The 52,850-nt window shown below is 56.7% G+C and carries 68 protein-coding genes and 1 tRNA gene (1 of these 69 running past the window's edge); 37 read left to right on the top strand and 32 right to left on the bottom strand.

Features of this window, described 5'->3' with window-relative positions; genetic code table 11:
* The 6 genes from AC2FLD_RS19835 to AC2FLD_RS19810 form a co-directional block, all read right to left on the bottom strand.
* Positions 1-387: the 5' end (the start) of a hypothetical protein gene (locus tag AC2FLD_RS19835; protein ID WP_480725308.1), read on the bottom strand. Its footprint begins 522 nt before the window's first position; the window shows 387 of its 909 coding nt (coding positions 1-387); the start codon lies at positions 385-387; its stop codon lies beyond the left edge, outside the window.
* Positions 380-1,558 (bottom strand): tyrosine-type recombinase/integrase, encoded by a 1,179-nt coding sequence (locus AC2FLD_RS19830; protein WP_496673138.1) that lies wholly within the window; start codon positions 1,556-1,558, stop codon positions 380-382. The genes AC2FLD_RS19835 and AC2FLD_RS19830 overlap by 8 nt, the downstream gene beginning before the upstream one ends.
* A gap of 148 nt (positions 1,559-1,706) precedes the next feature.
* Positions 1,707-1,783, bottom strand: a tRNA-Arg gene (locus tag AC2FLD_RS19825).
* A gap of 64 nt (positions 1,784-1,847) precedes the next feature.
* Positions 1,848-3,233 (bottom strand): sensor histidine kinase, encoded by a 1,386-nt coding sequence (locus tag AC2FLD_RS19820; protein WP_496673156.1) that lies wholly within the window; start codon positions 3,231-3,233, stop codon positions 1,848-1,850.
* 15 nt (positions 3,234-3,248) lie between these two features.
* Entirely contained in the window at positions 3,249-4,667 is a 1,419-nt protein-coding gene (locus AC2FLD_RS19815; RefSeq protein WP_496673136.1) for a dihydrolipoyl dehydrogenase family protein, read from the bottom strand.
* Positions 4,668-4,670: 3 nt separating this feature from the next.
* A complete protein-coding gene (locus tag AC2FLD_RS19810) occupies positions 4,671-5,402 on the bottom strand; it encodes a TVP38/TMEM64 family protein (protein WP_496673153.1) in 732 nt (243 codons plus the stop codon).
* Positions 5,403-5,698: 296 nt separating this feature from the next.
* Here AC2FLD_RS19810 and rpmH point away from each other — a divergent pair, with 296 nt between their 5' ends.
* The 11 genes from rpmH (at position 5,699) to AC2FLD_RS19755 (ending at position 14,646) form a co-directional block, all read left to right on the top strand.
* A complete protein-coding gene (gene rpmH, locus AC2FLD_RS19805) occupies positions 5,699-5,833 on the top strand; it encodes a 50S ribosomal protein L34 (protein WP_005980833.1) in 135 nt (44 codons plus the stop codon).
* A gap of 25 nt (positions 5,834-5,858) precedes the next feature.
* Positions 5,859-6,284 (top strand): ribonuclease P protein component, encoded by a 426-nt coding sequence (gene rnpA / locus AC2FLD_RS19800; RefSeq protein ID WP_496673134.1) that lies wholly within the window; start codon positions 5,859-5,861, stop codon positions 6,282-6,284.
* Positions 6,281-6,526, top strand: a complete 246-nt coding sequence (gene yidD / locus AC2FLD_RS19795; RefSeq protein WP_083445393.1) for a membrane protein insertion efficiency factor YidD — start codon at positions 6,281-6,283, stop codon at positions 6,524-6,526. Before rnpA ends, yidD begins: the two co-directional genes overlap by 4 nt.
* 156 nt (positions 6,527-6,682) lie before the next feature.
* Positions 6,683-7,576, top strand: coding sequence for a tRNA 2-thiocytidine(32) synthetase TtcA (ttcA, locus tag AC2FLD_RS19790; RefSeq protein ID WP_050605871.1), 894 nt, complete (start codon positions 6,683-6,685; stop codon positions 7,574-7,576).
* A gap of 64 nt (positions 7,577-7,640) precedes the next feature.
* Positions 7,641-9,176 (top strand): putative bifunctional diguanylate cyclase/phosphodiesterase, encoded by a 1,536-nt coding sequence (locus tag AC2FLD_RS19785; RefSeq protein WP_496673132.1) that lies wholly within the window; start codon positions 7,641-7,643, stop codon positions 9,174-9,176.
* A 126-nt stretch (positions 9,177-9,302) separates the two neighbouring features.
* The gene (yidC, locus tag AC2FLD_RS19780) at positions 9,303-11,132 is read left to right on the top strand and encodes a membrane protein insertase YidC (protein ID WP_050605870.1); all 1,830 of its coding nucleotides are present in this window, start codon (positions 9,303-9,305) and stop codon (positions 11,130-11,132) included.
* A complete protein-coding gene (locus AC2FLD_RS19775) occupies positions 11,129-11,866 on the top strand; it encodes an MOSC domain-containing protein (protein WP_496673129.1) in 738 nt (245 codons plus the stop codon). Before yidC ends, AC2FLD_RS19775 begins: the two co-directional genes overlap by 4 nt.
* Positions 11,863-12,516 (top strand): ribosome biogenesis GTP-binding protein YihA/YsxC, encoded by a 654-nt coding sequence (gene yihA, locus AC2FLD_RS19770; RefSeq protein ID WP_496673126.1) that lies wholly within the window; start codon positions 11,863-11,865, stop codon positions 12,514-12,516. Before AC2FLD_RS19775 ends, yihA begins: the two co-directional genes overlap by 4 nt.
* A gap of 60 nt (positions 12,517-12,576) precedes the next feature.
* A complete protein-coding gene (argB, locus tag AC2FLD_RS19765) occupies positions 12,577-13,440 on the top strand; it encodes an acetylglutamate kinase (RefSeq protein ID WP_496673124.1) in 864 nt (287 codons plus the stop codon).
* 22 nt (positions 13,441-13,462) lie between these two features.
* Entirely contained in the window at positions 13,463-14,152 is a 690-nt protein-coding gene (locus tag AC2FLD_RS19760) for a ferredoxin (RefSeq protein WP_496673121.1), read from the top strand.
* Positions 14,149-14,646: a SixA phosphatase family protein gene (locus AC2FLD_RS19755; RefSeq protein ID WP_496673118.1), complete on the top strand. Its 498-nt coding sequence runs from the start codon at positions 14,149-14,151 to the stop codon at positions 14,644-14,646. Before AC2FLD_RS19760 ends, AC2FLD_RS19755 begins: the two co-directional genes overlap by 4 nt.
* Before the next feature lie 45 nt (positions 14,647-14,691).
* Here the strand turns inward: AC2FLD_RS19755 and AC2FLD_RS19750 are convergent, their stop codons facing one another.
* From AC2FLD_RS19750 to rplO, 20 genes are all read right to left on the bottom strand, one after another.
* A complete protein-coding gene (locus AC2FLD_RS19750) occupies positions 14,692-15,483 on the bottom strand; it encodes an amino acid ABC transporter ATP-binding protein (RefSeq protein ID WP_050605864.1) in 792 nt (263 codons plus the stop codon).
* A 12-nt stretch (positions 15,484-15,495) separates the two neighbouring features.
* Positions 15,496-16,794, bottom strand: a complete 1,299-nt coding sequence (locus AC2FLD_RS19745; protein ID WP_050605863.1) for an amino acid ABC transporter permease — start codon at positions 16,792-16,794, stop codon at positions 15,496-15,498.
* 3 nt (positions 16,795-16,797) lie between these two features.
* Complete coding sequence (locus tag AC2FLD_RS19740; protein ID WP_050605862.1) at positions 16,798-18,030, bottom strand: amino acid ABC transporter permease; 1,233 nt, start codon at positions 18,028-18,030, stop codon at positions 16,798-16,800.
* A gap of 122 nt (positions 18,031-18,152) precedes the next feature.
* Positions 18,153-19,169: an amino acid ABC transporter substrate-binding protein gene (locus AC2FLD_RS19735; RefSeq protein ID WP_050605861.1), complete on the bottom strand. Its 1,017-nt coding sequence runs from the start codon at positions 19,167-19,169 to the stop codon at positions 18,153-18,155.
* A 205-nt stretch (positions 19,170-19,374) separates the two neighbouring features.
* Entirely contained in the window at positions 19,375-20,082 is a 708-nt protein-coding gene (locus AC2FLD_RS19730) for an ATP12 family chaperone protein (protein WP_496673115.1), read from the bottom strand.
* A gap of 3 nt (positions 20,083-20,085) precedes the next feature.
* A complete protein-coding gene (locus AC2FLD_RS19725; RefSeq protein WP_496673112.1) occupies positions 20,086-20,757 on the bottom strand; it encodes an HAD-IA family hydrolase in 672 nt (223 codons plus the stop codon).
* Entirely contained in the window at positions 20,754-21,797 is a 1,044-nt protein-coding gene (locus tag AC2FLD_RS19720; RefSeq protein ID WP_050605858.1) for an RluA family pseudouridine synthase, read from the bottom strand. The genes AC2FLD_RS19725 and AC2FLD_RS19720 overlap by 4 nt, the downstream gene beginning before the upstream one ends.
* Positions 21,798-21,917: 120 nt before the next feature.
* Complete coding sequence (locus AC2FLD_RS19715) at positions 21,918-22,724, bottom strand: crotonase/enoyl-CoA hydratase family protein (RefSeq protein ID WP_496673109.1); 807 nt, start codon at positions 22,722-22,724, stop codon at positions 21,918-21,920.
* A 98-nt stretch (positions 22,725-22,822) separates the two neighbouring features.
* Complete coding sequence (locus AC2FLD_RS19710; RefSeq protein ID WP_496673106.1) at positions 22,823-24,133, bottom strand: replication-associated recombination protein A; 1,311 nt, start codon at positions 24,131-24,133, stop codon at positions 22,823-22,825.
* Positions 24,134-24,136: 3 nt separating this feature from the next.
* Positions 24,137-25,522, bottom strand: a complete 1,386-nt coding sequence (locus AC2FLD_RS19705; RefSeq protein ID WP_496673104.1) for a trypsin-like peptidase domain-containing protein — start codon at positions 25,520-25,522, stop codon at positions 24,137-24,139.
* 74 nt (positions 25,523-25,596) lie between these two features.
* Complete coding sequence (locus AC2FLD_RS19700; RefSeq protein ID WP_496673101.1) at positions 25,597-26,652, bottom strand: TauD/TfdA family dioxygenase; 1,056 nt, start codon at positions 26,650-26,652, stop codon at positions 25,597-25,599.
* 123 nt (positions 26,653-26,775) lie between these two features.
* Positions 26,776-27,666, bottom strand: coding sequence for a DUF2950 family protein (locus AC2FLD_RS19695; RefSeq protein ID WP_496673098.1), 891 nt, complete (start codon positions 27,664-27,666; stop codon positions 26,776-26,778).
* Position 27,667: 1 nt separating this feature from the next.
* Positions 27,668-28,999, bottom strand: a complete 1,332-nt coding sequence (locus AC2FLD_RS19690) for a DUF3300 domain-containing protein (RefSeq protein ID WP_050605852.1) — start codon at positions 28,997-28,999, stop codon at positions 27,668-27,670.
* A gap of 140 nt (positions 29,000-29,139) precedes the next feature.
* Positions 29,140-29,562: a 50S ribosomal protein L17 gene (gene rplQ, locus AC2FLD_RS19685; protein WP_496673095.1), complete on the bottom strand. Its 423-nt coding sequence runs from the start codon at positions 29,560-29,562 to the stop codon at positions 29,140-29,142.
* A 118-nt stretch (positions 29,563-29,680) separates the two neighbouring features.
* Positions 29,681-30,697, bottom strand: coding sequence for a DNA-directed RNA polymerase subunit alpha (locus tag AC2FLD_RS19680; protein WP_050605850.1), 1,017 nt, complete (start codon positions 30,695-30,697; stop codon positions 29,681-29,683).
* Positions 30,698-30,811: 114 nt separating this feature from the next.
* Positions 30,812-31,201 carry a 30S ribosomal protein S11 gene (gene rpsK / locus AC2FLD_RS19675; RefSeq protein ID WP_037311698.1) on the bottom strand — a complete coding sequence of 130 codons (390 nt, stop codon included), beginning with the start codon at positions 31,199-31,201 and terminating at the stop codon, positions 30,812-30,814.
* Between the two features lie 14 nt (positions 31,202-31,215).
* Positions 31,216-31,584 carry a 30S ribosomal protein S13 gene (rpsM, locus tag AC2FLD_RS19670; protein ID WP_050605849.1) on the bottom strand — a complete coding sequence of 123 codons (369 nt, stop codon included), beginning with the start codon at positions 31,582-31,584 and terminating at the stop codon, positions 31,216-31,218.
* Positions 31,585-31,785: 201 nt separating this feature from the next.
* Positions 31,786-32,361: an adenylate kinase gene (locus AC2FLD_RS19665; protein WP_496673092.1), complete on the bottom strand. Its 576-nt coding sequence runs from the start codon at positions 32,359-32,361 to the stop codon at positions 31,786-31,788.
* Positions 32,358-33,722, bottom strand: a complete 1,365-nt coding sequence (gene secY / locus AC2FLD_RS19660; protein WP_050605847.1) for a preprotein translocase subunit SecY — start codon at positions 33,720-33,722, stop codon at positions 32,358-32,360. Before secY ends, AC2FLD_RS19665 begins: the two co-directional genes overlap by 4 nt.
* Positions 33,723-33,831: 109 nt before the next feature.
* Entirely contained in the window at positions 33,832-34,305 is a 474-nt protein-coding gene (gene rplO / locus AC2FLD_RS19655) for a 50S ribosomal protein L15 (protein ID WP_496673090.1), read from the bottom strand.
* Positions 34,306-34,622: 317 nt separating this feature from the next.
* On the opposite strand from rplO, the gene AC2FLD_RS19650 reads away from it, so the two are divergent.
* The 11 genes from AC2FLD_RS19650 (at position 34,623) to AC2FLD_RS19600 (ending at position 41,822) form a co-directional block, all read left to right on the top strand.
* The gene (locus AC2FLD_RS19650; RefSeq protein WP_496673087.1) at positions 34,623-35,657 is read left to right on the top strand and encodes a fatty acid desaturase; all 1,035 of its coding nucleotides are present in this window, start codon (positions 34,623-34,625) and stop codon (positions 35,655-35,657) included.
* Between the two features lie 78 nt (positions 35,658-35,735).
* Positions 35,736-35,912, top strand: coding sequence for a hypothetical protein (locus tag AC2FLD_RS19645; protein WP_176797675.1), 177 nt, complete (start codon positions 35,736-35,738; stop codon positions 35,910-35,912).
* 620 nt (positions 35,913-36,532) lie between these two features.
* Positions 36,533-37,156, top strand: a complete 624-nt coding sequence (locus AC2FLD_RS19640; RefSeq protein WP_496673084.1) for a hypothetical protein — start codon at positions 36,533-36,535, stop codon at positions 37,154-37,156.
* A gap of 240 nt (positions 37,157-37,396) precedes the next feature.
* The gene (gene rplB, locus AC2FLD_RS19635) at positions 37,397-38,239 is read left to right on the top strand and encodes a 50S ribosomal protein L2 (RefSeq protein WP_050605843.1); all 843 of its coding nucleotides are present in this window, start codon (positions 37,397-37,399) and stop codon (positions 38,237-38,239) included.
* A 3-nt stretch (positions 38,240-38,242) separates the two neighbouring features.
* Positions 38,243-38,521 (top strand): 30S ribosomal protein S19, encoded by a 279-nt coding sequence (rpsS, locus tag AC2FLD_RS19630; protein WP_010437056.1) that lies wholly within the window; start codon positions 38,243-38,245, stop codon positions 38,519-38,521.
* 3 nt (positions 38,522-38,524) lie between these two features.
* A complete protein-coding gene (gene rplV, locus AC2FLD_RS19625) occupies positions 38,525-38,905 on the top strand; it encodes a 50S ribosomal protein L22 (protein ID WP_050605842.1) in 381 nt (126 codons plus the stop codon).
* Complete coding sequence (rpsC, locus tag AC2FLD_RS19620; RefSeq protein WP_050605841.1) at positions 38,905-39,615, top strand: 30S ribosomal protein S3; 711 nt, start codon at positions 38,905-38,907, stop codon at positions 39,613-39,615. Before rplV ends, rpsC begins: the two co-directional genes overlap by 1 nt.
* A gap of 12 nt (positions 39,616-39,627) precedes the next feature.
* Positions 39,628-40,041 (top strand): 50S ribosomal protein L16, encoded by a 414-nt coding sequence (rplP, locus tag AC2FLD_RS19615; RefSeq protein WP_496673082.1) that lies wholly within the window; start codon positions 39,628-39,630, stop codon positions 40,039-40,041.
* Between the two features lie 159 nt (positions 40,042-40,200).
* A complete protein-coding gene (locus AC2FLD_RS19610) occupies positions 40,201-40,749 on the top strand; it encodes an amino acid synthesis family protein (protein WP_496673079.1) in 549 nt (182 codons plus the stop codon).
* A 40-nt stretch (positions 40,750-40,789) separates the two neighbouring features.
* Positions 40,790-41,410, top strand: coding sequence for a 2OG-Fe(II) oxygenase family protein (locus tag AC2FLD_RS19605; protein ID WP_050605904.1), 621 nt, complete (start codon positions 40,790-40,792; stop codon positions 41,408-41,410).
* 205 nt (positions 41,411-41,615) lie between these two features.
* A complete protein-coding gene (locus AC2FLD_RS19600; RefSeq protein WP_050605838.1) occupies positions 41,616-41,822 on the top strand; it encodes a cold-shock protein in 207 nt (68 codons plus the stop codon).
* Positions 41,823-41,890: 68 nt separating this feature from the next.
* Here the strand turns inward: AC2FLD_RS19600 and AC2FLD_RS19595 are convergent, their stop codons facing one another.
* Positions 41,891-42,220 (bottom strand): hypothetical protein, encoded by a 330-nt coding sequence (locus AC2FLD_RS19595; RefSeq protein WP_496673076.1) that lies wholly within the window; start codon positions 42,218-42,220, stop codon positions 41,891-41,893.
* 372 nt (positions 42,221-42,592) lie between these two features.
* On the opposite strand from AC2FLD_RS19595, the gene rpmC reads away from it, so the two are divergent.
* The 11 genes from rpmC to rpmD all read left to right on the top strand — a co-directional run bounded on the left by rpmC (position 42,593) and on the right by rpmD (position 46,937).
* Positions 42,593-42,799 carry a 50S ribosomal protein L29 gene (rpmC, locus tag AC2FLD_RS19590; RefSeq protein WP_050605836.1) on the top strand — a complete coding sequence of 69 codons (207 nt, stop codon included), beginning with the start codon at positions 42,593-42,595 and terminating at the stop codon, positions 42,797-42,799.
* Positions 42,800-42,803: 4 nt separating this feature from the next.
* Entirely contained in the window at positions 42,804-43,034 is a 231-nt protein-coding gene (gene rpsQ / locus AC2FLD_RS19585) for a 30S ribosomal protein S17 (RefSeq protein ID WP_039538279.1), read from the top strand.
* Between the two features lie 75 nt (positions 43,035-43,109).
* Positions 43,110-43,478 (top strand): 50S ribosomal protein L14, encoded by a 369-nt coding sequence (gene rplN, locus AC2FLD_RS19580; RefSeq protein ID WP_039523372.1) that lies wholly within the window; start codon positions 43,110-43,112, stop codon positions 43,476-43,478.
* A gap of 2 nt (positions 43,479-43,480) precedes the next feature.
* The gene (gene rplX / locus AC2FLD_RS19575) at positions 43,481-43,792 is read left to right on the top strand and encodes a 50S ribosomal protein L24 (protein ID WP_050605835.1); all 312 of its coding nucleotides are present in this window, start codon (positions 43,481-43,483) and stop codon (positions 43,790-43,792) included.
* On the top strand, positions 43,785-44,345 hold the full coding sequence (gene rplE / locus AC2FLD_RS19570) for a 50S ribosomal protein L5 (RefSeq protein ID WP_050605834.1): 561 nt from the start codon (positions 43,785-43,787) through the stop codon (positions 44,343-44,345). The genes rplX and rplE overlap by 8 nt, the downstream gene beginning before the upstream one ends.
* 19 nt (positions 44,346-44,364) lie before the next feature.
* Entirely contained in the window at positions 44,365-44,670 is a 306-nt protein-coding gene (rpsN, locus tag AC2FLD_RS19565) for a 30S ribosomal protein S14 (RefSeq protein WP_010437098.1), read from the top strand.
* 13 nt (positions 44,671-44,683) lie between these two features.
* Positions 44,684-45,076 (top strand): 30S ribosomal protein S8, encoded by a 393-nt coding sequence (rpsH, locus tag AC2FLD_RS19560; protein ID WP_008757119.1) that lies wholly within the window; start codon positions 44,684-44,686, stop codon positions 45,074-45,076.
* An 11-nt stretch (positions 45,077-45,087) separates the two neighbouring features.
* Positions 45,088-45,621 carry a 50S ribosomal protein L6 gene (gene rplF, locus AC2FLD_RS19555; RefSeq protein ID WP_050605833.1) on the top strand — a complete coding sequence of 178 codons (534 nt, stop codon included), beginning with the start codon at positions 45,088-45,090 and terminating at the stop codon, positions 45,619-45,621.
* A gap of 11 nt (positions 45,622-45,632) precedes the next feature.
* On the top strand, positions 45,633-45,992 hold the full coding sequence (gene rplR / locus AC2FLD_RS19550; protein WP_010437103.1) for a 50S ribosomal protein L18: 360 nt from the start codon (positions 45,633-45,635) through the stop codon (positions 45,990-45,992).
* Positions 45,993-46,166: 174 nt separating this feature from the next.
* On the top strand, positions 46,167-46,736 hold the full coding sequence (rpsE, locus tag AC2FLD_RS19545) for a 30S ribosomal protein S5 (RefSeq protein WP_050605832.1): 570 nt from the start codon (positions 46,167-46,169) through the stop codon (positions 46,734-46,736).
* 12 nt (positions 46,737-46,748) lie between these two features.
* Positions 46,749-46,937: a 50S ribosomal protein L30 gene (rpmD, locus tag AC2FLD_RS19540; RefSeq protein WP_050605831.1), complete on the top strand. Its 189-nt coding sequence runs from the start codon at positions 46,749-46,751 to the stop codon at positions 46,935-46,937.
* 79 nt (positions 46,938-47,016) lie between these two features.
* On the opposite strand, the gene AC2FLD_RS19535 is transcribed toward rpmD, so the two are convergent.
* Positions 47,017-47,472: a MarR family winged helix-turn-helix transcriptional regulator gene (locus AC2FLD_RS19535; RefSeq protein ID WP_496673073.1), complete on the bottom strand. Its 456-nt coding sequence runs from the start codon at positions 47,470-47,472 to the stop codon at positions 47,017-47,019.
* A gap of 77 nt (positions 47,473-47,549) precedes the next feature.
* Between AC2FLD_RS19535 and AC2FLD_RS19530 the strand changes: the two genes are divergently transcribed.
* From AC2FLD_RS19530 to AC2FLD_RS19520, 3 genes are all read left to right on the top strand, one after another.
* Positions 47,550-47,918: an antibiotic biosynthesis monooxygenase family protein gene (locus AC2FLD_RS19530; protein ID WP_496673071.1), complete on the top strand. Its 369-nt coding sequence runs from the start codon at positions 47,550-47,552 to the stop codon at positions 47,916-47,918.
* 21 nt (positions 47,919-47,939) lie between these two features.
* Positions 47,940-48,389: a hypothetical protein gene (locus AC2FLD_RS19525; RefSeq protein WP_496673068.1), complete on the top strand. Its 450-nt coding sequence runs from the start codon at positions 47,940-47,942 to the stop codon at positions 48,387-48,389.
* 179 nt (positions 48,390-48,568) lie between these two features.
* A complete protein-coding gene (locus AC2FLD_RS19520) occupies positions 48,569-48,781 on the top strand; it encodes a DUF1127 domain-containing protein (RefSeq protein ID WP_050605827.1) in 213 nt (70 codons plus the stop codon).
* A gap of 544 nt (positions 48,782-49,325) precedes the next feature.
* Here AC2FLD_RS19520 and AC2FLD_RS19515 read toward each other — a convergent pair.
* The 4 genes from AC2FLD_RS19515 to rpsJ are packed head-to-tail and all read right to left on the bottom strand — an operon-like array spanning position 49,326 to position 51,291.
* Positions 49,326-49,622 carry a 50S ribosomal protein L23 gene (locus tag AC2FLD_RS19515; protein ID WP_008757532.1) on the bottom strand — a complete coding sequence of 99 codons (297 nt, stop codon included), beginning with the start codon at positions 49,620-49,622 and terminating at the stop codon, positions 49,326-49,328.
* Complete coding sequence (rplD, locus tag AC2FLD_RS19510) at positions 49,619-50,236, bottom strand: 50S ribosomal protein L4 (RefSeq protein WP_008756644.1); 618 nt, start codon at positions 50,234-50,236, stop codon at positions 49,619-49,621. Before rplD ends, AC2FLD_RS19515 begins: the two co-directional genes overlap by 4 nt.
* Complete coding sequence (gene rplC / locus AC2FLD_RS19505) at positions 50,233-50,958, bottom strand: 50S ribosomal protein L3 (protein WP_298853839.1); 726 nt, start codon at positions 50,956-50,958, stop codon at positions 50,233-50,235. The genes rplD and rplC overlap by 4 nt, the downstream gene beginning before the upstream one ends.
* A gap of 18 nt (positions 50,959-50,976) precedes the next feature.
* Entirely contained in the window at positions 50,977-51,291 is a 315-nt protein-coding gene (rpsJ, locus tag AC2FLD_RS19500) for a 30S ribosomal protein S10 (protein ID WP_008756422.1), read from the bottom strand.
* A gap of 346 nt (positions 51,292-51,637) precedes the next feature.
* On the opposite strand from rpsJ, the gene AC2FLD_RS19495 reads away from it, so the two are divergent.
* On the top strand, positions 51,638-52,705 hold the full coding sequence (locus AC2FLD_RS19495; RefSeq protein WP_496673065.1) for a DUF1214 domain-containing protein: 1,068 nt from the start codon (positions 51,638-51,640) through the stop codon (positions 52,703-52,705).
* Positions 52,706-52,850 lie beyond the last annotated feature (145 nt).

Here is a 52,850-nt window from a genome sequence, read left to right as displayed (position 1 = left end):
ACTTACCAAATGATCGAATTCAACTCGCTCTTCTTGATATGGGTCCAGTTCTAGTTTGACAGTATGATAGACCGGCTCTCCCATTATGCTTAAATCTGGCGAGTAGTTTTTAACTCCACGGGCCGGGTAGCTAATTTTCGCGCGAAGACGGTTTCCTAAAATCGCGGCTCTCAGCGCCTTTAGTACAGGCTTCAAATCATCGTAGTCTTGGCGCTGTTTGGTCTTTGGCACGCCATGCTCATCATAGATTCTAACGTTGTCCTCTTGATCCCATAGCTCGACATGCTGAGATGGGTTTTCACCAATTATTAGTATGGCAGCGTCAACTACTGACAATTCGTCACACAGTTTCCAGTAGAACAGTGGATCTTCGTTGTTGCTAACCATCAATTCCTCCAACAAATGAATTCCATTCGGCAAGAAGAGAGCGCCGACGCTCCAACAAATCTGACCGTGCATACGCCCGCTCCACATCAGACCCAACTTGATGGGCCAAAGCTGCCTCTGCCAATTCACGCGGTGCGTTTGCAGCCTCGGCCGCCCAATCCCGAAACGAACTGCGGAAGCCATGAACGGTGACGCCGTCCTGCCGCATCCGGCGCAGCAGCATCAGCATGGACATGTTTGACAGGGGCTGATGCCGCTTTTGACCCTCGAACACATAGTCAGAGGCCAGCGCACGCAACGGCTCCAGAATGGCCAGCATTTCGTCGGTGAGAGGGACACGATGGGCCTGCCCACCCTTCATACGCTCCGCCGGGATGGTCCATAGTCGCGCATCTATATCGACCTCGGGCCATTTCATCTCCAGCACCTCGGAGGTCCGGCAGGCGGTCAGAATGGTGAACTGCAACGCATTGGCGGCCATGGCGGAGCGGGTCAGCAACTCGGCATACAACACGGGCACCTCTTGCCACGGCATCGCGTCATGGTGCTGGACCTTGGCTTTGACGGTAGGCAGCACCTTCCCTTCGCGGATCGCGGTCACCGGGTTCTCGCCTGAGCGGAAGCCCTTGGACTTTGCCACGTCGAGCACAGTCTTGATCCGCTGCGACAGTCGCTTTGCGGTTTCGTGTTTCTCGGTCCAGATGGGGGACAAGCACATCAGCACTTCGGGCTGATCGATGCTGTCGACCGGCATACGGCCGATCTTGGGAAATGCATAGTCGCGTAACGTGTTAAGCCACTGCTGGCCGTGCTTGGCATTCTTCCATGTTGGCAGGCGGTCGATATGAACTTGACGACTGAGTTCTTCGAAGGTCGGGATTTCACGCTGGGCGTTAAACCGAGGGTTCAATCCAGATTTTGCCATGCGTCGATATTCGAGCGCCCTTTCTCGGGCTTGGTTCAGTGTAACGACATCCGCGCCGCCCAACCCGAAATCCGTGCGTAGCGGCGCGCCCTTGCGGTTCTTCTGTCCCTTGACCGTAACGCGTACGATCCAACGCCGTGCACCTGATGGATCAACAACAAGGTACAAGCCAGAGCCGTCGCCATGCCGACCCGGACCAAGATTCTCTACCAGCTTCTTTGTCAGCTTCCCGCTGAGCGCGGCCATGAAAATACCACAAAATATACCACTCAATAACAGTATACGAGTATGATCGGATAAAATCCAACGAAACCCACGAACGCGGCTACAGTCATAAAAGACAGAGGTTTAAACAACGTAGTGTGTCTAACCAAAATTTTAGAAAATCACCAAGTGGCGGACCGAGGAGGATTCGAACCCCCGACCCCTTGATTCGTAGTCAAGTACTCTATCCAGCTGAGCTATCGGTCCGCGTTGGTGAGGCGGTGTTTAGACCTGCCGCCCAGAACGTGCAAGTCGATTCTTCAAAAATAATTCAAAAAGTCATGTCACCACGGGGAAGGCTTATTTCGAACACGGTTCCTTCGGATCCGGTCTGTTTCAGTGTCAGGTCTCCACCATGCCCACGCACGAGTTCCTGGGAAATCGCCAGACCCAAACCAGACCCCCCTTTTCGAACCCCACCCTGAAACGGAGTGAACAGGTTTTCGCGCGCTTTTGGCGGCAGGCCCGGACCTGTGTCGCGGATTTCAATGCACCAGGTGTCCCCATATTCGCAGCCAGCAATCGTTACACGCCCAGGCTTGGCAGATGTCACCAAGGCCTGACGCGCGTTGCGCACAAGGTTCATGATGACCCGGAACAATTGTTCGGGGTCTGCGCGGACGATCAGATCCTCAGGTACTTCGTTCACGATTTCGACGCAGGCATCAGCAACGGCAAGCTGTTCACTGGCTGCCACATCTGCAGCCAGCGACCGCACAGGGACCATCGTCAGTGTGGGGGCAGGCTCTTCCGCGCGACCAAAGGCCAGCGTGCTTTCACACAACGATACCGCGCGTGTAATGGAGTTCACCAGTTTCGGTGCCATCCGACGAACCAGCGGATCGTCGCTGGATTCGATTCTGTCCGTGAACAGCTGTGCCGAGGTCAATATGTTGCGCAAGTCGTGACTGACCTTGGCAACCGCCCCACCCAGCTGTGCCAGCCTCTCGCGTTGTCGCAGTGCCTGTGTCAGATCCGTCTGCAGCATTTGCAGCGCCTCCTCGGCCTCACGCAGTTCAGTCACTTTCGAGTTCGGCGAGATGATGCCCCGCGCGTCTTCGGGCGCGCTGGCATAGCGCTGCATATACCCCACGACGCTTTTGATCGGCCGCACAAGAACCACGCGCACCGCAAGAAACAAAAGCGAAGCGGTGATGATCGAAATGACAAAAGACAAACCAAGAATGCGCAGCCCGTAGTCTACCATCGCCATGCGCAGTGGGGCGCTGTCCGTGGTGACTTCGATCAACAGCCCAGCGCCCTTGACCGGTTCGCCAATGACTCGAATTATTTCGTTCTCGGGTGTAAAAATCCGGCTCATCGCATCACGGATCAATACCAAGGGACCCGCATCGCGCAAATCGTATGTCTGGGCAATTGATTCCGGAATCGGTGAAGACAACATAAGTTGCCGAACCTCATCTCGGCGCAGCACGACGTTATACACACCGGCATTTGCCAACAGCTCTGCCTCAAGGTCCTCAGCCAGCATATCGTCTGCCAACAATGCCAGCGAGGCAATCTGGGCGCGTTCCAGCCGGTTCAGCAGAAAATCTTCGCGGAAGCGAGCAATAGACGGGACAAAAATCAGGACTTCGGCCAACATGACGAAGACCGTCGTCAGGATTAGAAATCGGCCCGACAGCGAGTTCAAAATGCGCCCCTCCTCAGGTCAGGGTATCCAGCGCTGGACGAACCTGACCACCCGTTTAACTGTCTGATTCTCAAACAGCCTTGGCGTGAAATAAGCACCAGCCACGCGTTTGTTAAGCTCTCCGATCGTCGGATAGGGCGAAACCATCGCAGCGATTTGCCCCATCTTCAGATTATTGGCCAATGCCAGCGACCACAAGTTGATCAATTCGCCTGCCTGATGACCGACGATTGTGGCCCCAACGGGTCGACCTTTGACGACCATGACTTTGATGAAACCATTTGTCTTACGTTGGGAAATGGCACGATCGTTGTGATGGTAGTCAAAGCGGGCAATCTCGAGCCTGTCACCATGTTGATCGCGGGCTTGTGCTTCGGTCAGACCAACCTGCGACAATTCCGGGTCGGTATAGGTGGCCCACGGGATATGTGCCGTTTTGGCTTTGGACGGCAGGCCAAACAGAGCCGAGCGAATGATGATGCCCGCATGATACCCTGCCACATGGGTGAATTGCAGCCCACCTGCAACATCGCCAATGGCATAGACTTGGCGGTTTGTCGTCCTCAGGGCCTCATCCGTCTTTATGCCGGTCCGGGTGCGATCAATTCCCGCCTCCTCCAGATTCAGGCGTTCTATGTTGGCCTTGCGCCCGGCTGCGATCAAAAGATGAGAGCCTCTGTGAATCTCACCGATCTCGGTCACGACCTCAACTGCGCCTTCGCTTCCTCGGATTTGCGCAACCATTGCGTCTTCCCGGATGTCGACGCCTTCACTGCGCAACGCCTCCAGCACCACTGACGCAGCTTCGGGGTCGTCCTTGCCCAACGCCTTTTGGCCTTCTATGACCGTGACCTTGCTGCCAAGGCGTTGATGGGCCTGCGCCATTTCCATGCCGATCGGGCCACCGCCAATGATCAACAAATGATCCGGCCGCTCGCGCAGTTCGAAAATGGTTTCATTCGTATAGTAAGGAACTGTATCCAGCCCCGGGATCGGCGGCACCAGAGGCGAAGACCCGGTTGCGATCACGATCCTCCGTGCAGTGATGACGTGATCCCCCGCCTGCACTTTGTTGGAAGAGATAAAGGTGCCGTATTCGTGGATCACCTTGACGCCAAAGCCCTCGAACCGCTCCTGGCTGTCCATCGGCTCGATCTGGGCGATGACGTCATGTACATGATCCTTGGCCGCCGCATAGTCGATCTGAGGGGTGACATCCGAGATCCCGAATGCCGCGGAATGCGCCTGACCATAAGCGGTCTTCCCGCTTGCAATCAGCGCTTTGGACGGGACGCAGCCGAAGTTCAGGCAATCGCCCCCCATCTTGTGGCCTTCCAGGAGAACGACATCAGCACCCATTTGGCTGGCCCCAGCTGCAACCGAAAGTCCGCCGGACCCGGCCCCAATGACCAGGAGGTCTGTTTTCAGTTCGGTCATGGCTCAGCTGTCCTTATTTGCGCGCAAGGCTTTGATGACGATGGGCAAAGCTGCCAAAACGCACAACCCGATGATCGGCCCGATCACGAACGGCTCCCACAACAGGGACACATCCGGGGTTTCGCCGCGGTCGAACACTCCGCCAAGCCCGACACCAATCCAGGTGTAGACAATCCCACCCGGGATAATGCCCAGCGCCGTGGTGATCAGGAAGTTGCGAAACTTCACGCCAACCAGTGCAGGCACCAGATTGGCCACAAAGAACGGGACAATCGGCACAAGCCGCAACAGGAACAGGACCGAGATCTCATTTTCGCGCAGACCGTCCTTCAGCTTCTTGACCGTACCTTCCGAAGATTCCAACCGGGCAGTCAAAGACTCACCCAACCCCCAGCGCGCCGCCAGAAAAATGGCCGAGGCTCCGATAGTCGCTGCCACGACGTTGAAGACCGTACCTGCAAACAGGCCGAACAAGAATCCACCCGTCATCGACGCGACCGCCGCCCCGGGCAACGAAAACGCCACAATAACGATGTAAACAGTCATAAACGCGGCAGCCATGACCCAATAGTGACCATCACGCCATGCCAGAAGCGCCTCACGATTGTCCCGCAAGGTTTCAAAGCTCAGGTAATCCCCCAGCGTGAAAAAGCCAGCTACGGCAACACCAAGGATAACCAGCAATGGAATATGGCGCGCAAACCCGCTGCGCGGGGCCTGGCTTGTTTCGGACATCAGGTTTTCCGGTTCTTTCTGTTTCATCTTGTGCCCAAGATGCGCTGCCCGACGGTCCAGCAACAGGGGGATCACGGGGCCTTGATCTTTGTGGCACCGAATGTGAGAGATTTCTTCGATAAACGGGTGTTTTGAAATCTTTTCACCGCTGCGGTTACAGAATTGTTGCAAAAGGCGCGAAAACCCGGTTGTTGGGGTTTGACTTACCCCCCGCTTAGCAGTAGAGGACGGGCTTCGAACACTAGGGCCAGGCGAATCCGCGCCGCACCCCACCGCTATTGATTGGAGACGGAGCGATGAAACGCACCTATCAGCCTTCGAACCTGGTTCGCAAACGCCGCCACGGTTTCCGCGCGCGCATGGCCACCAAGGCCGGCCGCAAGATCCTGAACGCACGCCGTGCACGCGGCCGCAAATCGCTGAGCGCGTAAACCGCTCACCGATCAGGTTATGAACATGACGCCGCCGGAGGCCCCTGTGGATGGTAAGAACCAGCCCGGGAACACGCCCCCGGCGGCGTCCGTTTGTGCGCCTGAACCATTGACCGTACTCAAAAAACGTTCGGATTTTCTGAAAGCGGCCCGTGCACGCAGACAGGGTACGTCCTCGATGATGGTGCAGGCCCGCAGACGTTCGGCCGACGAAGCCTGCGGGATTCGCGTGGGGTTTACCTGCTCCAAGAAGGTCGGCAATGCCGTGGCCCGCAATCGCGCCAAACGCCGTCTGCGAGAAGCTGCCCGTGCCGTTTTGCCTGAGTTTGGCCGCGATGGATGGGATTACGTGCTGATCGGCCGTGCCGAGGTCACCGCCGACCGGCCCTTTGAAGCTCTGTTGGGCGACTTGCGCTATGCACTCCGCAAGGTTCATACTTCGGGCAAATGACCTTTCTGTCCCATATCGTCGCCCTGCCCGTTCGGGCATATCGGCTGATCTTCAGCCCATGGGTCGGCTTCAATTGCCGCTATCAGCCCACCTGCTCTGCATATGCGCTTGAGGCACTTGAGAAACACGGGTCGGTCAAAGGATCATACTTGACCGCTCGACGAATTTGCCGCTGCCACCCCTGGGGGGGCGATGGGTATGATCCGGTACCTGATTGCGAGCATCACGACGCCTCCGCCTGATTCTTCATCAGACTTGACCGGCACCTTAATGCTAGAACAACTCGCCGCAGTTATCAGGTGATAGCAGTCCCTCCTCCAGCACGCCCTTGGGATGGATACTCACGCGCCGCTGACCCACCACTTGCCCGGTTGCGCCATCTGCTGTAGGGGCTGCGCATGTTTGATGATGCAGACGATATCCACCCGCTGTTTGCTGGCGCGCCCTCGACCACCGAGTTCAAGAAGCTGCGCAAGCGCATCGTGCGTCAGACCCGCGAAGCGATCGAGCAATATGGGATGGTGGACCCGTCCGCCCACGACAAGGATGGCAAACCGCCCCGCTGGCTGGTGTGTCTGTCAGGCGGCAAGGACAGTTATACGCTGTTGGCTGTTCTCTACGAACTGAAATGGCGCGGTTTGTTGCCCGTCGATCTGCTGGCTTGCAATCTGGATCAGGGTCAACCCGGTTTCCCGGCCACTGTGTTGCCGGAATTTCTGAACCGGATGGGTGTGCCACACCGGATCGAATATCAGGACACCTATTCCGTTGTGATGGACAAGGTTCCGCAGGGTCGAACCTATTGCGCCCTATGTTCGCGCCTGCGCCGCGGCAACCTGTATCGTATCGCACGGGAAGAAGGATGCTCTGCGGTTGTTCTGGGCCATCACCGCGACGATATTCTCGAGACGTTTTTCATGAACCTCTTCCATGGCGGCCGCCTGGCCACCATGCCGCCGAAGCTGGTGAATGAAGAGGGCGATCTTTTTGTCTTCCGACCGCTTGCGCATGTTGCCGAGGCCGATTGCGAAAAGTTTGCCAACGCAATGCAATACCCAATCATCCCCTGCGACCTATGCGGCAGTCAGGACGGGTTGCAGCGTCAGCAGGTGAAACAGATTCTCGATCAGTGGGAAAAGAACAGCCCAGGCCGTCGCCAAGTTATGTTCCGCGCGTTAACAAATGCACGCCCTTCGCACCTTCTGGATGCGAAACTGTTTGATTTCCTTAACCTTTCAATAAAATCTGGCAAAAATACTGAAAACTCGGGTGAAATTCCGCAGCTGCGTTAACGACTGACTCAGACTGGTTTCTTAGGCTCGATAGCATGTCATTCATGCCAAGGCCTAAAGCACGATGTGGAACCAATCTTCATTCAATCGTTTTTTCCACTCTTTGAAAACTATTGTGAACGGGCCCGCCGTGCTGGCTTTTGTTCCGGCGCTCAGTTTAGGCGCGTTCTGGGTGGGTGGTGAACGGGCCTTGGTTTCGATGGCTCTGGGCTTACCCTTGGCGATCGCCGGGCTGGGGGCAATATCAACCACACCGACACGTCCGGGACGAAGGGCATCGGGTGGCCTGGTGTCAAATGACCACTTCGCATCCGCCTTGACAGATGTTTTTGCTGAAACCCGCCGCAAAGGCGAGGATTCAGCCTGTTTCGCCCTGGTTCTAGATGACTACACGCAGCTGCTCGATCTTCACGGACAGGCGGCTGCAAACCATGTGGCACAACAATTCTGTGCGCGTGTCATGTCAATGATCCGCAACCGTGACTGCGCGACTCGAATCGGTGGGAACAAAATGATGGTTGTCCTGCGCCCGGCTCGGCAACTGGATCTGGAAGCGTGTATCCAGCTATCCGGTCGAATGCAATCCGCCATTGAAGAGCCGATCATGTTGAACGGAACCGGCGTTTATATGTCCTGCTCAATCGGGTTCAGCCTGAGCGACAGTTTCCCCAACGGCTCCGCGATGGACTGGCGCGATGCCGCAAACAATGCCTTGCTTGAGGCGCAACAAAACGGCCCATCCACGATCCGGGCCTTTTCGTCTGAGACACGCCGCCGGGCACAGGTACGCACCAATCTGCGTAAAGAATTTGATGCGGCGCTGGACAGCGGTGAGATTCGCCCGTGGTTTCAGCCTCAAATTTCGACCGACACCGGGCGCGTTACCGGTTTTGAGGCGCTGGCCCGGTGGGAACATCCTTACAAGGGGGTTCTCAGCCCCAATGTCTTTCTGCCCTTTGCCGAACACGCCGAACTCATGGGGCGGTTGGGACAGACGATGCGGCACTACGCGTTTTCGGCTATGCGCGACTGGGATCAGGCTGGGCTGTATGTGCCGCGCATAGGAATAAATTTTTCCTCTGATGAACTGCGTGACCCGGGCCTGATCGACCGCCTGAAATGGGAGTTGGATCAATTCGACCTGACTCCAGATAGGCTGGCAGTCGAGGTGCTGGAAACCGTTTTCTCCCGTCGGCCCGATGATGTCATCACCCGCAATGTCACCGGGTTGGCCGCCATGGGCTGCTGTATCGATCTGGACGATTTCGGGACAGGCCACGCCTCAATCGCGTCAATCAAACGGTTCAACGTGTCCCGCATCAAGATCGACCGTTCCTTTGTCACCAAATCTGATCAGGACCCAAGCCAACAACAGCTGGCCAGTGCCATCCTAACCATGGCTGAGCGTTTGAATCTGGAAACATTGGCGGAAGGCGTCGAAACGCCGGGTGAGCACGCATTGATGGCTCAGCTAGGCTGCGACCACGTTCAGGGTTTTGGTATCGGCAAGCCGATGCGCTTCGAAAAAACCGAGGGCTGGATCAAGTCTTATCGCAACAAGATCGACGGGGTGCCTAAAATCGGACGGGAAACAGGCTGAGGAACCCGAAATCAGCCCAAAGAAGACCAGTACGTGACGAAATGACGGGCGATTCCGCTTGACCTTTGGGCCCGCACTCTGTTGAACCCTGCGGGTGTCTTTCACTGCTCAAGGTGGCTGTCCCCGATGGACGATCAGAACAAGAATCTCATCCTCGCAACCGCGCTCAGCTTTCTCGTGATCCTGGTCTGGTTTGTGCTGTTCCCCCCGCCGGAACCGACGCCTGCACCGGAACAGGCTGAAATTGCCAATGTCGAAGGCAATGAGGTTCAAACGCCAAGCGCTGCTGAAACAGGCGCTGTGGGGGAAGCAACCGCAGCTGCGACCGAAGCTGAACCCGAGGCTCAGGCCCCGCGGATCAGCATCGACACGCCGCGCCTGACCGGAAGCCTGTCGCTCGCCGGTGGTCGCATCGATGAGCTGTCGCTGAAAGACTACAAGGTTTCGCTGGCCGACGATTCTCCGATTGTCGAACTGTTGGCTCCGGTGGGGTCCGAGTCCGCGTATTACGCACTGTACGGCTGGGCTCCTGGCGCGGGCCTGAGCGGTGCCGACGTACCCGGCCCCAACACCATCTGGTCCGTTGAGCAGGGTGAGACCCTCGGCGTCGACAGTCCGGTGACGCTTGTTTGGGACAACGGCAACGGCCTGACCTTCCGCCGCACCATCTCGGTGGATGATAACTACATGTTCAGCGTCACGCAGTCGGTTGAAAACGCCACCGAGGCCGAGGTCGGCATGGCCCCCTACGGCATCCTGGCACGCCACGGTATTGGCGAAGACGGTGATCTGCCTGGCCTGAAGAACTTCTTCATTCTTCATGAGGGCGTTATCGGCATGGCTGACGGCACTCTGACAGAAGTGGATTACGGCGACGTTCGTGATTTCGACATCGATCCGAACGAACGCGCGCAGGCCGAGGTATATCAGGTCAAGGAAAACGGCTGGATCGGTTTCACCGATCACTACTGGATGACCACGCTGATCCCTGAGCCTGGTTCCGCGTTCAAAGCAGCCGCCAAGTATGACTCGCGCCGCAAGATCTATCAGACAGAGACCGTTCTGCCGACGCTGACCGTTGCGCCGGGTGCGACCGAGCAGGTCACGACTCGCCTTTTTGCCGGTGCAAAAGAATGGGAGGCTATTCGGGAATACCAGTCCGAAGGCGTTCAGAAATTCATCGACAGCATCGATTGGGGCTGGTTCTTCTTCCTGACCAAACCGATCTTCTGGCTTCTGCACAACATCAACGTGCTGATTGGCAACATGGGTTGGTCGATCATCGGTCTGACGCTGATCATTAAGGCGATCCTGTTCCCGCTGGCCTACAAATCCTACGTCTCGATGGCCAAGATGAAGGAATTGCAGCCGCAGATGGAGGCTCTGAAAGAAGCCGCCGGCGACGACCGTCAGAAGATGCAGCAAGGCATGATGGAACTGTACAAGAAGGAAAAGGTGAACCCGGCCGCAGGCTGTCTGCCGATCCTGTTGCAGATCCCAATCTTCTTCTCGCTATATAAGGTGATTTTCGTCACGATCGAACTGCGTCAGGCACCCTGGTTCGGACCGTTCCAGGACCTGAGCGCGCCTGACCCGACCTCGATCTTCAACTTCTTTGGCTGGCTGCCTTGGGCGACACCCGCACCTGAAAGCATCATGGCGTTGATCTTCATCGGTATTCTGCCGCTGCTGCTGGGTATCTCGATGTGGCTGCAACAGAAGCTGAATCCAGCACCAACCGACGCCACTCAAGCGATGATCTTTGCTTGGATGCCCTGGGTCTTCATGTTCATGCTAGGCGGTTTTGCCAGCGGTCTGGTCGTCTACTGGATTGCGAACAACACGATCACGTTCACACAGCAATACCTCATCATGCGCAGTCAGGGTTACAAACCGGACGTGTTCGGGAATATCAGATCCGGCTTCAAGAAGACGCCAAAAACGGACAACAAATGAGCGGGACAGTCTCAAATCTCTGGCGTCACCCGATCAAAAGTCACGGGCACGAAGCCCTGAGCCAAGTTACAGTCATCCCCGGGCAGACCATGCCCGGGGATCGCGTTTGGGCGGTTGCTCATGAAGCCGCCAAGACAGATGGGTCGGACTGGGCCCCTTGTTCTAATTTCAGCCGCGTCGCAAAGGCACCCGAACTGGCGGCGATCTCCGCCGAGTTGCACGGAGATCAGGTGACACTCCGGCACCGCGACAGACCCGATCTGAGCTTCACCCCGGATGCCGAACAAGAGGTTTTTCTGGATTGGGTAAAGCCGCTGATGCCCACTGACCGCGCAGCATCTGCCCGGATAGTCCGGGTTCCGGGACGCGGAATGACGGACAGTGATTTCCCATCCATCAGCCTGTGCAACATGGCTTCTCACCGCGCGGTCGAACAAAAACTTGGTCAAACGCTGTCCACCGTACGCTGGCGCGGGAACATCTGGATTGACGGCCTGCCCTTGTGGGAAGAGTTCGACTGGTTGGGGCGCGAAGTCCGCATTGGGCAGGCCGTGTTCCGTGTGCGCGAACGTATCACCCGCTGCAAGGCCACCACCGCCAACCCCGAAACCGGTGCGCGCGACGCGGACACTCTGGGCGCGCTGAGCAGCTGGGGCCATCAGGATTTCGGTGTTTACGCCGAGGTAATTCAAGGCGGTGAGATCCGTCTGAATGATGAGGTGTGCGTGCTATGACATCACTTCCGTTTCCACTGGCTGAAGATCCGGATGACCTTTCCAAAGAGAAAGGGCGCAAACTGTTCGCTGGCCCTTCTGAATTTGTCAAAGGCGTGGTCGCCATGAACGGCCTGCCCGCTCCTGATCGGTTGGAGGTCTGCTTCGCAGGCCGGTCGAATGTCGGCAAGTCCAGCTTGATCAACGCGCTGACCGGAACCAAGGGTCTGGCACGGGCCTCAAACACGCCCGGGCGCACGCAAGAGATCAACTTTTTCACCCAGGGCCCCGAACTCTATCTGGTGGACTTGCCTGGCTATGGCTATGCGAATGCCCCGCTGAAAGTGGTGGAGAAGTGGCAGAAACTGCTGAAACAGTATCTCAGCGGTCGCCAGACCCTGCGTCGCGCCTTTGTACTGATCGATGCGCGCCACGGCGTGAAACCGGTTGATGCCGAGATCATGAAACTGCTGGATACCAGCGCCGTAACCTTTCAATGCGTTCTGACCAAGTCCGACAAGGTCAAGGCCAAGGATCGCGAGAAGGTGCTGGACCAGACGCGCGCTGCCTTGTCCAAGCACCCCGCAGCATTCCCGGAAATCGTGCTGACCTCTTCCGAGAAAGGCGACGGCATCGCGACCTTGCGGTCCATCATCGCGCATCTGGAATAGCTTCGCCCTTGGCAGGGCCGTGCAAAGGCCCTAACACAGGTCTCCAAAGGGACTTTAGCCATGAAGACACGAGATATGAACCGGGACTGGATTGCCACCGCAGCTACACTCAACAGCGCTCTGCCCTATCTGCAGCGCTATGACGGAGCCATTGTCGTCATCAAGCTGGGCGGCCACGCGATGGGCAGCAATGAGGCGATGGAAAGCTTTGCCCGTGACGTGGTTCTGATGCGGCAGGTTGGGGTCAATCCAGTCGTTGTGCATGGCGGCGGTCCGATGATCAACGCCATGTTGGATAAGCTGGATATCCAGTCCGAGTTTGTGAACGGCAAACGTGTGACTGATACCGCAACCGTCGAAGTGGTCGAGATGGTTTTGTCCGGTCTTGTGAACAAGCGCATTGTTCAGGCGATCAATGATCAGGGCGGTTCGGCGGTTGGCCTGTCTGGCAAAGATGCAAACCTGATGACCTGCGACCAGACAGACGCGTCGCTGGGATATGTGGGCACACCCGCCGAAATGAACCCCAAGATCCTGCAAGACCTGTTCTCACATGACGTAATCCCGGTGATTGCTCCGCTGGGCGCAGGTCGTGATGGCGAAACATTCAACGTCAATGGCGACACGGCGGCGGGAGCAATTGCCTCGGCGCTAAAGGCCGACCGGTTGCTGCTGCTGACCGATGTCTCGGGTGTCAAGAACGCCGCCGGAGATGTTGTCACCGAACTGAAGGCCGGGCAAATTCGCGAAATGACCCGTGAGGGCACGATCGCAGGAGGCATGATCCCTAAGACCGAGACTGCCCTTGACGCGCTGCACAGCGGTGTTCGGGCCGTGGTGATCCTGGACGGACGCGCGCCAAACGCAGTGCTGCTCGAACTGTTCACGGAACACGGGGCCGGGTCGCTGATACGGCCGGACTGACCCGTTTGAGGAAGGAAGAGACATGACCAATCTTGCACAATCTTCCTCCGATCCAAATACAGCGCCCTATGACCACGTCGCTGAGGCAGCCCGTTGTAATGGGCTGATTGTCATGGGGGCACTGCATCCCCGCAAGGTGGACGCCAAACAGCTTGAAACCGGCACGCTGGTCCTGTTGGGGGCCGGGGGGGACTTTTGGCCAGTCTTGAAAGCAGCCCCAGAATGGGGCGCACCCGATCCGGTTGACCGGTGGTCCACCAGAGTGATTGGCGGGATGGCCCGGACACTTGGTGCAGATGCCTTTTTTCCCTTTGGCGGGCCTCCTTATGCTCCTTTCATCGACTGGGCGCTGAAATCAGGACGGACTTTCAGCAGCCCGGTCGGGGCGTTGGTGCACGATACCGTTGGCATGATGATCTCGTATCGCGGTGCACTACATTTTGCCGACGAATTCGATATCCCAAAGACATACGGACAATCCCCCTGCACCACCTGCGACGCGCCCTGCACGCGAGCCTGCCCTGTCGGCGCCCTGAACGCACAAGAGTTCTACGACGTCTCGGCCTGCCACAGCCATCTGAATACGCCCCAAGGGCAGACCTGCATGACCGGCGGCGGATGTCTTGCCCGCCTTGCCTGCCCTCTTAGCGCGGGCTCGGGACGCACATCAGAACAGTCGGCCCATCACATGAGGTCGTTCCACCCGTCATGACCCACACCCTGATCCTGACACGCCACGCCAAATCCAGCTGGGACAATCCGATGCTGGACGACCATGCACGACCGTTAAGCAAACGAGGAAGCAAGTCTGCCTCCGCAATTGCCAAATGGTTACGTGCACATGGATGGGTGCCGGATGAGGTTCTCAGCTCGACCTCAACCCGAACCCGCGAAACCTGGGGTAGGATGGCGATGACAGCTGAGTATGTCCGTTTTCAGGATGCGCTTTACCTGGCGGGTCCTGACCAGATGATACGCCAGTTGTTCGAAGCGAAGGGTCGGACCGTCTTGATGTTGGGACACAATCCGGGGATCGCACAGTTTGCCCGCCAACTGGTGCAGGACACTCCGGCACATTCGCGATTTCTGGACTATCCGACCTGCGCAACAACCGTCATGGAATTTGACGTTGCCAGTTGGGCCGAGCTCCAATGGCACACCGGGAAAGTTCTTGGCTTCGCAATTCCGCGCGAATTGCTAGAATAGAAAAAGGCGGGGCAAAACCCCGCCTTTCCTTTGAGTTTAGGCCGGTTAGTGGCCCAGAATCTGGCTGAGGAACAGTTTGGTCCGTTCGCTCTGCGGGTTGTTGAAGAACTCTTCTGGTTCGTTCTGTTCAACGATCTGGCCGGCATCCATAAAGATCACCCGGTTGGCCACCTGCCGGGCAAAGCCCATCTCGTGCGTCACGCACAGCATGGTCATGCCTTCCTCGGCCAGCTCAATCATGGTGTCCAGCACCTCTTTGATCATCTCGGGATCCAGCGCCGAGGTCGGTTCATCGAACAACATGATCCGCGGCATCATGCAGAGTGAGCGGGCAATCGCCACACGCTGCTGCTGACCACCTGACAACTGGCCGGGATACTTGTCGGCCTGCTCGGGTATCTTAACCTTTTCCAGGAAATGCATCGCACGCTCTTCGGCCTCTTTCTTAGGCGTCTTGCGCACCCAAATCGGCGCCAGCGTGCAGTTTTCCAGAATGGTCAGGTGCGGGAACAGGTTGAAGTGCTGGAACACCATGCCAACCTCGGACCGGATCTTGTCGATGTTCTTGAGGTCATTCGACAACTCGATCCCGTCCACAACGATCTTACCCTGCTGGTGTTCCTCCAGCGCGTTCAGGCAGCGGATCAGGGTGGATTTACCAGACCCCGACGGGCCCGCGATAACAATCCGCTCGCCCTGGTTGACGGTCAGATTGATGTCGCGCAGCACGTGGAACGACCCGTACCACTTATTCATGTTGTTAATGTCGATGGCGATCTCGTCGCTCACCTGCATCTTGGAACGGTCGATTTCACGGTCAATTGCAAGTTCAGACATATGTTGAACTCCTTAGTGATGATCTGTGGCAAGGCGACGCTCGAGCCACTGAGAATATTGAGAGATGCCGTAGCAGACGACGAAGAACAGAAGCGCGGCGAAGCCCAGAAGCTCCCAATAGACGCCGTTCCATTCGGTCGACGCCAAGATGGGACCCCGGATCATGCCCACCAGATCGAACATCGAGATGACCGAAACCAGTGTGGTATCCTTGAACAGGCCGACGGCCACGTTCACGATACCGGGGATCGAGATTTTCAGCGCCTGCGGCAGGATGATCAGCCGCATTGCCTGCGGGTAATCAAGGCCCAAGCTGTCTGCTGCCTCGTACTGTCCACGTGGAAGCGCTGCAAGACCGCCGCGGATCACCTCGGCAATATAAGCTGCCGAGAACATGGTGATCATGATCACAACGCGTAGGAACAGGTCGACAGTGCTGTCAGGCGGGAAGAAATACGCCAGCATCACCGAAGCCACGAAAAGCAGCGTGATCAGAGGCACGCCTCGGATGAATTCGATGAAGATGACACAGACCCATTTGATCAGCGGCATGTTCGACTGACGGCCCAAAGCCAGCGCGATACCCAGAGGCACTGACAAAGACACACAGGTCACACCCAGCATCATGTTCAGCATGAATCCACCCAGATCACGGCTGGGAACAGCTGTGAGCCAAGCATTCTCGGATAAGCCTTCGGGGATCAGAGCTCCGCCGACGTTCCAGATTACCAGCGCAGTCACGATGGCCCCAAAGAACCCGGCAGCAAAGCTGTTGTTACCCAGTTTCTGGAACACAGCACCCGCAGCAATGAAACCGACAAGCGCCACCACAGGAACCAGAATCGTGCCCCCCCAGATCAGCCAGAAAGCCACAAAAGGATAGACTGCGGTAAACAGCAACATCTTGCGGGGCAGATCAAAGAACAACACCGGTGCAAGGGCGACCAACATCAGCACTAAGGCTAGGTTCGGTCGCCAGTAAGCGTCGGCAGGGTACTTGAAGCCATAGATCAACTGAGGCCAGCGTTCGGTCAGAACCGCGAAACAGGCACCGGTCTTACCTGCCAGAATCTCACGGCATTCCGCCAAAGAGTTGGCATTCCACACCCCGTTAAAGATCCACGGCAACGTGTTCTTCAATAGAATGTAGATCAGCACCAGCGACAGCACCGTCAGGACAGTGTTTGTCACGCCCGAGAACAGATTCTCGCGCAGCCACTTAACCACCCCTGTCTCACGTGCTGGCGGAGGCGAGGGCGGGATTGTGTCTTCGGCCACGAAGGCGATCGGGTTTGTTGTTTGATCACTCATGGCTCAGCGCTCCTTCAGCTTGACGGAAGCGTTATAGATGTTCATCGCCATCGAAATCAGCAGGGAGGCCGTCAGATAGAACAGCATCAGCAGCAGAACACATTCGATCGCGCGTCCGGTCTGGTTCAGCGTAATACCACCCAGCGTCGCTGTGATATCCGCATAACCCACTGCAATCGCCAGCGACGAGTTCTTGGTGATGTTCAGATATTGCGAAATCAGTGGCGGGATGATGACCCGCAGCGCCTGAGGCAAAACGACAAGGTTCATGATCCGTCCCGGACGCAGACCCAATGCAGCCGCAGCTTCGGTTTGGCCTTTGCTGATTGCCTGAATACCCGCGCGAACGTTTTCCGCAATGAACGCACCAGTGTAGATGGAAAGAGCAAACCACAAGGCAATCAGCGGGCCACCAACCTTGATGCCGCCACTGAAATTGAACCCTTTCAAAGCGGGAATATCCCAAGTCAGACCCATGATGAGCATCAACACGGCAAAAGGCATCAGCCAAACAGCCAGCTTGACCAAGAACGTTTTTGGGCGCTCACCAGTCGCTTCCTGCTTCAAAGTTGCCCGCTTTTCGATTTCTCGCGATGCAAACCACGAGCCGATCAGAACAACGATGACCAGCAACCAGTTCAGAATGGTTGCGCCAAACAGCCCGTTTGCGAATACGGGGCGCGGAACATAGACACCCCGGTTGGTAAAGGCGAAAGCATCGAACAACATGCTGGATGTTGCGTTGTCACCCCGGAACGCGCGCGGTCCGGGCAGCACAGCCGTCATGACGGTGAAGATGATGATGATCCAGATCAGAACCGGAATATTCCGAAAGATCTCGACATAGACTGCCATCAGTTTGGACACCAGCCAGTTGTTGGAAAGCCGCAGAACACCCGCGATCACTCCGAATATCGTGGCCGTGATACAAGCCAGAAAGGCGACCAATAGCGTGTTGAGAATACCAACAACCGCAGCACGCCCGTGGCTGGACTGACTGTCGTACTCAACCAGACGCTGGTTTATGTCATACCCGGAAGAGTCACCTAGAAAAGAGTAGGAAATGTTGAGCCCAGCGGCCCGCAGGTTCTGGATCAGGTTGTTACCGAGATACCAGATGGAAAGCGCAATAACGATCGCCGCGATCACCTGAAACGTCAGGGAGCGATAGCGGGTGTCGTTAATGAGCATGGACAACCGAAAGTCAGCTTTCGGTGGATCAGTCATAGTCGACATATTTTGAAATCCCCGTAGCGTGCGAATTTGTTTTCTTGGCGGGTTTCTCCCCGCTCTAGATATTTCCGCAGCTTTTTGATGCGAAGAGGGCGCAGGTTACCCCACGCCCAATTCCTTACATTTTAGCGGAACGGCGGCGAGTACAGCAGGCCACCTTCGGTCCACTGTGCGTTCAGGCCGCGTGCCAGACCGATCGGGGTTTCTTCACCGATGTTCTTGGCAAACACTTCGCCATAGTTGCCGCCGGCCTTGATGGCTTTCGCAGCCCAGTCAGCGTCCAGGCCCAGCATCTCGCCCAGGGTGCCTTCGGTACCCAGCAGACGGTTGATTTCCGGGTTGTCGGTGCCAGCGCTCAGCTCATCGATATTGGCCGAGGTCACACCCAGTTCTTCCGCCGAGACCAGCGCGTTCAGAGTCCAGCGAACAACGTCACCCCATTCGTGGTCGCCGTGACGGACCAGCGGGCCCAGCGGCTCTTTTGAGATGATTTCGGGCAGCAGAACGTGCTCGTCCGGTGCTTCAAACGTGGCGCGGGTTGCGGCCAGACCGGATGCGTCGGTGGTATAAACGTCGCATGCGCCAGCCAGATACTGCTGCTGCGCTTCGGCGTTTGTTTCGATCGGAACCGGCTCATAGCTGATGTTGTTCGAGCGGAAGAAGTCCGCCAGGTTCAGCTCGGTCGTGGTACCCGTCTGGATGCAGACAGTTGCGCCATCCAGTTCCTTGGCCGAGCTCACGCCCAGCGCCTTGGGAACCATGAAGCCCTGACCATCATAATAGTTCACACCAGTGAATTCAAACTTCAGGTCGACGTCGCGGCTGAAGGTCCAGGTGGTGTTACGGGCCAGCATGTCGATCTCGCCGGATGCCAGAGCGGTAAAGCGTGTCTTACCGGTAGTCGGAACGAACTCGACGGCGTTTGCATCGCCTAGAACGGCAGCGGCGACAGCACGACAAAGCGAAACGTCAAAGCCTTGCCACTCGCCATTGGCGTCGGGTGCAGCAAAGCCAACCAGACCGGTTGTCACGCCACAGTTCAGCTTGCCGCGCGCTTTAACGTCGTCAACGGTCCCTGCCATGGCTGCGCCAGCAGAAAGACCGGCAATCGTTGCCGCGCCCAAGATTACGGATTTTTTCATTTTTACCTCTTCCTGATTTTCCACCTCTTGCGAGGCGGCTCTGCCCGGCAAGTGGATGCCGGAAAGGTTACCCCAAAGGTGTCTCCCCTTTAGTGGGACCGAGTTTGGGCGTATTCATAAACAAACGTCAAGGGTCGGATCATCGAAAACGATGGATCACACCCCAAGCCCATTGCGCAATTGCCCAAATATCAGGAATTAAGGCTCAAACAGACATATCGAAGAAGCGTTTCGCGTGCAGAAACGCCGCCCTTTTGGTTTCAGCAACCTCATGCGCCTCGTCGTCGTGGCCCCATTGTTCGATCTGCCAGCTTTCATCCAACCGCGAAATGCGCCATATCTCGTCCGGTTTGCGCCAATCCAAGGCTGCCGCGAACCCGAGAATCAACGACCCGGACAGGCTGACCAGATCATGGAAGGCCGCCAGTTGAAACGCATCCAGCGCACGGACGCGCGCGCGCAGCGTCGCGAGGGCAGCGCCCGATTGCGGTTGATGCAGCACGCCCACGACTGGCACCAGACGGACGGACAGTGTTGACTCAGCCCAATTCAGTGCCGGGTCCCATTCGGCGCTTTGACGGTTCTGCAGCTCCTGCGGGTGTGTGGCCCGATAACACAGCAGATCTGACTCACCGTAATCGGCCAGCATTTCGGCCACTTCGGCGTGCTGAACACGAACTTTGTCGATTGCGGCATTGGCAGACCGGGTGAACGGCATTGTTGCGGGATCAACCACTTTTTCCTGAGCGTCCCATTCCGCCGCGACGGCTTCGGCCATCGGGCGGGTTGGCAGGATCAAACTTTGCTTGGCCGGGGTTTTGACACGCCGGCCGTCCAATTCAACCGTAAACCCGCCATCGGAGTTAACAACGGCACTTTCTTTCCAGAAGCGTTTTGGTTTCCAGTCGCTCATAGTCTAGTTCCATATTCCAGCCAGCGCCGTGGGCAACTGGTCAAACCTCTCGATTAGGCATGTGGCCGAAGTCAAAGCCGAGCGATCATGGTATCCCCAGGTCACACCAATTCCCCGCACCCCTGCTGCGGCGGCCATGTCCATATCAAAGCTCGTGTCACCGATCATCACGGCACAATCCGGATCAACGCCGGTTTCCGACAATGCGGTCTGTACCATCGACGGGTGTGGCTTGGAGGGGTGATGATCTGCAATCTGACGCGTTACGAAATAAGCCTCAAGCTCGTGTGCCTCGATCAGCGCATCGAGACCGCGCTGTGATTTTCCGGTGGCAACGCCCAAAAGCACTTCGGGCACAGCGTGCAACGCTTCAATCGCCTCACGCGCGCCTGGATAAAGCGGAGAACTGGCCGCCCCCAAGTCAAGCCGATGCGCATGGTAAGCCTCTTTGTACCCTTCAACCAGATTGTTCTGGACCAAGGATGATTGATCCGGTGCCAGCCGGGCAATGGCGTGCGGCAAGGAAAGACCAACAATTGACAGGATCGCGCCGCGCGATGGCACGGGCACGGACGCCGCCTGAAAGCTGGTTGTCATAGAGTGAACGATACTGCCCTGACTGTCGACCAATGTGCCGTCGACATCAAACAGAACCAACCGCAAGGGTGCGCTCATTGCAGCTCCTCAAACGGGTCTTCAGCTGCCAGGTCCTCGGCCCAGCCGAACGTGTCCCAGCTGTGTTTCATGTGTTCTGGCAAGGGGGCAGTCACTGTCACAGGTTTTCGCGTAATCGGGTGCAGGAATGATAGCTGCCGTGCGTGCAGGTGCAGCTTTTTGCTGATAATCCCGCCCAGTTGCGCACCCCAACCATCGCCCAGGTTTTCCTGACCCGAGCCGCCGTATTTGCCATCCCCGATGATCGGATGCCCAATAGCGGCCATATGAGCCCGAAGTTGGTGAGTCCGCCCGGTAATCGGCTCCATAGCAACCCAAGCCGCGCGGCCAGCGACACGGTAGAGAGTTGCGTATAGCGTGTGCGCTCGCTTGGCCCCCGGAGTACTGTCGATCTCGTTCATATGCACGGGGATCATCTTTTCACCCTCACCGTGCTTGCCATGACCGGGCGCTTTGACAAGGCCCGTCTTGATCTCACCCAAATATGGCGTCGGAACACCGGCCACCAGTGCCCAGTAGATTTTGCGCGTGTCGCGGTGACGGAACGCGGCCGTCAATCCCTTGGCGGCCTCACGCGTGCGTGCCAGCAACAAGACACCTGACGTGTCCTTGTCCAAGCGGTGAACCAGACGCGGGTTCTCGTCATAACCAAACCGCAGCGCCTCGGACAGGCTGTCGACATGCCGGGTCTGCCCGCTGCCACCCTGCACCGGCAAACCATGCGGCTTGTTCAGTGCCAGAATGTGATCGTCGCGGTAGATCACGCAGGATTGGATCATCTTGGCATCCGCATCCGAGACACGGTGTTTGACCTCAACCGGTTTGTGATCCGCGTCCGGCAAAGGAGGTACGCGAACCACTTGCCCGACTTCCAGCCGGGTCGAGGCTTTGGCGCGGCTGCCATCCACGCGCAACTCGCCCTTGCGGCACATTTTTTCAATGCGGCCCTGACTAACATGCGGAAACAAGCGACGCAGCCAGCGGTCCACACGCTGGTCTCCATCGCCCTCAGCGACTGTAATCATCTGTACGCCACTCATGCCATTGCCCCTTGCGCCGCGCGGGTGATCCGCCCGGATTGCACCTTTTTTCGTGTCCCAGAAATCATGGGCGTCTGTCGCGCGCTATGCGGCAAGAGTCAAGGTATCAGGCCGTTGTGCTCAGATGTTCGAGAAGTCTCCGTGTCGACCCGCCCCATCCCGGAAACGACCCGCGCCCGATGTTCCTTCGCGGCGGATCGCCTCCAACCCATTCGCCCATTCGACCTTGAGCGCCTCACGGACCGGCATTCCGCGGGTTTCGATGATCGACCGCCGGTCGGCCCGAACAGCCTCCTGCGGAAAGCGCGCGATTTCATGAGCCATTGTTTCGGCTGCAGAACGCGCTTCGCCATGCGGGGCGACTTTTTCCGCAAGCCCGATCCGATAACACTCCTCAGCCTCGACCCTGCGACCTGTCAAAGCAATCTCCAGCGCCTTGCCCTGTCCCACCAGACGCGGCAACCGGACCGAGCCGCCATCCATCAGTGTGATCCCCCAACGGCGGCAATAAACGCCCAAATACGCCGTTTCTGCCATCACTCGGATGTCGCACCATAGGGCAAGTTCCATACCTCCGGCCACGGCTGCGCCTTCAATCGCGCCGATGATGGGCTTCGAAAGCTCCAGCCTAGACGGCCCCATCGGCCCAAGTGTCGAGGTGGCCGAACCAATCGGGAAGGTATGCTTGTTAAAATATGCCTCGCGCAGTTCCGGATCAACCAGCGACGCGGCGAGCTTCAAATCCCAGCCCGCACAGAAATTACCACCTTTTCCCCAGAACACCGCAGCTTTGGCGGAACTGGATTCAAAACTCAGAAAAGCCTCGACCAGAGCCTCGGCATGTTCCGTATCAACGGCATTCCGCGCATCCGGTCTGTCGTGGATGATGGTCCAGACGTCCTGGGTCTTTTCAATAAAAACCGGCATATCCTGTCCTCCCTTGCAGGTATTGACCCAAGGGAAGCGTTCAATTGCAAACCTGTCGCCTGTGACGCCGCGGCACGTCCAAAACTGACCCCGCGTAACTAGCTGTAGCGCTGCGTCCGTAGCTTGGCAAAATAATCGAGGCGCTTTTTCAGCTCACGCTCAAACCCGCGCTCGACCGGCTGATACAGGACCGGGCGTTTCATTGTCTCGGGGAAGTAGTTCTGTCCGGAAAACCCATCCTCGGCATCATGGTCATACGCATAACCCGCACCGTATCCGTGATCCTTCATCAAAGATGTGGGCGCATTCAGGATATGTTTGGGCGGCGGCTCGCTGCCCGATTGTTTGGCCAGCCGCATCGCCGCCTTATAGCCAACATAGGCCCCGTTGGATTTAGGAGCCAGCGCCAGATACACCAAGGCTTGGGCCAGCGCCAATTCCCCTTCGGGTGACCCCAGCCGCTCATATGTCTCCCACGATTGCAGACAGATCGCCTGCGCTTGAGGGTCGGCCAGGCCGATATCCTCGACCGCCATCCGCGTAATCCGGCGCGCCAGATAGCGCGGGTCTTCGCCCCCGGTCAGCATGCGCGCAAACCAATACAGCGCCGCATCCGGGTCGGACCCCCGCACCGACTTATGCAGGGCCGAGATGAGGTTGTAATGCTCATCCCCCGATTTGTCATACTTCGCCGCCCGCCGCATCAGGCGTGTCGACAACGCATCCGGCTCCAGCGGCGCGTCCACTTTCCAAGCCGAGACCTGCTCGATCAGGTTCAGCAACGCCCGCCCATCACCATCGGCCATTTCCTGCAACGCATCGCGTGCAGCGGGGGTCAAAGGCAATGCACGGTCCAGCTCTTTCTCGGCACGCTGCGTCAGACGTTCAAGGTCGGCAATGCTGAGTCGTTCCAGTACCAGAACCTGCGACCGGCTCAGTACGGCGGCATTCAGTTCAAAGGACGGGTTCTCGGTCGTTGCACCCACCAACAGGATAGTGCCGTCTTCCATATGAGGCAGAAACCCGTCCTGCTGCGCCTTGTTGAAACGATGGATCTCGTCCACGAACAACAACGTCCCCTGCCCGTTCTGGCGGCGGATTTTTGCAGCCTCGAAGACTTTCTTCAGATCCGGCACACCGGTGAAAATCGCACTGATCTGAACAAAATGCAGATCGGTTTCCTGCGCCAAAAGCCGCGCAATCGTTGTCTTTCCAACTCCGGGTGGTCCCCAGAAGATCAGGCTGGACAGGCTGCCCGCCGCCAGCATCACACCCAGCGGGGCCTCAGGCCCCAGCACCTGCTCCTGACCGATGACGTCACCCAGCGACTGGGGCCGCAAACGATCTGCCAGAGGGCGATGCGGGGCAGCAGCGGATTCGGTTGGATCGGCGTCGAACAGATCACTCATGCGTTACAGCCGGAATCTCAGAGACACAGGCCGGCCTTCGCGCTGAAGACCCATCTGCACGCGGCGTCCCGGGTCTGTCATAGCGCGTTCAACGTCACCGGGGCGCTGAATATCGACCGCGTTGATGGTTTCGATCACATCGCCAAGCCGCAACCCCGCCCGCGTGCCATAAGGGCCCGGATCGATCACAACAACGCCGCTCAGCGATAGGGGTAGGCCCAGCTTGGTGATCACCGCCGGATTGATCCGTGACACAACCAAGCCCGGCAGAACTGTATTTTCGTCCAGCGCGGTTTCTTCGGCAGCGGGCGTTTCGGGCGCTTTGATCAAGGCCACCTCGACCTCATCGCTTTGTTCGCCACGCAACCGCGTCAGAACAGAGGTTCCCCCTACACCAGCGATGGACATGCGGAACTTCATTTCGGCGGGTGAGTTCACCTCGTCCCCGTCCACATGAGTGACGACATCCCCCACCTTAAGCCCCGCCTCACGCAGCGGACTGAGGTCATGCAGGTCCGAGATCACAACACCCAATGGAATAACCAGACCCAGAGATTCAGCGATATCTGCGCTCATGTGCTGACCCGACATTCCGGCCCAGGGGCTGACAAATCTGTCATTACCTTGCTGCGCCTGTTTCAAGAACTCAGCCACCAGATTGGCCGGGATAGCAAAGCCGATCCCGTTGGAACCGCCCGATCGCGTCAGAATGGAAGTGTTGATTCCGATCAGATCGCCATTCACATCGATCAATGCGCCACCGGAATTGCCCGGGTTGATCGCCGCATCCGTCTGGATGAAATACCCACGTGCATTACCGGTTGCCGTGCCTGTTCGGGCCAGGCCCGAGATGATGCCTGACGACACGGTTTGCCCAACACCAAAGGGGTTTCCGATGGCCAGGGCCAGCTCGCCCACTTCGACCTGATCGGAATCCCGCAGGTTCAGGAAAGGCAGGTTTTCGGCCTCTTCCAATCGCAGGATAGCAATATCGCTTTCCTCATGGCCCAAAACAACGGTGGCCGAAAACTCGCGCCGGTCCGTGGTGACCACCTGGATCTCTGTCGCGGACCCAACCACGTGATAATTGGACACGACATAGCCGTCCTCGGACAGGATCACCCCAGAACCCAATGAGTTTTGCACCCGGGGTTGTGGCGCGCCAAAGCCCCGGCCAAAGAAGTCCTGAAAGAATGGGTCCGAGAAGAAAGGGCTGGCCCGCCCCTGCCGCACGATCTTGGCGTAAATGTTCACCACCGCAGGCGAGGCTTTCTTAACGACAGGAGCAAAGCCCAGAGAAATCTCGGCCTGCGACTGTGGCACACGTGTTTCAGCCGTCGCAATTGTGGAAACCGCACAGGTCAAAGCGATAAGTGTCGCGCGAAGCATGGATACCTCTACCTCAAAAGCTGCGTAGGATATGCGACTACGGGCGCGGTAATGCAAGCACATGTCCGGGGCGTTCAATCCAGCGGCGCGTGCAGACGGGTTCCTTTTGTAATGATCCCACCCCTATTGCCCACTTCGATCGACCCGTAACGCTGTTTGAAAACGTCAGGCAACTCCCGATCCCCTTCCGGAGAGAGCCAAAGGCGGAAAAGATGCCGACGCCCGGATGGATCAGGCCAGTCCACAAACCCCGTCCGGTCATGTAACTGAGAATGGTTGTAAACAAACTGCATATCGCCGGGCTGCAACCGCATGGTCAGGTATAGATCAGGGTCGTTTGCCAAGGCGTCGAACTTGTCCAAAGCGGCGACATGGTCAGGGGTCAGGCGCATGGCTTCGGGAAACCTTTGCGCGCTGTCGATATATTGGCGCTGATAGAATACGGTCAGCTTGCCATCATGCCAGCTGAAGGGCGGAATAGTCATGAAGGGCTGCATGCCTTCCGGCACTTCACCACGCCTGTCAGTCGCTATCGGGTCGAACAACCGCTCTAGCAGATCCGGGCAATCGGTGCGCATCCGGTTGTAGATTGCTTCGGCGCTGACCAACAGTGAATCCCCACCCTCTTTCGCGTCCCGAAGGCACAAAAGCCCAACGATATCGGCGCTGTCTGTATGAAAGGTCTGACGCTCATGGGTCTGATAAATCCGCGTATTCGGATCATTTGCATTCGCACCGATGTCCCGGACATGACCCAGAATGTGTCCCTGCGCATTCTGGGACCGTGCCGATCCCAAATGGGCACCCACCCCGCAGAAAATCGCGGCGGCCATTTCCTGAGAATAACTCTCGACCGGCAGGCCCCGGATCACCTCGAACCCGATACCGTTGATCAGTGTGTCCTTTAGGATCTCAAGGTGGCGGTCGAACCGATGCAGCGGAAAGTCTGCTTTGGTGATTTCGCCGATATCTCGCCCTAGGCTTAGGTAATGCCGCGCGGCTTGCTCGAGGTCCGCGATATCTTCGGGGCTAAGATGCAACAGCCATTCATTCTGCCGCGCTGCCATTTCTTGTCCGGTCCAAACGGATGGACCGGTGACTTGTGCCGGTCTCTCTGAAAAAACTGTCATCGCTGCCGCCCCTCACGCTGTCTCTGTTTTCACGTGCAAAAAGGCACAGTACATCACCTCTAGTCACCGAAGGTTTTCAAAATACGACAGCCGTTCGGTGCGCTTTCGCAAACACCTCTGACTCTACTCCGTAGGCGACCAATCAGGACCCGGGTCATACTCCAAAATATTTGCCGTGCGTTCGAGCGTGTCAGGACCAAAATCTGCCTCGAAAATGAGGCCGTTTTCGCCAACCAAAAACGAGTGAATTCCGGTCTCGCCGTATTCCGAAGGAACGGCCAGCAGCGCATGGCCTGCCACAAAATGCCCCCCAACAAAGAACGAATACGCACCGCCCGGAGCATTGGAACCCTGACCTTGAAGGATTGTATAGTAGTAACCAAGGAAGGGTTCCGGTTCGTAATCCTCTTCTCCGTCGCTCCACCCCGAGGCCACGGCCCGTGCAAGTGCCGCGCCGACAAAGCTGTCTTCTTCTGGCCAGAACAGACCATCTTTCACACCCGGATCGGAAATGATGTTGCGCGCGAACTCCATAACACCGTCGCCGTTGTGGTCGGCCAAACGAAACGCTGCCTGAAGATCGACATATGCGTCGAGCAACTCCATCACTTCCAGCTCATTCAACCCGATCTCACGGGCCGAAACTTCTTCGATGCCCGCAACGAGGTCGAAGTGCCAATCCTCACCATCTCGAGAGATCGGTATAGGGAAAGGCCAACTGTCCTCCCCCAGCAAAACGACAACACCGTCCTCGTCCGGCTGAAAGCGATAGCCCTCGGCATACATGCCAAGCACTTCCTCTCGTCTGGCCCGGTCTTCCTCGGGGTCGCCGGTTGCAAGCAGGTCTTCGGCTTCAGCTCCGAAAACATCCAACAACTGGTCCCGATCATCCGATTTCAACGCACTGACAAACGCGTCCAACGCCGCTTGAGGGCTGTTGAAATGGGCACCCTCAGAAGCGGCTGCGCTGGCCGTGGCGAAAAGAAGGGCAGAAGAAACTATGAAATTTCGCATCTTATCTCCTCCGCTTTCCCTTGGCCGCGTGCCCACGTTTTGACGCGCTGTGGGTTCTTTTGCCGGACGCTTTCTTTTGCATGGCTTTGCCTTTTGACGCAGATTTATTGTGCTGAACCGCAGCCTTTTTGGCCTGGGGTTTCTTGGCGGCCTTCGCATTGCTTTTGACTGGTTTCTTGGCGGCACCAGAAGACTGCTTGGTTCGGTCTACAGCCTTCTGTTTCGCGGCGGCTCTGTCAGTGTCGACATTCCCACGGTTGACCTTAGGCAATTGCTTGTCATTGCCCCGGTTGGCCAATGCGCCACCCGCAATCGCTCCGGCACCCGCCCCGGCTGCCAGCGCAGCAGCGCCTGAACCATCCCGACTTATGTCTGCGGCCCCGGATTCGCGGCTGAGCTTCGCACGAAGCTCATCTGTGCGCCCTGCTGGCCGGTCTACAGGCAAGGTGCCAGCGCCGCCGCCAGTGCGTTTATGATCGGCGATTTTGTTCCGCGCTTCTTGCTGACGGTTAGAGTCGGGTTTCCACTCGATGTCCGTGCGGTCACCCAGATCAATGTCGTTGCCAATATTGACGTTGCCATCGACGTCTATGTCGATGTTTGGATTCCTGTAGATCGGCCCACCGCCCCATCCGCCGCAGTTTCGGCAACCCCAGTAACCGTACCAATCGTCATCATCATCAAAAATCTCGTCGATCAGAGCCACGGCCCCAAATGTGAGCAGAGCGGCACCCACAACATCACCCGTTGATGGCCCGGTATACACAGTCGCAGGATCGTATTGCGGAACATAAACCGTTTCGGTGTTGGTTGGTGTGATGACGACGGTTTCATCCTCTTCGACTTCGACCGTTTGTTCGGGGCCTGACACCAGTGCACCGCTGTCAATCGCCTGATCCCGCATCACCTGAACCGCGTCCATCACGTCGTCAGATTGGGCCAGCATCGCTGTACCCACCGTTTCTGTCCAATCGACATGCGTTGCCATTTGTCCAACGACCTCAGGAAACGCCGTCGCAAGAACTCCGACGGACGGGTCCCAGCCCATCGCCTCGATTTCAGGTTCAAGCTCAGCCGGGTCTCGATCGGCATTGTCGATCAAAAAACGCTCGGCCTTCACAATCTCCAGCGGTTGTGTCGAAGCAACAAGTATCTGGATAAGCAAAGTATCCGGATACAAGGCAACCGGCGCGACCAGCGTCTGAAGTTCTGCATCGGTCAAGAGGTCAGTCGCCTCTTGTGACGCGACTTCCGTCGTTTCATCAGTGTTTTCTTGCGCAAAAAGCGCAGTACCTGCGCAAATCAGAGGCGCAAAAATCAGAAATCTAAACATATTGCGATCCTTCAATTTCTTTGAGGATTGCCCAAGTTCATGATTCTGGCAACAAATCTCGGAATAAGAGCCTCGGTCCAAAACAAAAAAAGCCCCCGCGTCCGGGACGCGGGGGCTGAAAATCAGAAAGTCAGGCTTTCTTATTCTTCGTCGGCAGCCTCTTCGGTGGCAACGCGGACTTTGTCGGCCGCGCCTTTGGCGTCGATGTCACGATCAACGAATTCGATGATCGCCATCGGTGCCATATCACCATAGCGGAAGCCCGCTTTCAGGATGCGGACATAACCGCCCTGACGCTCGGCGTAGCGGGGGCCCAGAACTTCGAACAGCTTTGCGACGTCTTTGTCTTCTTTCAGCTGCGATGCGGCCTGACGGCGGGCGTGCAGGTCGCCGCGCTTGCCCAGAGTGACCAGCTTTTCGATGATCGGGCGCAGTTCCTTTGCCTTCGGCAGAGTTGTTTTGATCTGCTCATGCTCGATGAGCGAGCCAGCCATGTTTGCAAACAGAGCCTTACGATGCTCATGAGTACGGTTCAGGCGGCGGTAACCACGTGCGTGACGCATTTTCTAGTTCCTTCTTTCGCGTTTTGCTTTGTCTGGCCGGCGATGCGTGTCACCGGCTCTCCTTGGGGCAAGATCGCCCTTATATTCCCCGGCAACCCGGGCATTGGGGAAGACGCGCTTAGAACGCGTCTTCGAATTTCTTCGCCAGATCTTCGATATTGTCGGGCGGCCAGTCCTCGACATCCATGCCGAGGTGCAGACCCATGCCGGACAGCACTTCCTTGATCTCGTTCAGCGACTTGCGGCCGAAGTTCGGAGTGCGCAGCATCTCGGCTTCGGTCTTCTGGATCAGATCGCCGATGTAAACGATGTTGTCGTTCTTCAGGCAGTTTGCCGAACGGACCGACAGTTCCAGCTCGTCCACTTTCTTCAGCAGCAGCGGGTTGAATTCCAGACCATCGTCTTCGTCCTGACGGCTTGCCGATTCAGGCTCGTCGAAGTTGACGAAGATCGACAACTGGTCCTGCAGAATACGCGCAGCAAAAGCCAGCGCGTCTTCTGGCGTGATCGAACCATCGGTTTCGATCTTCAGGGTCAGCTTGTCATAGTCCAGAACTTGACCTTCACGGGTCGGCTGAACGTCATAGGCGACCTTTTTGACCGGCGAATAGATCGCATCGATCGGGATCAGGCCGATAGGTGCGTCTTCGGGCTTGTTCTTTTCAGCCGAGACATAGCCCTTGCCAGTGTTGACGGTCAGTTCCATGAACAGATCGGCGCCATCATCCAGGTGGCAGATGACATGATCGCGGTTCAGAACCTCGATGCCGGCGCTTTCGCTGATATCACCAGCGGTGACAATTGCCGGGCCTTTGGCATTGATCGACAGGCGCTTGGGGCCTTCGACTTCCATTCGCAGGGCAACTTGCTTGAGGTTCAGAATGATGTCGGTGACGTCTTCACGAACGCCCGCGACCGAGGAAAACTCGTGCAGGACGTTGTCGATCTGAACGCTGGTGATGGCCGCACCTTGCAGCGAGCTCATCAGAACGCGGCGCAGGGCGTTGCCCAAAGTCAGACCAAAACCACGCTCCAGCGGTTCGGCAACCAGGGTCGCCTGACGTGCGGGATCGTTGCCCGGCTTGGCTTCCAGCTGGGTCGGCTTGATCAATTCAGCCCAATTCTTGTGGATCATGTAATCCCTCCATTCCTGTCCGCGCCCCATGACCAACAAGGTGCAGACGCCCGAGGTTCAAAATGACGTGCTGGGGCCGCGCAAAAACGCAGCCCCAGCTCAATTCAAAATCGCTTAGACGCGGCGACGCTTCGGCGGGCGGCAGCCATTGTGAGCAATCGGTGTCACGTCGCGGATCGACGTGATGTTGAAGCCCACTGCAGCCAGCGCGCGCAGAGCCGATTCACGACCCGAACCGGGGCCCTGAACTTCGACTTCCAGTGTCTTGACGCCGTGATCCTGCGCCTTCTTGCCTGCGTCTTCCGCAGCCATCTGAGCAGCATACGGAGTAGATTTACGAGACCCTTTGAACCCCATCGTCCCGGCTGACGACCATGCAATGGCGTTGCCCTGCACGTCCGAGATCAGGATTTTGGTGTTGTTGAAGGTCGAATTCACATGGGCCACGCCCGATGCGATATTCTTGCGCTCTTTTTTCTTGGTACGAGTCTTTTCGCGTGCCATCAGTCAGACCCCCCTTATTTCTTCTTACCAGCAATGGCCTTTGCGGGGCCTTTGCGAGTGCGAGCGTTGGTGTGAGTACGCTGACCGCGAACGGGCAGGTTACGGCGGTGGCGCAGGCCGCGATAGCAGCCCAGATCCATCAAGCGCTTGACGTTCATCTGAACTTCACGACGCAGGTCACCTTCAACGGTGAAGTTTGCATCGATGTGCTCGCGGATGGCCAGAACTTCGGCGTCGGACAGTTCGTTGACGCGACGAGACGCTTCAATGCCCACGGCTTCGCAGATCGCTTTGGCCGAGGTGTTGCCGATACCGGTGATATATGTGAGGGCGATTGGTACCCGCTTTGCAGTCGGGATATTTACGCCGGCAATACGTGCCACGTGTCACTTTCCTTTTCGTTGCGGTTCCGTAACTCCAGAACCTTTTTTCACAACGCTTTACCGTGGCAGTGTCGCCAGAGGGCTCAGCATTATTCGAGGTGGTCGGGGCATTAGGGACGAATCCCTCATGCAAACTTGATTCCCTTTAGGGATGGGGGTCGATATGGGGTTTTAGTGGGGCCGTCAAGCCCCAACCTCAAGTCAGCCCAGAATGGCTTCGATCGAGGCTCTGACTTCGTCGATGCTGGCCAGACCATTGACCGGGCGCAGATCACCCTTGGCATGATAGTAGCCGATCAACGGAGCGGTCTTTTTGTAGTACTCCATCAGGCGAATACGCACACTCTCTTCATTGTCGTCTGCCCGAACTGGTTTGCCTGCCGCCCGCGCCTCTTCTGCACGATTGACGATGCGCTTGATCAGCGTTTCATCATCAACGCGCATTTCGACCACAGTATGCAGCGACTGACCCAGCTTGGTCAGCAAAGCCGCCAGTGCATCGGCTTGCGCCAGAGTACGAGGGAAGCCATCAAAGATAAAACCTGCACCCTTTTCGGTCATCAGCTTTTCTTCGATCAGGCCGATCACAATCTCATCGGTGACGAGCTTGCCCGCGTCCATGATCGCGGCGACCTTCTGACCCATTTCGGTACCCGAGGTTTTTGCCTCGCGCAGCATGTCTCCGGTGCTCAGCTGAACCATACCGCGGGTTTCAACCAAATACTGAGCTTGCGTGCCTTTTCCGGCCCCCGGGGGCCCCAGAAGAATTATGTTCATCGACGAGCGGGTCCCTTCCTGCCGCGTTTCTTGCTTTTGCCGCGCAGTTGGGACTTTTCGATCAGCCCTTCGTATTGATGCGCCAGAAGATGGCTCTGTACCTGTTGGATTGTGTCCATGGTCACAGAGACAATAATCAGAACCGAGGTGCCGCCGAAATAGAACGGGATAGCAAACTGACCCCGAAGGATCTCAGGCAGCAGACAGACCGCCGCCAGGTAGGCCGAGCCCAATACCAGAACGCGGTTGACCACGTATTCCAGATACTCGGCGGTCTTCTTGCCCGGACGGATACCCGGCACAAAACCGTTTTGCTTTTTCAGGTTGTCCGCCACGTCATCAGGTTTGAACGCCACGTTGAACGTGTAGAAATATGCAAAGAACACGATCATCGACGCGAAGAACAGCAAGTACAGCGGCTGGCCGGGACCAAAATTGGCAAGCAGCCACGACATGATCGGCCCGTTTGCAGCACCCGACGAGAAGGTCGAGATCGTCACAGGCAACAGCAGCAGTGAGCTGGCAAAGATTGCCGGGATCACGCCCGCCGGGTTCACTTTCACCGGCAGGTGGCTAGAGCCGCCCTCATATACCTTCATACCGGCCTGACGGCGCGGGTACTGGATATGAACCTTGCGTAGCGCGCGTTCCATAAAGACCACAAAGGTAATCACGGCGATGACCATCACGATCACACCAACGATCACCGCGGGGCTGATTGCGCCGGACCGGCCAGAGGCAAAGAACTGCGCCAGTGCGGCCGGAACCTCGGCAATAATGCCGACGAAGATGATCAGAGAGATACCGTTGCCAATGCCGCGCGCGGTGATCTGTTCACCCAGCCACATCAGGAACATGGTGCCGCCAACCAGAGTAATCATGGTCGACATGCGGAAGAACAGCCCCGGATCTGTCGCCAGATCACCAGCCTCAAGTGAAACCGCCAGACCATAGGCCTGCACAGTGGCCAACGCCACGGTGCCGAACCGAGTGTATTGGTTGATCTTCTTGCGGCCTTGCTCGCCTTCTTTCTTGAGCTGCTCAAGCGCAGGAACCATTGATGTCAGCAGCTGCACGATGATCGAGGCCGAGATATAGGGCATGATGCCAAGGGCAAAGATACCCATCCGCCCCAGCGCCCCGCCGGTGAACATCGAAACCATGCCGCCGATGCCCTGCCCCGCCTGCTCCATGAACTCGCGCAATGCTGCTCCGTCGATCCCCGGCACCGGGATAAAAGTGCCCAGGCGATAGACGATCAGCAAACCCAGCGTGAACAGGATGCGGTTGCGCAGATCGGTGGCTTTGCCCAGAGCAGCCCAGCTTGTGTTGGCTGCCATTTGTTCTGCTGCTGATACCATAAATCGGTCTCTCTTATGCAAACGCCGCCCGGAACCGTTTTCCGGCTCGGACGGCGTCTTGGAAAACTCTGAGGTCTATGTAAGCGGGTCTTTGCCCGCTCACAAGCGATTACTCTGCCGCAGCAGCTTTTGTGACCTTCAGTGAACCGCCCGCTTTTTCAACTGCCTCAACGGCAGACTTCGAAGCTCCGGTCACTTCCAGGTTCACTTTGGTGCTGATTTCGCCTTTGGCCAGAACGCGGATACCGTCCAGCTTGCGGCGGACCAGACCGGACGCAACCAGAGCGTCTTCGGTGATCGCGGCCGAGGCGTCCAGCTTGCCAGCTTCGACAAACTTCTGGATCAGGCCCAGGTTTATAACGGCGAATGCCTTGCGGTTCGGCTTGCTGAAGCCACGCTTGGGCAGGCGCTGGTACAATGGCATCTGACCGCCTTCGTAGCCGTTGATGGCCACACCCGAGCGGGATTTCTGGCCTTTGATACCACGGCCACCCATTTTACCTTTGCCGGAACCCGGACCACGACCAACACGAGTGCGTTTGGATACGGCGCCAGGATTGTCGCGCAATTCGTTCAGTTTCATTTCGCTTCTCCTAAGCCGGATATGACCCCGAAGCGTGATGGGCCAAACACGGCATTTCTTGGTTTTGATTCTCATGGCAAAAAGCCACCGCAGGCGTATAGGCCCGATGGCGGGGCTTGGCAAGTCTGTAGATTGCCGTCGGCTCTGCGGTGCGGTCAAAGGTTCCCGAAGCAGACTTTAAACTGTTCCCAAAATGACGACTTCACCGGTTTCTGACCGTTATTTGAGCAAGAATTGCATCAACTTTGACAGAAACCACTTGCCATGCCGGGGTGGTAGTCTATCCGGTTGCCTGAAGACACCAGACTGGCAGGCGCATGACTCACCCATCTCTCTCGCTCCGTGAAAAACCGGAGACAACCGCCGCGCGTGACTGGGTAACAACGCTTGCCAAATATCGCGAACCGAACCAGCTGCGCAGCGCGTTCGAGTTGGGCGTCAGCATTATTCCCTTTTTCGCGTTATGGGCTTTGTCCTGGATGTCGCTGTCGGTCAGCTATTGGCTGGCCTTTGCGATTTCCGTGCTCAACGCAGCTTTTCTGTTGCGACTGTTTGCCATCCAGCATGACTGCGGGCACGGCGCTTTCTTCAAAAACCGGTCGGTCAGTGACTGGGTCGGGCGGGGAATCGGAGTTCTGACGCTGACACCTTATGATGTATGGCGCCGCACGCATTCCTCCCACCACAACAGCTCCGGCAACCTGGGCAAGCGCGGGATGGGGGACATCCATACACTGACCGTGGCTGAATATCGGGCGAAAACGCCGATGAACCGGCTCTGGTATCGGGTTTATCGGAACCCGATCACCCTGTTCGTGTTTGGCCCCGGCTATCTGTTCCTGTTTCAGAACCGCCTTCCACTGGGTCTGACCGACAGCGTCAGGTTCTGGGTCAGTGCGATGGCCACCAATGTCGCGATTCTGGTTGCACTAGTGGCCATCTACTATTTTGGCGGGCTGATGCCGGTACTTCTGATCTTTCTGCCCTCAACCCTGATTGCCGCTACAGCCGGAGTTTGGCTGTTCTATGTGCAGCACCAGTTCGAGGACACGCATTGGGAATCGGATGAGAACTGGCAGTTGCACGAAGCGGCCCTGCACGGAAGCTCTCATTATATATTGCCGTCCGTGTTGCAGTGGTTCACCGCCAATATCGGCATCCACCACGTGCACCACCTGTACAGCCGCATTCCGTTCTACCGCCTGACCGAAGTGTTGCGCGACCATGATGAATTGGCCAACAGCAACCGGATGACCATTCGCGAGAGCCTGGCCAACGCGCGGCTGCATCTATGGGATGAGAAAAACCGCCGCCTGTTGTCCTTCGCCGAGGCCCGCGCGCTTTACGGGTGAGGGTTAGGTTCCGCGACCTGTTGGGCTGTCGGAAAGCAGCCGTTGCTCCGGGCGCGTGATGCGGATAGCGTCACCTTCATGAAACATGTCCCCAAAGAAACAACAGATGAGGCCCTTATTCAGGAGTTCCTGGATAAAGGAGGCAAAGTCAGCATTGGCAAAACCAAACCCGCGCCTGCTGAGCTGGGTCTGAGCAAGAATGTCTGGAACGCCAAGCTGACCAAAGAAGAGAAGGCCGCGCGCGACAAGAAGTGATTGTGCGAGGCCGGTGGGGCAAGCGGAATGACGTTGGAAAGCAAATGTGACCCTGGAAGAGGGGAGCGCCATTGACGTGTCTTCAGGTCTTTGACCAAACCCGTCTTTGGAGGGGAATAATGGCTCCGCGAAAGCGGTTTATTTGTTAGATTTATCCGCAAGCCGCGCCAGTGACTGCCCGTGGGATGGCACCACAACAGATGATCAGCGTGCTTTTTAGCCCCAAATACATCCAAACTCATGGCGAAGCGCATACGTCCCCAAAGCGCCAGCCCGCCGGGACGGGCAGTCGCTGGCGCGGCGGCCTTCGGCCTTGTTCAGCGCTTAATTGGGTAAGTGGAAAGACGTTAAAAGGCATTTGTGACCCTGGAAGCGTGCAACTTCATCGACGTATCTACTGGTCTCCGATCCAACCCGTCTTTGGAGCGACGTAAAGGCACCCGTAGGTCGGAATTTTCTTGGAAGATAAGTATTTTATGATTGTAGCCCTGACTAGTTTTCAAAGCAGGTATCATAGTGTAAACCTGAGCAAAATTTCGGCATGTTGAATTCAACTTCTTTGGCCGCAGTAGTTTTCGAAAGAACTTTGCCAATTGATGAGAGCAAATCGTATTCACTCCATGAATTATGTTGAACAGATAAAAGCAGCAGTTGAGGCTGGCGGAAAAGTAATTTGGTCTGTTCTGATCGCGTCTTCTGTAGTTCTGATTGTTGACCACATTTGGCCTGAAGTATTCTTGGGGCTACCGGAATGGGCATTGCCTTTAATGAGGCTCGCTGCAATTATTTGTGCGGTTCTTGCTTCTGGATCGATATTGACCCAGCTTATTCGATTTTTAAAGAAGTTTGCGATCTTGGTCACCGCCCCCCTACGGAAAAAGTCGATCAGAAATAAACTTCTGAATTTAGATCACTTTGAGGTGCTAATTCTCAGCAAAGCTCTTGCGGAAAACGACCGTACCGTTTGGATGAAACCGGACTTACCACACGCAATTAGCCTTCAAGACAAGGGTTTACTCGAGCGATATTTCGCAGGCGTGGTCATCCATAACGATGGGAGCAGTAGTTTTGAGGTTCCAATGGAAGTGTGGCGGATGATGCTATCAATGGAAGAGTTCTTCATGCCAAATCCGAATGCACTGCTGAAAGCCGTAAACACCTACCGTAGCGGTTCAGCAGTTCTAAAGGCTCTTCCGCAAGCTCATCCGGCGATTAAACTCAGATCTAAAATGGCCCATGACTAGAAATAGCCACGCTTCTTTGGCAAAGATGTATGGACGACTTAGGAAAATCGTGTTTGCACTTCCCCTATAGACACCCACCCCCAACACAGCTATACGCACCCAATCTTGCGGCCTCGGATTCGTTCCGGGGCCTCTGATATTTGTAACCGGGGACCTTCGGGGCCCTATACCCTTGGCACCTACGGGGGCCTATCACATAGCGGGGAAATCCCCGCACTTGCTAAACGGAAGACAGAAAGCATGGCACTCAAGTCGTACAAGCCGACGACGCCGGGCCAGCGCGGGCTGGTGCTGATCGACCGTTCGGAGCTTTGGAAAGGACGTCCGGTCAAGTCTCTCACTGAGGGTTTGACCAAATCGGGCGGCCGGAACAACACCGGACGGATCACTTCACGCCGCCGCGGCGGTGGCGCAAAGCGTCTCTACCGGATCGTTGACTTCAAACGGAACAAATTTGATGTCGCGGCAACCGTCGAACGGATCGAATATGACCCGAACCGGACCGCATTCATCGCACTGGTAAAATACGAAGACGGCGAGCAGGCATATATCCTGGCTCCGCAGCGTCTGGCTGTTGGTGACAAAGTCGTGGCTTCGGCCAAGGCAGACATCAAGCCGGGCAACGCAATGCCGTTCTCGGGTATGCCCATCGGTACCATCGTCCACAACATCGAGATGAAGCCTGGTAAAGGCGGTCAGATCGCACGTGCGGCCGGTACTTACGCTCAGTTCGTTGGTCGCGATGGCGGCTACGCTCAGATCCGTCTGAGCTCGGGCGAACTGCGCCTGGTCCGTCAGGAATGCATGGCCACCGTTGGTGCCGTGTCCAACCCCGACAACAGCAACCAGAACCTCGGTAAAGCCGGTCGTATGCGCCACAAGGGCGTGCGTCCGTCGGTTCGTGGTGTCGCTATGAACCCGATCGATCACCCGCACGGTGGTGGTGAAGGTCGTACCTCGGGTGGCCGTACACCGGTTACGCCTTGGGGTAAGGACACCAAGGGTAAGCGTACCCGCAACAAAAACAAAGCGTCCCAGAAGCTGATCATCCGCTCGCGGCACGCCAAGAAGAAGGGACGTTAATCCATGTCTCGCTCTGTTTGGAAGGGTCCTTTCGTCGATGCTTACGTGCTGAAAAAAGCCGAAGCAGCGCGCGAGTCGGGCCGCAACGAAGTCATCAAGATCTGGTCGCGTCGTTCCACCATTCTGCCCCAGTTCGTGGGTCTGACCTTTGGTGTGTACAACGGCCACAAGCATATCCCCGTCAACGTCTCGGAAGACATGATCGGTCAGAAGTTCGGTGAGTATTCGCCGACCCGGACCTATTATGGCCATGCCGCAGACAAAAAAGCGAAGCGGAAGTAAGTCATGGGCAAGGAAAAGAACCCCCGCCGCGTGGCTGAAAACGAAGCAATGGCGAAAACCCGCATGCTTCGTACCAGCCCGCAGAAACTGAACCTGGTTGCGCAAATGATCCGCGGCAAGAAAGTCGAGAAGGCTCTGACCGACCTGACTTTCTCGAACAAGCGTGTCGCGCAGGACGTCAAGAAGTGCCTGCAATCCGCAATCGCCAACGCCGAGAACAACCACAACCTGGACGTTGACGAGCTGATCGTCGCCGAAGCCTGGGTTGGCAAAAACCTGATCATGAAACGCGGTCGCCCACGGGCCCGTGGCCGTTTCGGCAAGATCATGAAGCCGTTCTCGGAGATCACCATCAAGGTGCGTCAAGTTGAGGAGCAAGCCTAATGGGACATAAAGTCAATCCGATCGGCATGCGCCTTCAGGTCAACCGCACCTGGGACAGCCGCTGGTACGCTGACACCAAGGATTACGGTGATCTTCTGCTGGAAGACATCAAGATCCGTGAGTTCATCAATAAAGAGTGCAAGCAGGCCGGTGTTGCACGTGTGATCATCGAACGTCCGCACAAAAAGTGCCGCGTCACGATCCACACCGCACGTCCTGGCGTCATCATCGGCAAGAAAGGTGCGGACATCGAAGTTCTGCGCAAGAAGCTGGCCGCAATGACCGACAGCGAACTGCACCTGAACATCGTCGAAGTGCGCAAGCCCGAGCTTGACGCGCAGCTGGTTGCCGAGTCCATCGCTCAGCAGCTGGAGCGTCGTGTTTCGTTCCGTCGCGCCATGAAGCGCTCGGTTCAGAACGCCATGCGCATGGGCGCCCTGGGTATCCGGGTGAACGTCGCTGGCCGTCTGGGCGGTGCTGAAATCGCACGGACCGAATGGTACCGCGAAGGCCGCGTGCCTCTGCACACTCTGCGTGCCGACATCGATTACGCACATGCCGAAGCGATGACCCCCTACGGGATCATCGGGATCAAGGTCTGGATCTTCAAAGGTGAGATCATGGAGCACGATCCGCAGGCACGTGACCGTAAAGCACAGGAACTCCAGGACGGCCCTGCACCTCGTGGTGCTGGTGGCGGTCGTCGCTAAGGAGGGAAAGATATGCTTCAACCAAAGCGTACTAAATTCCGCAAGATGCACAAAGGCCGGATCAAGGGCGAAGCCAAAGGTGGCTCTGATCTGAACTTTGGCACTTACGGTCTGAAAGCTCTGCAGCCTGAACGCGTCACTGCGCGTCAGATCGAAGCTGCACGTCGTGCCATGACCCGTCACATGAAACGTCAGGGTCGTGTCTGGATCCGTATCTTCCCCGACACTCCGGTCACTGCAAAGCCGATCGAAGTTCGTATGGGTAAAGGTAAGGGTTCGGTGGACCGTTGGGTTTGCAAGGTCAAGCCCGGTCGCGTGATGTTCGAGATCGACGGCGTCAATGACGAGATCGCCCGCGAGGCTCTGCGCCTTGCCGCGATGAAACTGCCGATCAAGACCCGCATAGTGGTTCGCGAAGACTGGTAAGCGATCCGGGGGCAACCCCGTTCGTGCCAAGATAGACCCCCGCCGAGAAATCGGCGGGGGTTTTCTGTTGTTGTGGGCACAGGTGATCCGGATGGCGGTGAAAACAGTCGACCTTTGACCAAAGCGTTTCTAGGCTGCGTTGAGGACTGGGAGGGTTTTATGGATCAGCCGCGCAAGAAGGTGTTTGTCAAAGAAGTCGTGACCTCGGATCAATTGGGGCAACCTTGTGATCCGATCAGTCGCGTCGCGGTTATGGCCGTCATCCGGAACCCCCTGGCAGGTGCGTTTTCAGAGGATCTGTCCGAGCTGTTCGAAATCGGTGGTTCTTTGGGCGCGGAACTTGCCGCCGAGGCGGCGGCGCAACTGGACGGTACGCCGGTTTCATACGGCAAAGCAGCGATCGTTGGCGTGAATGGTGATCTTGAACACGGCGGGGCAGTAATCCACCCTAAACTCGGAGCGCCCATGCGTGCGGCGGCGGGCGGAGGAGAGGCGGTGATCCCCTCGAACGCCAAGTTGGGCTCACCGGGTTGCGCGATTGATCTGCCTCTTGGGCACAAGGACAATCCCTGGTCGTTCGACCATTTCGACACGATGACGTTGAACATCCCTGACGCGCCAAAACCGGATGAGATCGTGCTGTGCCTTGCCTATGCCGATGGCGGCCGCCCGATCCCGCGCTGTGGCAAAGGGCCCGTCAAAAGCTAAACGGCTGGTCTTGCCGAAAACACTGGGGTATGCCCGGCCCATGGCACAGATTGAATCACTCTTCGTTACCCGTCTCTATCGCGCTGCTTTGTCCGAATTCGGTCCCAAGATCGACGCGGAGGAGCTGGAAAATTCCTGCCTTGTCATCGCCGAAGATGACGAGGCCGGTCAGGATTGGTGTGAAGAAAACGGTTATCCCGGCTACACCAGCTATGCGTCGCTGACCGACCTGCCCTGGCGGTTCCCGATCTTTGCCGATCTGGTGAAGGTGCTTGATCAGCACGTGGCGGCCTTTGCCAAGGATCTGGAGTTTGATCTGGGCGAAGGTGAACTGAAACTGGAAGATCTGTGGATCAACATCCTGCCCGAGGGCGGAATGCACTCCAGCCACCTGCACCCGCACAGCGTGATCTCGGGCACGACCTATGTGGCGATGCCTGAAGGGGCCAGCGCGCTGAAACTGGAAGACCCCCGCTCGGGCCGCATGATGGCCGCACCAACGCGGCTCAAGGGTGGACGGCGCGATTTGCAGCCGTTCATCTACATGAAACCACAGGTGGGCGACGTCCTGCTTTGGGAAAGCTGGTTGCGCCACGAGGTGCCGATGAACATGGCGGAAGATGAGCGGATCAGCGTGAGCTTTAACTATAAGTGGGACTGACGCGGCCGTCTGTCACGATCACAATTCAAGATTAAATGCAAAAAGTCCTTGCAATGTGCCGCCACATCAACGATGTGAGGCACGCTTTCGTTTTTCTCTTTCGACCACTGTCTCCCGATTATTCGGCGTTCAGTCTCTCGATCCAGACCGACAACGCCGCGCTGTCGCAATCCCGCGGACAGCAATATACTAGGAGACTACGGATATGGCCAATGGCACCGTAAAATGGTTCAACACAACTAAAGGTTTTGGCTTCATCGCACCGGAGTCCGGTGGCAAAGACGTGTTTGTACACATCTCTGCTGTTGAGCGCTCGGGTCTGACCGGCCTGGCCGACGACCAGAAAGTAACATTCGACATCGAGCCCGGCCGTGACGGTCGCGAGTCGGCTGTGAACATCGCTCTGGCGTAAGTCACTCAGACTTAGACAGTTGAAGACGCGGTCTCGTGCAAACGAGGCCGCGTTTTGCATTTTGCAGATTACTTGCCAGACACTCGAGCGCGAAACTTTGGGAACCCGATGCAGTTGCCATTCACGGAGCCGGATCTGTAGGCCCCTTTTTTGAATTTGAGGTCAAACTTCATCACGCTTCCCGATGAACAGCTGCCCTGTTTGGAGATCGTTGCATCGAATTGCAGCCGATCGTCTGTGACTTTTCGAACCTCGATGCCTTCTGGCGTAATTCCATGAGCCGCAAGAACCTGTGGTGTGTTGTTGTTGACGGCGATATCCATCTGCCAGGGTCGGCTGGAATTGATGGTCAGGGTCCATTTTCCGTCGGGCGCAGCCGTCGCGAGGGATGCAGACATCAACATTGTAAATGCAAAAATCGATAATTTGGAACCTTGCATAAGGCACCTCATCGTTAAACATTCACTAAAATCAGACGATGATGATAGATCGGCATACGTTCAAAGGCCAACAGTTTGAGAATCGCGGGTAGATCTGACCAAAGCTTCTGGAAAACTACCAACGATTTGAAACTTCGATTTCAGAGCGAAACACTCATACAGAATGAGTGTGCAATCTTTCCCTTGCCACCCACCCCTGAAACCCCTATAGAGCAGCATCTTGCGGTCCCCCGGCTGAGTCGGGGGATTCGTATGTCTATCATTCATCCACCAGGTCAAAGGTGACCCGAGTTCGGGGCCTTCTGGTGTATTGAGCAAAGGAAAAAGGCGATGAACGCCCAAGAACTGCGTGACAAGACCCCGGACCAGCTCCGCGAGGAACTGGCCAACCTGAAGAAAGAAAGCTTTAACCTGCGCTTTCAACAGGCAACCGGTCAGCTGGAAAACAATGCCGGCATCAAAGCGGCCCGCCGTAATGCTGCCCGCGTCAAAACCATTCTGAACGAAAAGGCCGCTGCCGCGGCATCCGAGGAGTAATCAGATGCCCAAGCGTATCCTGTCCGGAATCGTAACCAGCGACGCCAACGAGCAAACCGTGACTGTTTCGGTTGAACGCCGTTTCAAGCACCCGCTGCTGCACAAAACCGTTCGTAAGTCCAAGAAATACAGGGCTCACGACGAAAAGAACGCCTTCAAGGTCGGTGACACCGTACGCATCATCGAATGCGCGCCGAAATCGAAGACGAAACGTTGGGAAGTTCTGGAAGCGTAAGCTTCCGGGATTTTTCATTTGTCGAAACCCTGGGGGATTTAACAAGACCAGCCCCCACAGGTCGGGAGAAACCACATGATCCAGATGCAGACCAATCTGGATGTCGCTGACAACTCCGGCGCACGCCGAGTTCAGTGCATCAAGGTCCTGGGTGGTTCCAAGCGTAAATACGCCTCCGTCGGCGACATCATTGTCGTCTCGGTGAAGGAAGCCATCCCACGCGGCCGCGTAAAGAAAGGTGACGTCCGCAAGGCCGTCGTCGTACGCACCGCCAAGGAAGTCCGTCGCGAAGACGGCACCGCGATCCGTTTCGATCGCAACGCCGCCGTCATCCTGAACAACAACAATGAGCCGATCGGTACCCGTATCTTTGGCCCCGTTGTTCGCGAACTGCGCGGCAAGAACTTCATGAAAATCATCTCGCTGGCTCCGGAGGTGCTGTAATCATGGCTGCTAAACTCCGCAAAGGCGACAAGGTCGTCGTGCTGGCCGGCAAGGACAAGGGCAAAGAGGGGACTATCACCTCGGTTGACCCGAAAGCCGGTAAAGCTGTTGTTGATGGCATCAATATCGCCATCCGCCACACCCGTCAGTCGCAAAACTCGCAAGGTGGTCGCCTGCCTCAGGCAAACCCGATCGAGCTGTCGAACCTGGCACTGCTGGACAAGAACGGCAAAGCAACCCGCGTTGGCTTCCGCCTGGAAGGTGACAAGAAGGTCCGCTTCGCCAAGACCACAGGGGACGTGATCGATGCTTGATAACGCAACCTACACCCCGCGTCTGAAAGCTCAGTACGCCGAAACCATCCGTGCCGCTCTGAAAGAAGAGTTCGGATACAAGAACGACATGCAGCTGCCCAAGCTGGAAAAAATCGTTCTGAACATCGGTTGTGGTGCTGAAGCCGTCAAAGACTCGAAGAAAGCGAAAGCTGCTGTCGAGGATCTGACTGCGATTGCCGGTCAAAAGGCCGTTGCAACCAAGGCGAAGAAGTCGATCGCGGGATTCCGCGTCCGTGAAGACATGCCGCTGGGCACGAAAGTGACCCTGCGCGGTGACCGGATGTACGAATTCCTGGATCGTCTGATCACCATCGCGCTGCCGCGCGTTCGTGACTTCCGCGGTGTTAAGCCTTCTTTCGATGGTCAGGGCAACTTTGCCATGGGCATGAAAGAGCACATCGTGTTCCCGGAAATCGACTTCGACAAGGTCGACGAGGTCTGGGGCCTGGATATCGTAATTGCCACCACAGCGAAAACCGACGCTGAAGCAAAGGCATTGTTGAAAGCTTTCAACATGCCGTTCAACGCGTAAGCGCCGGGAGGATTGAGACATGGCTAAAAAAGCAATGATCGAACGCGAGAAGAAGCGCGAACGCCTGGTGGCCAAATATGCCGCAAAGCGTGCCGAGCTGAAAGAAATCGCGAATGACGAGAGCAAGCCGATGGAAGAGCGTTTCAAAGCGCGTCTGAAACTGGCGAAACTGCCGCGCAACAGCTCGGCTACTCGTCTGCACAACCGTTGTCAGCTGACCGGTCGTCCTCACGCTTACTACCGTAAGCTGAAGGTCAGCCGTATCGCGCTGCGCGAGCTGGGTTCTGCTGGTCAGATCCCCGGCATGGTGAAATCGAGCTGGTAAGGGAGACATAGATATGAATGATCCTATCGGCGATATGCTCACCCGTATCCGCAACGCGCAAATGCGCGGCAAGTCCACCGTTTCCACCCCAGCTTCCAAGCTGCGTGGTTGGGTTCTGGACGTGCTGGCGGACGAAGGTTATATCCGTGGCTACGAAGCGACGACCGGAGAAAACGGTCATCCGGCCATCGAAATCAGCCTGAAATACTACGAAGGCACCCCTGTCATTCGCGAACTGAAGCGGGTCTCGAAGCCCGGTCGTCGCGTATACATGGGCGTCAATGACATCCCGCAGGTCCGTCAGGGTCTGGGCGTGTCGATTGTCAGCACTCCGAAAGGTGTGATGTCGGACCAGAACGCTCGCTCCAACAATGTTGGTGGCGAAGTGCTCTGCACCGTCTTCTAAGGAGGTCTGCAATGTCTCGTATTGGTAAAAAACCGGTCGAGCTGCCCAGCGGCGTAACCGCCTCTGTGTCGGGTCAGACCATCGAAGTCAAAGGTCCGAAAGGCACCCGCAGCTTCACCGCGACTGATGATGTAACGCTGTCGGTTGAAGACAACGTTGTGCAGATCAACCCCCGTGGCATGTCCAAACGTGCCCGCCAGCAGTGGGGCATGAGCCGCACCATGGTTGCCAACCTGGTAACCGGTGTGACCCAGGGCTTCAAAAAAGAGCTGGAGATCCAGGGTGTTGGTTACCGGGCTCAGATGCAGGGCAACACCCTGAAGCTGAATCTTGGCTACAGCCACGATGTTGATTTCACTGCTCCGGAAGGTGTCACCATCACCGCACCGAAGCAGACCGAGATCGTTGTGGAAGGTATCGACCAGCAGCAAGTGGGCGAAACCGCGGCCAAAATCCGCGAGTGGCGCCGTCCCGAGCCGTACAAAGGCAAGGGCATCCGCTATAAGGGCGAGTTCATCTTCCGCAAGGAAGGCAAGAAGAAGTAAGGACGCAAACAATGGCAAACAGCAAAAGAACCCTGTTTCTGAAGCGCCGCCTGCGCGTTCGGAACAAACTTCGCAAGGTCAACGCGGGTCGTCCGCGTCTGTCCGTACACCGTTCGAACAAGAACATCTCTGTTCAGCTGATCGACGACGTGCGTGGCGTGACCCTGGCCTCGGCCTCGACCCTGGAAAAAGATCTGGGTGTTGTTGGCAAGAACAACGTCGAAGCGGCCACCAAAGTGGGCGCGGCCATCGCCGAGCGTGCCAAAAAGGCAGGCGTCGAAGAGGCCTATTTCGATCGTGGCGGCTTCCTGTTCCACGGCAAAGTGAAGGCTGTCGCCGACGCTGCGCGTGAAGGTGGTCTGAAGATCTAAGACTAAGCGCATCCCGAAAAGTGGAAACCGATTTTCGGGTCAAGATGCGCAATGCCAAAGATTGAGGGCGGGTTTCGATCCGCCCCGACGATCCGGGGGCCTCGGCAGTAGTCGGGGCTCACTTGGATTGAAGTAAACGGCGCCGTATGCGCCACATGAGAAAAGGGATGCCAAATGGCAGAACGTGATAACCGCCGGGGCCGTGGTCGTGACCGCGATGAAACTCCGGAATTCGCAGATCGTCTGGTTGCGATCAACCGTGTGTCGAAAACCGTAAAAGGTGGTAAGCGCTTTGGCTTCGCCGCTCTGGTGGTCGTAGGCGATCAGAAAGGCCGCGTCGGCTTTGGCAAGGGTAAAGCGAAAGAAGTACCTGAGGCCATCCGCAAGGCAACTGAACAAGCCAAACGTCAGATGATCCGCGTTCAGCTGCGCGAAGGTCGGACCCTGCACCACGACATCGAGGGCCGTCACGGCGCCGGTAAAGTGGTTATGCGCACAGCACCTGAAGGTACTGGTATCATCGCCGGTGGTCCGATGCGTGCCGTGTTCGAAATGCTGGGCGTTAAGGACGTTGTATCCAAGTCGCTGGGCTCGCAGAACCCGTACAACATGATCCGTGCCACCATCAACGGCCTGCAGAAAGAGCAGAGCCCGCGTTCGGTCGCACAGCGTCGTGGCAAAAAGGTTGCTGACATCCTGCCCAAGCGGGACGAAGCACCGGCAGCTGCTGAAGCAGAAGCATAAGGAGAGCGACCCATGGCAAAAACCATCGTCGTAAAGCAGATCGGCTCGCCGATCCGCCGCCCCGCTGAACAGCGCGCGACCCTGATCGGTCTGGGCCTGAACAAGATGCACAAAACCCGTGAGCTGGAGGATACTCCTTCGGTCCGCGGCATGATCCGCAAGATCCCGCATCTGGTAGAGATCGTCGAAGAGCGCGGTTAAGCGCGATACCTTCGAAGAACTACAAACGCCTCCGAACAATTCGGGGGCGTTTTGTCATTGATAGGTCTTGTTGGCCTCATTACTCGGACGAAGCGGCGTCAGTTGAACCTGAACGCATTCCGTCGATTGTCCGACGCATATAGTCCATGAATTGCGCGCGCTCAGCTACGCTCAAAACCCGCAGCGCATCAGTATTCACGTTCTGAGCTGCCTCATAGGCGTTGTCTCGAAGTGCAGCGGCTTTCTCGGTCAACCAGATCAATTGAGCCCTGGCATCAGTGGGATTCTTTGTTCTCTTGATCAAGCCGTCACGTTCCATTCGGTTGAGCGTGTTGGCGAGGGTCGCCTGCTCGACATCGATTTTGCCCAGCAGATCCTTTTGCGTCACACCGTCTTTCAGCCAAAGCTCCAGCAAGATCGGGAACTGGCCGACAACGATGCCTAAGGGTGCGATGCGGTGTTGCAATTCCTTCGCGAACAATCGCGCCATGTGATTGACCAGATATCCGGCCGAGGTCTCTTTTTCGAATTTCATGCTCTAGATTTACTCTTGAACAGCATGCTATGCAATATTATATAGCTTGCTATATAGTGGAATCGAAAGGAATCGAAATGGCTCGTATCGAAGAGATGGACAATATCGTCACGCTGGCAGATCAGATGCAGACCGTGGAAGGACCGGTGGTGCTGATCAACCTGTTTACGGTGGACGCCGAAGACGAAGCGGCGCTGCTTCGGGCATGGGCGCATGATGCAGACTTCATGAAGTCTCAGCCGGGATATATTTCGACCCAACTCCATCAGGGCATCGCGGGCAGTTCGACCTTCGTGAACTACGCGATTTGGCAAGACGTACAGAGCTTTCGCGACGCGTTCACTCATCCTGAGTTTCAGCGTCGGATTGCGGACTATCCATCAAGCGCAGTAGCCCGGCCACATCTTCTTCGAAAACTCGCAGTCGAAAACCACTGCACCGCCTGAAACGAAAACCGGAGTAGTCACATGTTAAGAGCAATTCACCCCATCGCCGGAGTATTGGGTTTTCTTACAATCCTCGTATTCTGGACATCCACCCTGTACAGCGAGTTGTTTGCAACCCATGCGACTGTCGCTGCTGTAAAGTCCATGATCGTCAGCGGTCTCTTTGTTCTGGTGCCTGCTATGATAATTGTCGGCGCGTCCGGCATGTCCCTTGGGCGCCGCCGCAAAGATGCGCCAGCGCTTGCCAAGAAGAAGCGGATGCCGATCATAGCGATGAACGGGTTGCTCATCCTGGTTCCGGCCGCCATCTACCTCAGCGCAAAGGCAAACGCTGGCTCCTTTGACACCAGCTTCTATACTGTACAGATCGTCGAACTGATTGCTGGTGCAACCAATCTGACGCTGATGGGGCTTAGCATTCGTGACGGTCGGGCGATGACTGCCCGCAAAAGAAGTGCGCGGAAGAAATGAATGCAGCATGTGATTGCGACGGGACGGCAACGTGTACAGCTATTCAATAGATGCATATCGGCTAGACCAAAAGTTCCGTTGTTAGCGATACCGAACACACCTATCTCAGCTTTGTCCAAATAAGGAGCACACAAGGAAACGTCAGGGAATTCGCCCTGATTAGAGAAAGGAACATAGAAATGACAACCGCAACACTGACAAATACCGGCTTCAACTTCGGCACCCGGATCGCGGACATGATCGCACGGATCAAAACGGCGCGTGCACGTGCCGCTGAGTATCAGCGCACCTATTCCGAGTTGCAGCACCTGAGCAACCGCGAATTGGATGACATTGGCGTCCGCCGTTGCGACATCGCAGACATTGCGCACCGGCACGTATACTGCTCGTAACCGCAAAAACCTGCAAACCAGCTCAAAGGCGCCATTCGGCGCCTTTTCTGTTTTCTGAAATAGACTCCCGCCTGGCACACAGGGCTTTCAGGAGCGCTGTGAGGGCTAAAACATGTGCAGCACGCCTCTTTCCCGGATCCAACCATTTCGTCGCCCTACGACGCCAAAATCAACGCAATGGTTCCATTGAAGCTGCGAAGCGGCCCTGCAGCACTTGGGAAACACTACGAAGAAACAATCTCGGCAGAAACCTGGGCTGCGCCAATCAGTTTTTTCACCACGATCCATGGGGCAAGCGCGAGCGTCCTTAAACGCGACACACGACGCAGAATACTACCGTCACCTGAGGAAGGTTTGATCCAACGACCTGCGGCCCTACTGCGGCCTCTCACAGGCGGTTCAGATCCTTCTCATTTCAAACCGTCCAGCCACAGCCCGCTTGAATCGTCCTGGGCAGCATTCAATCCGGTTCCAGTACCTGAAACGAAATCGGCCCCGGCGGGTTGAACCGCCGAGGCCGTGAATAGTCGCAGTAAGCGTCGGATCAGAGACCGGTGCTTACGTCGATGGTGTTACCCTCTTCCAGGGTCACATATGCTTTTTTGACGTCTTTCCGACGGCCCAGCTGGCCGCGGAACCGCTTGACCTTGCCTTTGGTCACGGTGGTGTTCACCGCTTTGACCTTCACACCAAACAGCGCCTCAACGGCCTCTTTGATCTGCGGCTTGTTGCTGTCGATCGCCACTTCAAAGACAACCGCGCCATTTTCGGACGCCATGGTCGACTTTTCGGTGATGATCGGCTTGCGGATCACGTCGTAGTGTTCTGCCTTCGCGCTCATTTCAGACGAGCCTCCAGTGCTTCGACAGCCGCTTTGGTGAGCACCAGGGTGTCACGCTTGAGGATGTCATAGACGTTTGCGCCCATCGACGGCAGGATATCCAGACCTTCGATGTTCTTGGACGCTTTCAGGAACCCTTCGTTCACGGTCGCGCCGTCGATGACCAGAGCGCGTTTCCAGCCCAGGTTTGCAACCTGTTTGGCCAGAGCGGCGGTCTTACCTTCGGCTTCGGCGTTTTCGATCACAACCAGTTCACCTGCCTTGGCTTTCGCCGACAGTGCGTGGCGCAGACCAAGCTTGCGGAACTTCTTCGGCAGGTCATGACCATGCGAACGCACGACCGGACCTTTATAGATACCACCACCACGGAAGATCGGCGCGTTACGGTCACCATGGCGTGCGCCGCCGGTGCCCTTCTGGCGATAGATCTTCTTGGTCGAGTAGCTGGTTTCCGAGCGGGTCTTGACCTTGTGGGTGCCAGCCTGCGCGTTGTTGCGCTGCCAACGGACCACACGGTGCAGGATGTCCGCGCGCGGCTCCAGGCCGAACAGATCGGCGTTCAGCTCGATGTCGCCGGCTTTGCCGCCGTCCAGTTTGATTACATCAAGTTTCATGCTTCACCACCTTCCGCGGGAGCTTCTTCCGCAGGTGCTTCAGTTGCAGCCGATTTCACAGCAGCCGGGAAAGGCAGGCCTTCCGGTGCTTTCTTCTTGACGGCGTCCTTGACGGTGACCCAGCCCGATTTCGGTCCGGGAACGGCGCCTTTGATGAAGACCAGACCACGGTCGGCGTCGGTTTTGACGACTTCCAGGTTCTGGGTGGTTACACGGGCAGCACCCATGTGACCGGCCATCTTCTTGCCTTTGAACACCTTGCCCGGGTCCTGACACTGACCCGTTGAGCCGTGCGAACGGTGGCTGATCGAAACACCGTGCGAGGCGCGCAGACCACCGAAGTTGTGGCGCTTCATTGCACCGGCAAAGCCTTTACCGATCGAGGTGCCCGAAACGTCAACCTTCTGACCTTCCAGGAAGTGTTCTGCCGAAATCTCGGCGCCCACTTCGATCAGGCCATCAGCAGAGACGCGGAACTCGGCCAGCTTACGCTTGGGCTCGACCTTGGCAGCGGCATAGTGACCGCGCATGGCCTTCGAGGTGCGTTTTGCCTTGGCAGCACCGGCACCCAGCTGAACGGCGGTGTAGCCGTCTTTGTCATCGGTGCGCTGTGCAACGACCTGCAGGTTGTCCAGGTGAAGAACGGTCACAGGGATCTGCTTGCCGTCTTCCATGAACAGGCGGGTCATGCCTACTTTTTTTGCGATAATACCAGAGCGCATAATCTATACCCTCCGATCTTACGACTGCAGCTTGATCTCGACGTCCACACCAGCAGCGAGGTCGAGCTTCATCAGCGCATCAACGGTCTGGGGGGTCGGATCAACGATGTCGAGCAGACGCTTGTGCGTACGGATCTCGAACTGGTCGCGGGATTTCTTGTCAACGTGAGGGCCACGGAGAACCGTGAACTTCTCGATCTTGTTCGGCAGCGGGATCGGGCCACGCACGTTCGCGCCGGTCCGCTTGGCAGTGTTGACGATCTCTTGCGTGCTGGCATCCAGAACGCGATAGTCAAATGCCTTCAGCCGAATACGGATATTTTGGCTTTGCATAATAGCAGCCTTTTATCAGGCGTTGAGGTTGAGAGGAGGACAAGCGCGCATCGCCAACCCTCATCGAACCCAAAAGGCGGGAATCACCCCGCCTTGATGTTCTTAGTGAGAACTCGCGCGAAATACAGGGGTGTGTGGGGTTTGGCAAGAGGGGAAATTCATCTCTGCTCCGGGAAGGCAGCCCGAAATCAAAGCATTTGCCTGTCACCGTGGGTCAGCCATTGATTTGGCTCAATACGCACGAAAGGCGCAGCCACTAGACTCTGACTTGGATAACCTAAGACCGGAGCGAACTGTCACTCCCAAGGGGAAGTGCCTGGTCCTTCTTGACCAAAGGAAAACCACGATGCTTAAACATGTTGTAACTGCTGCGTTCCTTGGCGCAACGCTAACGGTGCTGTCGAGCGACGCCGCAGCCCAACAAGGCGCATCAAATGACCTTAGAAAGTTCTTTGAAAGTCGCGAAATTCCAGTCTCAACCGATAACTTTGTGCGTGCTGCCACAGACATCGAATTTGGAAAATACGTTGCGCTGTCAGGTGGCATTAACAAAGTTCTGCACATACGAGAACCTACCCCGATTGACCAACAGCCCACGATCCGCATGAACCGGGACACCCTTTATAGCATGGCAGTCATTGACATCACCGAAGGAGCAACCCTCACCTTGCCGGATGGAGGGGGCCGCTACATCTCGGCACAAATCGTCAACCAGGATCACTATATGAACAAGGTGTTTCTAGGCGCAGGAACGTATGAGTTGGACACGGGCACGTTCGACACACCTTTCGTTGTGATGATTGCCCGGCTTTTAGTGGACGCCAGCGACCCCGACGACATCGCGCAAGTTTCTGCGCTACAAGACAAGATCACTCTAGAAGCCAAGTCTGAAACCCCCTTTATTGTGCCAAATTACGACGAGGAAAGCTTTGATGACGTTTTGAAAGCTGCACTATCACTTAGCCGGTTTATTCCTGATAGCCGGGACACGTTTGGCGCCAAAGGCGAAGTGGACCCGATCCGCCACTTTTTGGGAGCCGCCTTCGGCTGGGGCGGGTTGCCGGAGGAATCCGCCTTTTACCTGTCAATTGACCCCAATCGCCCTATTGGAGAATATGAAATCAATGTCCCGGCCTCAGTCCCAGTGGACGCCTTTTGGTCCGTTAGCGTCTACAATGCAGATGGCTTTTTTGAGGAAAACGAGACCGGTGTATACAATGTGAATTCTGTTTCGGGCACCGAGAACGACGATGGCAGCATGACCGTTCATCTTGGCGGATGCGATGACGCACGGATAAACTGTATCTCGCTTACAGATGGATGGAACTATGCGGTGCGCCTGTACCAACCTGGCCCGGAAATCCTCGATGGAACATGGGCCTTCCCTGAGGCGGTTCCGGTGTCCATGGACTGAAAGCAAAGGCCTGATGCAAAAAACTGCTATGTAAAAAGGCCGCCCCCCCTAAGGAGCGGCCTTCTTTAGTCTCACCGATGTGCCGGGCTGAAGCCCGGCCTATCGATTATTCTACGATCTTCGACACAACGCCGGCGCCAACGGT

The organism is Ruegeria sp. CDSA021 (assembly GCF_059612325.1).
Note: the sequence above shows the minus strand (reverse complement) of the source record. Positions and strands in the feature narration are given on the sequence as shown.

What these genes read in the sequence shown, in the direction of transcription:
- rpmH (WP_005980833.1), top strand. Translation starts at nt 5,699, where the DNA reads ATGAAACGCACCTATCAGCCTTCGAACCTGGTTCGCAAACGCCGCCAC.
- AC2FLD_RS19715 (WP_496673109.1), bottom strand. Translation starts at nt 22,724, where the DNA reads ATGCCGGTTTTTATTGAAAAGACCCAGGACGTCTGGACCATCATCCAC.
- rpmD (WP_050605831.1), top strand. Translation starts at nt 46,749, where the DNA reads ATGGCAAAAACCATCGTCGTAAAGCAGATCGGCTCGCCGATCCGCCGC.
- AC2FLD_RS19665 (WP_496673092.1), bottom strand. Translation starts at nt 32,361, where the DNA reads ATGAACATAATTCTTCTGGGGCCCCCGGGGGCCGGAAAAGGCACGCAA.
- AC2FLD_RS19755 (WP_496673118.1), top strand. Translation starts at nt 14,149, where the DNA reads ATGACCCACACCCTGATCCTGACACGCCACGCCAAATCCAGCTGGGAC.
- AC2FLD_RS19785 (WP_496673132.1), top strand. Translation starts at nt 7,641, where the DNA reads ATGTGGAACCAATCTTCATTCAATCGTTTTTTCCACTCTTTGAAAACT.
- rplV (WP_050605842.1), top strand. Translation starts at nt 38,525, where the DNA reads ATGGGCAAGGAAAAGAACCCCCGCCGCGTGGCTGAAAACGAAGCAATG.
- rplQ (WP_496673095.1), bottom strand. Translation starts at nt 29,562, where the DNA reads ATGCGTCACGCACGTGGTTACCGCCGCCTGAACCGTACTCATGAGCAT.
- rpsS (WP_010437056.1), top strand. Translation starts at nt 38,243, where the DNA reads ATGTCTCGCTCTGTTTGGAAGGGTCCTTTCGTCGATGCTTACGTGCTG.
- AC2FLD_RS19810 (WP_496673153.1), bottom strand. Translation starts at nt 5,402, where the DNA reads ATGTCCGAAACAAGCCAGGCCCCGCGCAGCGGGTTTGCGCGCCATATT.
- AC2FLD_RS19515 (WP_008757532.1), bottom strand. Translation starts at nt 49,622, where the DNA reads ATGAGCGCGAAGGCAGAACACTACGACGTGATCCGCAAGCCGATCATC.
- rpsE (WP_050605832.1), top strand. Translation starts at nt 46,167, where the DNA reads ATGGCAGAACGTGATAACCGCCGGGGCCGTGGTCGTGACCGCGATGAA.
- rplN (WP_039523372.1), top strand. Translation starts at nt 43,110, where the DNA reads ATGATCCAGATGCAGACCAATCTGGATGTCGCTGACAACTCCGGCGCA.
- yidC (WP_050605870.1), top strand. Translation starts at nt 9,303, where the DNA reads ATGGACGATCAGAACAAGAATCTCATCCTCGCAACCGCGCTCAGCTTT.
- AC2FLD_RS19745 (WP_050605863.1), bottom strand. Translation starts at nt 16,794, where the DNA reads ATGAGTGATCAAACAACAAACCCGATCGCCTTCGTGGCCGAAGACACA.
- rpsK (WP_037311698.1), bottom strand. Translation starts at nt 31,201, where the DNA reads ATGGCACGCGAAAAGACTCGTACCAAGAAAAAAGAGCGCAAGAATATC.
- AC2FLD_RS19730 (WP_496673115.1), bottom strand. Translation starts at nt 20,082, where the DNA reads ATGAGCGACTGGAAACCAAAACGCTTCTGGAAAGAAAGTGCCGTTGTT.
- AC2FLD_RS19640 (WP_496673084.1), top strand. Translation starts at nt 36,533, where the DNA reads ATGAATTATGTTGAACAGATAAAAGCAGCAGTTGAGGCTGGCGGAAAA.
- AC2FLD_RS19595 (WP_496673076.1), bottom strand. Translation starts at nt 42,220, where the DNA reads ATGTCTGCATCCCTCGCGACGGCTGCGCCCGACGGAAAATGGACCCTG.
- AC2FLD_RS19680 (WP_050605850.1), bottom strand. Translation starts at nt 30,697, where the DNA reads ATGATCCACAAGAATTGGGCTGAATTGATCAAGCCGACCCAGCTGGAA.
- rpsN (WP_010437098.1), top strand. Translation starts at nt 44,365, where the DNA reads ATGGCTAAAAAAGCAATGATCGAACGCGAGAAGAAGCGCGAACGCCTG.
- rplP (WP_496673082.1), top strand. Translation starts at nt 39,628, where the DNA reads ATGCTTCAACCAAAGCGTACTAAATTCCGCAAGATGCACAAAGGCCGG.
- AC2FLD_RS19520 (WP_050605827.1), top strand. Translation starts at nt 48,569, where the DNA reads ATGACAACCGCAACACTGACAAATACCGGCTTCAACTTCGGCACCCGG.
- AC2FLD_RS19815 (WP_496673136.1), bottom strand. Translation starts at nt 4,667, where the DNA reads ATGACCGAACTGAAAACAGACCTCCTGGTCATTGGGGCCGGGTCCGGC.
- AC2FLD_RS19690 (WP_050605852.1), bottom strand. Translation starts at nt 28,999, where the DNA reads ATGTTTAGATTTCTGATTTTTGCGCCTCTGATTTGCGCAGGTACTGCG.
- rplB (WP_050605843.1), top strand. Translation starts at nt 37,397, where the DNA reads ATGGCACTCAAGTCGTACAAGCCGACGACGCCGGGCCAGCGCGGGCTG.
- AC2FLD_RS19775 (WP_496673129.1), top strand. Translation starts at nt 11,129, where the DNA reads ATGAGCGGGACAGTCTCAAATCTCTGGCGTCACCCGATCAAAAGTCAC.
- rplF (WP_050605833.1), top strand. Translation starts at nt 45,088, where the DNA reads ATGTCTCGTATTGGTAAAAAACCGGTCGAGCTGCCCAGCGGCGTAACC.
- rplC (WP_298853839.1), bottom strand. Translation starts at nt 50,958, where the DNA reads ATGCGCTCTGGTATTATCGCAAAAAAAGTAGGCATGACCCGCCTGTTC.
- secY (WP_050605847.1), bottom strand. Translation starts at nt 33,722, where the DNA reads ATGGTATCAGCAGCAGAACAAATGGCAGCCAACACAAGCTGGGCTGCT.
- AC2FLD_RS19750 (WP_050605864.1), bottom strand. Translation starts at nt 15,483, where the DNA reads ATGTCTGAACTTGCAATTGACCGTGAAATCGACCGTTCCAAGATGCAG.
- AC2FLD_RS19740 (WP_050605862.1), bottom strand. Translation starts at nt 18,030, where the DNA reads ATGTCGACTATGACTGATCCACCGAAAGCTGACTTTCGGTTGTCCATG.
- AC2FLD_RS19605 (WP_050605904.1), top strand. Translation starts at nt 40,790, where the DNA reads ATGGCACAGATTGAATCACTCTTCGTTACCCGTCTCTATCGCGCTGCT.
- rpmC (WP_050605836.1), top strand. Translation starts at nt 42,593, where the DNA reads ATGAACGCCCAAGAACTGCGTGACAAGACCCCGGACCAGCTCCGCGAG.
- AC2FLD_RS19525 (WP_496673068.1), top strand. Translation starts at nt 47,940, where the DNA reads ATGTTAAGAGCAATTCACCCCATCGCCGGAGTATTGGGTTTTCTTACA.
- AC2FLD_RS19645 (WP_176797675.1), top strand. Translation starts at nt 35,736, where the DNA reads ATGAAACATGTCCCCAAAGAAACAACAGATGAGGCCCTTATTCAGGAG.
- AC2FLD_RS19735 (WP_050605861.1), bottom strand. Translation starts at nt 19,169, where the DNA reads ATGAAAAAATCCGTAATCTTGGGCGCGGCAACGATTGCCGGTCTTTCT.
- AC2FLD_RS19530 (WP_496673071.1), top strand. Translation starts at nt 47,550, where the DNA reads ATGGCTCGTATCGAAGAGATGGACAATATCGTCACGCTGGCAGATCAG.
- AC2FLD_RS19760 (WP_496673121.1), top strand. Translation starts at nt 13,463, where the DNA reads ATGACCAATCTTGCACAATCTTCCTCCGATCCAAATACAGCGCCCTAT.
- AC2FLD_RS19705 (WP_496673104.1), bottom strand. Translation starts at nt 25,522, where the DNA reads ATGCTTCGCGCGACACTTATCGCTTTGACCTGTGCGGTTTCCACAATT.
- rplX (WP_050605835.1), top strand. Translation starts at nt 43,481, where the DNA reads ATGGCTGCTAAACTCCGCAAAGGCGACAAGGTCGTCGTGCTGGCCGGC.
- AC2FLD_RS19535 (WP_496673073.1), bottom strand. Translation starts at nt 47,472, where the DNA reads ATGAAATTCGAAAAAGAGACCTCGGCCGGATATCTGGTCAATCACATG.
- argB (WP_496673124.1), top strand. Translation starts at nt 12,577, where the DNA reads ATGAAGACACGAGATATGAACCGGGACTGGATTGCCACCGCAGCTACA.
- AC2FLD_RS19695 (WP_496673098.1), bottom strand. Translation starts at nt 27,666, where the DNA reads ATGCGAAATTTCATAGTTTCTTCTGCCCTTCTTTTCGCCACGGCCAGC.
- AC2FLD_RS19650 (WP_496673087.1), top strand. Translation starts at nt 34,623, where the DNA reads ATGACTCACCCATCTCTCTCGCTCCGTGAAAAACCGGAGACAACCGCC.
- rplD (WP_008756644.1), bottom strand. Translation starts at nt 50,236, where the DNA reads ATGAAACTTGATGTAATCAAACTGGACGGCGGCAAAGCCGGCGACATC.
- AC2FLD_RS19725 (WP_496673112.1), bottom strand. Translation starts at nt 20,757, where the DNA reads ATGAGCGCACCCTTGCGGTTGGTTCTGTTTGATGTCGACGGCACATTG.
- AC2FLD_RS19700 (WP_496673101.1), bottom strand. Translation starts at nt 26,652, where the DNA reads ATGACAGTTTTTTCAGAGAGACCGGCACAAGTCACCGGTCCATCCGTT.
- rplE (WP_050605834.1), top strand. Translation starts at nt 43,785, where the DNA reads ATGCTTGATAACGCAACCTACACCCCGCGTCTGAAAGCTCAGTACGCC.
- rpsJ (WP_008756422.1), bottom strand. Translation starts at nt 51,291, where the DNA reads ATGCAAAGCCAAAATATCCGTATTCGGCTGAAGGCATTTGACTATCGC.
- AC2FLD_RS19600 (WP_050605838.1), top strand. Translation starts at nt 41,616, where the DNA reads ATGGCCAATGGCACCGTAAAATGGTTCAACACAACTAAAGGTTTTGGC.
- yidD (WP_083445393.1), top strand. Translation starts at nt 6,281, where the DNA reads ATGACCTTTCTGTCCCATATCGTCGCCCTGCCCGTTCGGGCATATCGG.
- rpsQ (WP_039538279.1), top strand. Translation starts at nt 42,804, where the DNA reads ATGCCCAAGCGTATCCTGTCCGGAATCGTAACCAGCGACGCCAACGAG.
- rpsC (WP_050605841.1), top strand. Translation starts at nt 38,905, where the DNA reads ATGGGACATAAAGTCAATCCGATCGGCATGCGCCTTCAGGTCAACCGC.
- rplR (WP_010437103.1), top strand. Translation starts at nt 45,633, where the DNA reads ATGGCAAACAGCAAAAGAACCCTGTTTCTGAAGCGCCGCCTGCGCGTT.
- rnpA (WP_496673134.1), top strand. Translation starts at nt 5,859, where the DNA reads ATGACGCCGCCGGAGGCCCCTGTGGATGGTAAGAACCAGCCCGGGAAC.
- AC2FLD_RS19710 (WP_496673106.1), bottom strand. Translation starts at nt 24,133, where the DNA reads ATGAGTGATCTGTTCGACGCCGATCCAACCGAATCCGCTGCTGCCCCG.
- rpsH (WP_008757119.1), top strand. Translation starts at nt 44,684, where the DNA reads ATGAATGATCCTATCGGCGATATGCTCACCCGTATCCGCAACGCGCAA.
- AC2FLD_RS19720 (WP_050605858.1), bottom strand. Translation starts at nt 21,797, where the DNA reads ATGAGTGGCGTACAGATGATTACAGTCGCTGAGGGCGATGGAGACCAG.
- AC2FLD_RS19830 (WP_496673138.1), bottom strand. Translation starts at nt 1,558, where the DNA reads ATGGCCGCGCTCAGCGGGAAGCTGACAAAGAAGCTGGTAGAGAATCTT.
- ttcA (WP_050605871.1), top strand. Translation starts at nt 6,683, where the DNA reads ATGTTTGATGATGCAGACGATATCCACCCGCTGTTTGCTGGCGCGCCC.
- AC2FLD_RS19495 (WP_496673065.1), top strand. Translation starts at nt 51,638, where the DNA reads ATGCTTAAACATGTTGTAACTGCTGCGTTCCTTGGCGCAACGCTAACG.
- AC2FLD_RS19610 (WP_496673079.1), top strand. Translation starts at nt 40,201, where the DNA reads ATGGATCAGCCGCGCAAGAAGGTGTTTGTCAAAGAAGTCGTGACCTCG.
- rplO (WP_496673090.1), bottom strand. Translation starts at nt 34,305, where the DNA reads ATGAAACTGAACGAATTGCGCGACAATCCTGGCGCCGTATCCAAACGC.
- yihA (WP_496673126.1), top strand. Translation starts at nt 11,863, where the DNA reads ATGACATCACTTCCGTTTCCACTGGCTGAAGATCCGGATGACCTTTCC.